Below are 57671 nucleotides of genomic sequence, written 5' to 3'. Positions count from 1 at the left end.
GGCGAACGCGAGCGAGTACGGCCTTGCCGCGTCGGTGTTCACCGACAGCATCCACCGTGCGCATCGGGTCGCGTCGGCCCTCAGGGTGGGCACGGTCTCCGTGAACACGGTCGACGCGCTCGACGTGACGACCCCCTTCGGCGGCGTCAAGCAGTCAGGCAGCGGGCGCGACCTGTCGCTGCATGCGTTCGACAACTACACCTCGCTCAAGACGACCTGGTTCGCCGGCCGATGAGCGCATCCCTCTCCGCGAAAGGCTCCCACATGACGCATCCGCTTGCCCGGCTCAGTGCCGAGGAGATCGACCTGAACCGAGCGCTCGTGCTCGCCGCCGGTCACGACGAAGCCGCGACGGCTTTCATGCTCACGAACCTCGTCGAGCCGGACAAGGCGGAGGTGCTGGCCGGGACGGTGCACGAGCGTCGGGTCGGCAACGTGCTGCTCGATCGGCGCGACGGCACGGTGACGGAGCTGGTGACGGAGCTCACCTCGCCGCGCGTGGCGAGCAGTCGAGTCGTGGATGTGGAGCGGGAGGGGCAGCCGCCGATTGTCGACGAGGAGTTCGACCGGGTCGAGGAGCTGCTTCGCAGGCACGAGGGGTGGGTGGCGGCGATGGCTCGCCGTGGGATCACGGACGTGTCGCTGGTGCGCATATCGGCGCTGTCGGCGGGCCGCTTCGGTCTGCCCGGCGAGGAGGGACGTCGCATCGTGCGGTGCCTGTCGTTCCTGCAGCAGGACCCTGACGACAACGCGTGGGCGCATCCGGTGGACGGGGTGGTCGCGTACCTGGATCTCATCTCGGGCGAGGTGCTGGAGCTCATCGACGACCGCCTCTTCGAGGTGCCGGCGCGGCGTGAGAACTACCACCTGGAGGCGGAGCGGCCGGCGGCCCGGACGACGCAGAAGCCGATCGTGATCACGCAGCCGGAGGGGCCGAGCTTCGCGGTCGACGGTGATGTCGTGGAGTGGGAGAAGTGGCGCTTCCGCATCGGCTACAACCAGGTGGAGGGGCTGACGCTGCACGAGATCGGCTTCACCGATGGCGGGCGTCTTCGGCCGATCGTGTACCGCGCGTCGATCGCGGAGATGGTGGTGCCGTACGGCGACCCGAGCCCGGTGCGGTTCTGGCAGAACTACTTCGATGCTGGCGAGTACTCGCTCGGCAAGGTCGCGAACTCGCTGGAGCTGGGCTGCGACTGCCTGGGCGAGATCCGCTACTTCGACGCGACGATCGCGGCGACGGATGGCCGGCCGCGCACCATCCGGAACGCGATCTGCATGCACGAGGAGGATGCGTCGATCCTGTGGAAGCACAGCGACGAGTACACGCATTCGAGCGATGTGCGGCGGAACCGGCGCCTGGTGGTGTCGTTCTTCATCACGGTTGGCAACTACGACTACGGCTTCTACTGGCACCTGTACCTCGATGGGCGCATCGAGTTGGAGTGCAAGGCGACGGGGGTGGTGTTCGCGTCGGCGTTCCCCGGTCCGCTCGAGGATGGCGGCGAGTATCCGTGGGCGTCGGAGATCGCCCCGGGTGTGGGGGCTCCCTACCACCAGCATCTGTTCTCGGCGCGACTGGATATGACGGTCGACGGTGTCGAGAATGCGGTGGAGGAGCTGGCTGCGCAGCGGGTGCCGATGGGTGAGGGCAATCCGTACGGCAACGGGTTCACGTTGGCGACGACGCGGTTGAGGTCGGAGTTGGAGGGCGTGCGCGAGGCTGACGGCAAGCGGGGCGTAGTGTGGCGGGTCATCAATCCGGAGTCGCTGAACTATGTGGGCCAGCCGGTCGGCTACGTGCTGCGCCCGGAGGGGCAGCCGAGTCTCCTCGCCGATCCTGCGTCGTCGATCGCGCGGAGGGCGGCGTTCACGACGAAGGACCTGTGGGTGACGAGGTACAGCCCGACGGAGCGTTTCCCTTCGGGCGAGCTGGTGAACCAGAACGACGGGTTCGGCACGATCGATGGCTGGGTGGCGCGGGACGCTGACATCGATGGGCAGGACATCGTGCTGTGGCACACGTTCGGGCTCACCCATTTCCCGCGCACCGAGGACTGGCCGATCATGCCCGTCGATTCGACGGGGTTCAGTCTCGTGCCGCACGGGTTCTTCGACAGGAACCCAACGCTGGACGTGCCGGAGCCGATGAAGGCGCACGGGGCGGTGAGCTCCTGCTGCGCTGCGGAGGAGGCCGGCGGCCGGGATACGGCGGGCGGGTCGGGTGAGCCGGGTGGATCCGGGGAGGCGGGTGGGTGCTGCGGGGCGGGGCCGGTCGCGCACGGGTAGCGGGGCGCGGGTGGCCGGGGCGGGGCGGGGCGGGTCAGTTCGCGCTTTTCGAGCCCGCTGGGGTTGCGGTGGCCGCGTCGCTGAGGTCTCTGAGGTCCGCGGCGCGGAGGCCGGGCCACCCGTGGTTCGGCTCTGTGAGTGGCCCTGGGAGGGCTTCCGCGCCGTAGACGGCTCCGGCGAGTGACCCGGCGATGGCGGCGACGGTGTCGGTGTCGTTGCCTCCGCGGACGGCGCGTTCGACTGCATCCACTGCTGACGTGGCACCGGTGATCGCGGCGAGTGCGCCTTGGAAGGCGCGGACGACCCAGCCGTTCTGTTCGGAGAAGTCGCGCGGGCGCGCGCCGGGCGCGAGCGCTTCCTCGGTGAAGCCGCGCCACCGGTCGCGGCGCTCGCCGGGGATGGCGTCGAGCTGGCCGAGGACGTCGAGTTCGCCGGTGCGGATGGCGTGGCGGATGCTGAGGCACCAGAGCACGCAGGCGTCGGCGTTGTCGTCTGCCCAGTGGGTGAGCTGTGCGATGCGGGTGGCGGCGTCGACGAGGTCGCGCTCTTGGCCGTCGGCGAGGTAGCCGAGGGCAACGGGGCCGGTGCGCATGAGGGCGCCGTTGCCGCCGCTTCGGCCAGCGCGCAGGTGGACGTCGCGGGCGGCGCCGCGGGCTCGGTCTTCTGTGATCTCTCCTTCGAGGGCGGACAGCACGGTGCGCGTCTGCGCTCCGACGTCTTTCGCGTCTCGAGCCCACTCGCGCCAGGCGACGACGATTCGTGCGAGCACGTGGGCGTCGTTCAGCGACTCCCCCGCCGCGAGGGCCTGGAGGATCGGCATGGCCATGGAGGTGTCGTCGGTCCACTCGCCGGCCCCGTGGCCGAACACGCCGACGCCGTAGGAGATAGGCGTCGCGTCCGTGAGCGGCGGCCCGAACTCGTACTGCGAGCCGAGGGCGTCGCCGACAGCGGATGCGAGGACGGCGCCGCGTGCGCGGTCGAGCTGGGGTGCGGTGAGGGGCATGCCTGAAGTCTGCCCCCTCCGGCACATCCGACGCTGAACCGAGGCGTCTTGGCTCTCGTTTGCTCGACCCTCTTGACTCTTGTAATCGGTTGCAGTTAACTGTCAATCGTTAACGGTCCACGAAGGAGTGACGTTGTGACGATGAAGCCCACCCGAGCGCCAGCTCTCGGCGAACAGCTCGCTGCAGTGCTGCGCGACCAGATCGTGCGCCGCCAGCGACAGCCAGGTACGCACCTCGTTGAGGATGCGCTCGCGCAGGAACACGACGTGAGTCGCGGACCGGTGAGAGATGCCCTTCGACTCCTCGAAGCCCAGGGGTTGGTCGAGTCGCGTCGCCGCGGTTTCTTCGTCGTCGGCCTCACCCAGGACGACATCAACGACCTCTATGAGCTGCGCGAATCGATCGAGATCACGGCCTGCCTCCGCGCGATCGAGCACGTCACCCCCACGCAGATCGCGGAGGCCCGGGAGATCGTGGCCGAGATGGTGAAGCACGCCGAGAAATCGGCGGCGGATGATTTCGCGGAAGCCGACATGCGCTTCCATGCGCTGCTCTACGTCATGGGCGGCAACCGCCGTCTCCAGGACGTCTGGGTCGCTCACGAGTCCGTCTTCGCGAGCCTCATGCAGCTCACCGTGGAGGAGGACGTGGACCTGCGTCCATCAGCACTCGACCACGGCCGACTCGTCGACCTGATCGAGCTGGGGGATTCGAAGGAACTCGAGTCCGAGCTGCGCGAACACCTCGATGGCGCACGCACACGCATGGCGCACGCAGTGCGACTGCTCGCAGACGGACCTCAGAACGAGATCGCGTCGTGAGCGCCCCCGACACCACGGTGGCGACGCTCCCGGCGAGCACCCCCGATACCGTGGCTGAGCCCCTGCCCGCGAGCACCCCCAAGCGGAAGTTCGTGGCGGTCGGTCGCTCGAAGATGCTGCTCGTCTTCGCCATCCCGGCGCTGGTCTTCTACGGGTTCGCCGTCGTGGCGCCTTCGCTCCGCGGCGCCGTCCTCGCGTTCACCAACTGGGACGGCCTCTCCCAGTCCTACGACTTCGTGGGCATCGACAACTTCGTGCGCATCTTCACGACGCAGAGTTCACTCGATGCGCTGAAGATGACGCTGATCTTCGCCCTCGCGGTCACGGTACTGCAGAACCTGATCGGCCTCCTGCTCGCGCTCGGCGTGAACAGCGGACTCAAGTCGCAGAACTTCCTCCGCGTCCTCTTCTTCGCACCCGTCGTCATCACACCGGTTGTCGTCGCCTACCTCTGGAAGTTCCTCCTGGCACCCGACGGTGCCGTCAACGCCCTGCTCGGCGGGGTGGGCCTCGGAGAAAGTGCCCCGAGCTGGCTCGGCGATCCCTTCTGGGCGTCCGTCTCGGTCATCGGGATGATCGTGTGGCAGCACGCCGGCTACTCGATGGTGATCTACCTGGCTGGCCTGCAGTCCATCCCCCAGGAGGTCAACGAGGCAGCCGCGATCGACGGCGCCGGCGCCTGGCAGCGCTTCTGGTACGTCACTCGCCCCCTGCTCGGTCCCGCGCTCGCCATCAACATCATGCTGACGATCATCGGCGGGCTCAAGATGTTCACCGAGGTGTTCGTACTGACCGCTGGCGGCCCGGGTGGGTCGACCGAGACTCTGTCGACGTTGCTCTACAAGTCGGCCTTCCAGTTCAACGAGTTCGGCTACGGCATCTCCATGGCGCTTGTGCTCGCCGTCGTCGTCGCGATCTTCTCCGTCGGCCAGCAGCGTCTGTCCAGGAAGGCGAACAGCTGATGTTCCGATACTCGAAGGCGACCTTCGCCCGTGAAGTCGTCATGCTCGCCCTCGCGGTGGTCTTCGTCTTCCCCGTCTACATCCTCGTCAACATGGCGCTCCGCCCATCCGGCGACACATCATCTCCGCTGCTCCCACCAACCCAGCCCACGTTCGGGAACTTCATCGAGGCCTGGAACCAGGCGGGACTCGCGTCGGCGCTGCTCAACAGTGCGATCGTGACGGTCACGAGCGTCGTGCTCATCGTCGCGATCTCCGCCATGGCCGCATACCCGCTCGCACGAGTGCTGTCCAAGCTCTCCACTGCCCTCTTCTGGGTGGTCCTCGTCGGCATGATGATTCCGTTCCAGGTGGCTCTGATTCCGCTCTACCAGACGATGAGGGACCTCGGCCTCCTCGGCTCTCTCTTCTCGCTCATCCTCTTCTACACGGGCAGCCAGGTGCCGTTCTCCGTCTTCCTCTACACGGGCTTCCTCCGAACCCTCGATCGAGACTATGAGGAGGCCGCCGCCATCGACGGGGCCGGTCCAGTTCGCACCTTCGTGAGCATCGTCTTCCCCTTGCTCCGCCCGATCACCGGCACCGTGATCATCCTCAACGCCATCACCATCTGGAACGACTTCTTGGTGCCGCTCCTCTACCTCAGCGGCACGCCCCAGCAGACAGTCCCCGTCGCGCTCTTCGCGTTCGTCGGTCAGTTCGTCTCCAACTGGCCAGTGGTCTTCGCGGGCCTCATCATCAGCGTCCTACCCGTGCTGACGGTCTACTTCCTCATGCAGAAGCAGATCATCAAGGGCTTCGCAGGAGGGCTGAAGGGATGAGCGTGGCAGCGTACGACCTCAGCGTCGACGGCCAGCGCGAGCCGCAGGGCATCGTCACCTCCCCCACATTCTCGTGGCGACTCCGCTCGGCCGACCGCGGCTCGCGGCAGCTGGCCTACCGCATCCGTGTCGACGCACTGCTGCCCGGTGGGCGGGTGCGAGTCTGGGAATCGGGGCGCGTCGAGACGATCGAGACGACCGCGGCACGGTATCGCGGTTACCCGCTGTCAAGCTCCGCCGCCTACGAATGGACGCTCGACATCGAGGATGCGACGGGCGAGACCTCCACGACGACGAGTCGCTTCGCCACCGGCATCGTGCATCCGGATGAGTGGAGCGCCGCCTGGATCGGCAAGAACCCTGTATTCCGGAAGACCGCCGTGCCGCCGCAGGACACGGACATCAGCTTCACCGTCAACAAGCTGCAGCCGGTTCGGCGCTTCGTCCGCCACTTCCAGCTCGACGCGGTTCCAGAGTCCGCAAGAGTTCACGCGTCAGCCCGCGGCATCTACCGTCTCTACGTGAACGGCACGAGAGTCGGCACCGACGAGCTCGCGCCCGGCTGGACCGAGTACCGCGACCGCATCACGTACCAATCCTGGGACGTCTCTGGGCTGCTCCGAGTCGGCCAGAACAGCATCGCTGCCCTCCTCGGCGACGGCTGGTACGTCGGCTTCATCGGCACGGATCGCCGACACCAGGCTCAGCACTACGGCAAGGAGCCTGCGCTGCTCGTGCAGCTCATGCTCGATGCCGCGGATGGCGGCCGCAGCGTCATCGCCACCGACGACTCCTGGCGCGAGGCTCCGAGCGAGATCATCTACGCGGACCAGCTCATGGGCCAGTACGAGGACTCCAGGCACGAAGAGCCCGGTTGGTATCTTCCCGGAAGCGATCTCGAGGGGTGGTCGAATGCTGTCGTCGTCGACCACGATCACTCAAAGCTCACGCCGGAGGTCGACCCCGGGGTCCGGCGGACCATGACGCTGAAGGCAGTGTCGGTCACGGAACGTGAGCCGAGGCGGCACATCGTCGACTTCGGACAGAATCTGGTCGGCCGCGTGTCACTGACCGTGCGAGGACAGGCGGCAGGCACGCGCATCCAGCTGAACCACGCCGAAGTCCTGGACGCCGGGGAGCTGTACACGGCCAATCTCCGAACCGCGGAGCCAGTCGACGTGTTCTGGACCAACGGGGCCGCTGAGCAGACGTTCGAGCCACGCTTTACACTCCACGGCTTCCGGTTCGCCGAAGTCCAAGGCCTGGACGGCGACCTCGATCCTGCCGACATCTCGGCTGTCGTCCTCCACAACGGCTTCGACATCATCGGCGAGTTCGCCTCGTCGAGCCCGGCCCTGGACAGGCTCTTCCAGAACATCGAATGGGGGCTGCGCGGCAACTTCGTCTCCATTCCCACCGACTGCCCGCAACGCGACGAACGCCTCGGCTGGCTCGCAGACGCGCAGGTCTTCGCGCCGACAGCTCTCGCCATCGCCGATGTCGCGCCTCTGCTTCGCCGATGGATGCGGGATGTGCGGAGCGCGCAGAGCGACGACGGGGCGTTCCCCGACATCGCGCCGCACCTCATCCACCTCCGGGAAGGAGCCCCGGCTTGGGGTGACGGCGGCGTCACCATCCCCTGGAACATCTACCGGGCGACCGGCGACGACGTCATCCTGCGGGAATCGGCAGAGTCGATGATCGCCTGGGTCCGGCACATCGAGCGGCACAACACGGACCTCATCTGGCGAAACCAGGTAGGCAACAACTACGGCGACTGGCTGCAGGTCGGGGCGGAGACTCGCAAGGATCTCCTGGCCACGGCGTACTTCGCGTACAGCACAGATCTGACGGCGCGCTCCCTGCGCGTGCTCGGCCGGACGGAAGAGGCCGATGAGCTCGAGTCGCTGCACGCCCGCATCGTCGAGGCGTATCGGAACGAGTTCGTCGAAGCCGACGGAACCGTCGCCGGCGACACTCAGGGTGCCTATCTCCTGACGCTCGCCTTCGACCTCCACGCCGACGAGGCGGAGCGTGGGCGCATCGCAGACAGGCTCGTGGAAGCTGTCGTCCGCGCGGGCACGACACTCACGGCGGGGTTCGTCACGGTTGGCCTGCTCTGTCCGATCCTCGCCGAGATCGGCCGTGAGGATCTCGCCTTCCAGCTGCTGCACAACGAGCAGTACCCGTCCTGGCTCTACTCCGTCAAGAACGGGGCGACCACGATCTGGGAACGCTGGGACGGCTGGAGCTCAGAAGGTGGCTTCCAATCGGCACGGATGAACAGCTTCAACCACTACTCGCTCGGCTCGGTCGGCGAGTGGTTCCTCTCCGGGATCCTCGGCATACGCCAGTCCGAGACCTCGGCCGGGTTCCAGCAGCTGGCGCTCGCGCCACGATTCGACCCCCATCTTGATCACGCGACCGGTGCCCTCGAGACACCACGAGGTCGAGTCGAGAGCTCCTGGGGACGGGATTCGAACGGGATCACCTGGCAGGTCACGGTTCCGCCGGGGCCCGCCGCTACCGCACAGCTTCCCTGCACATCCGATTCGACGATCACGGAAGGAGGTATCGAGATCAGCCGGTCCACGGGCATCACCGTGACCGAGCTCGGCTCGGCGTGCACAACGCTGCAGCTCGAACCGGGCACCTACTCATTGCAGTTCCCCGTCGACTGACGTCGGCCCCCTCCCCTCCCCCTCTCAGGCTGATTTCGTTTCGGCCTTCTCTGGAGCCCCATAACCATGAAAATGCGCAACATCGCCGCTGTCGCCGGTGTCAGCATCGCTGCCCTCGTCCTCGCGGGCTGCTCGAACTCCGCACCCGCCGAGGGTTCGATGGAGCCAACTGACGCTCTCAACATCGCCACCACCTCGAATAACCAAGCTCCCATGGAGGCGGTTGTCGCCGCCTACGAGGAGAAGACCGGAATCGAAGTCAACGTCACGGTCGCCGACACCTCGCAGTACCAGACGACGTTGCGAACGCAGCTCTCCAGCGGAACCGCTCCTGACGTCTTCACCGTCTGGGCCGGTGGCGGAAACCCCGGCGCCATCGATGTCCTGCAAGGCGCCGGCTACCTCGCGGATCTCTCCGATCGCGACTGGGTGGGCACCGTCGACCCGGGCACGGCTGAGACGCTGCAGATCGACGGAGGCACCTACGGCCTTCCGTCGAAGCTCGACGCCGTCGGGGCGATCTACAACACCGCGACCTTGAGCGAGCTCGGCCTCGAAGCTCCGACGACCTATACGGAGCTGCTCGACTACTGCGCCGATGTGAAGGCGCAAGGCAAGGTCGCGTTCGCACTGGGCATCCAGACCGATTGGGTGACGCAGCTCATCCCGTACGCACTCGTCGCGAACACGGTCTACGGCGAGACTCCCGAATTCGATGCGAGCCTCGCAGACGGCTCCGCCACCTTCGCGGATTCCGGCTGGAAGTCCGCCTTTGACAAGTACCTCGAGATGGATGAGGCCGGCTGCTTCAACGAGGATCCCCTCGGCACCGACGTCACCGCCTCGTACAACCTCGTGGCCACCGGCGAAGCGGTCGGTGTCGTGCAGGTGCTCGCCTCGTACCCGCAGCTCGCATCCGCGTCACCGGAGGGCACCGAGTTCGGCTTCTTCGCCCTCCCCGGCGATGACTCGGGCACGACGGCCATCCCGCGCGGCATCGGTGTCGCCTTCGCCGTCAACGAGGGAGCAGCCAACAAGGCGAACGCGCTGGAGTTCGTCGACTGGCTTGCAACTCCGGAGGCGACAAGCGTCTGGTTCGACACTGCACCCGGCCTCCCGGCCGTGACGAACACCGATGTCGAGCTCGACCCCGTGCTCCAGGGCGCCGCCGATGTCATCGATTCGGGCGAGACCGCACCGATGCCAGACCAGGGCTGGCCGAACGCCAAGGCGCAGTCGGCGCTGTTCATCGGCACCCAGCAGCTGTTCTCCGGCCAGGCCGACCCAGATGCCGTACTCCAGTCGATGGATCAGGCGTACTCCAGTTGACCCCAAGACTCCGGACGCGATCAGCGATCGCGTCCGGAGCCCGGCCATACCCCCTCAGCAGAAAGCGACCCATGTCCTCGCACGACATCATCACCGCAGTCCCCCTCGCCTTCGACGAAAGCGACGGGCTCGATCTCGCCGGGTGCCGACGCATCCTCGACTACGTCGCAGCATCCGGCGTGCAGGGTGCGCTTGTACTCGGCACGACGGGAGAGTTCCCGGCGCTCTCGATCGAGGAGCGCAACGCCGTCGCGCGACTCTCGGTCGAAGTGCTGACCGATATCCGCGTCATCGTGCACGTCGGAGCAGCGAGCCGTTATGAGGTCACGCAGCTCATCGCCGGCGCGCGTGCGGCGGGCGCCAAGGAAATCGCAGTCCTGACGCCGTATTACCTGCCCGCCCACCCAGACGAGGTGTACAGCTTCTTCCGCGATGTGGTCACCGAGGCCGACGGGCTCGACGTCTACGTGTACATGTTCGAGGCGCGGACCGGGATCCCCGTCGACCAGGAGCTGCTGCTTCGCCTCAGCACCCTGCCCGGGGTAGTCGGCGTCAAGGTGAGCGGTGAAGCGCTCGGGCTCATCACCTCGTTCCGAAGCGAGCTTCCCGAGGAGTTCCGGATCTACACGGGCTCCGACGGCGACTTCGCGCGCGCGGGTGCCGCCGGCGCCGACGGTGTCATCTCCGGGGTGGCCTCCGCCTTCTCCCGCCCGTTCGTGCGGATGCGAGACGCGCTGATCGACGAAGACGAGGCACGCATTGCGAGCATCCAACCCGACATCGACGAAGCCGTCGCGGCGATTGACGGCTCTCCAGCCCGGATGCGTGCAGTGCATCGCATTGCGGGCCACAACGTAGGTGGTCGACGCATGCCCATCCAGGAACCGGATGAGGTCACCGTCGCACGCCTCCGCCGCGCAGTCGCGCGGTTCCACTAGAAGCACGATCCCCACACCGAAAAGAAGGATGCAATGACGCTCCCCCAAACCCGGCACCGCGCCCCTGTCTTGATCGGCGGCTCTCTGCTCAGCGCGTTCGCGCTCACCGCAGGTATCGCCGTGGGCCCAGCCCTCGCGGACACCACCGAGCCACCGACCACGATCGGCGTCACCGAAGGCCTGATCGACACCACGGATCTGAATGCGCTCGGCCTCCCCCAGGCAGAGAACGCCGAGACCGTGACCATCTTCGAGCCTGGCGACGACGACGCGAAGTTCAACCACGGGACGGTGCTCATGCCGTTCAAGGACCGCCTCTACGCGCAGTGGCAGTCGTCGGCGCTCGACGAGGACGCCCCCGAGACGATCGTCACGTACAGCGTGAGCGACAACGGCAGCGAGTGGTCGGCACCGATTCCGCTCACCGAGCCCCGCGACGACGGGTACACGTCGAACGGCGGCTGGTGGACAGACGGAGAGACGCTCATCGCGTACCTGAACGTCTGGCCGGCAGCGCTCGAACCTCGCGGCGGGTACACCGAGTACGTCTCCAGCACCGACGGTGTCACCTGGTCGGAGCCACAGCGTGTGACGGACGAGGCCGGCGAGCCGGTGCTCGGCATCATCGAGCAGGACGTCAAAGCCCTGCCGAGCGGCCGCCTGCTGACCGCATTCCATGTCCAGCCAGGCCTCCACGTGAAGCCGTACTACACGGACGACCCCACCGGCGTGAGCGGCTGGACTCAGGGTGAGTTCGAGAACCAGCCCTACCTCGAGAACGAGATGTCGCGCGAGCTGGAGCCGAGCTGGCACGTCGCGGCAGACGGATCCATCTTCATGACCTTCCGCGACCAGGGCGGCAGCACGATGTTCAAGCTCGCCTCGAAGAGCGAGGACGACGGCGAGACGTGGTCTCAGGCCGTCGTCACGAACGTGCCTGATTCGCGAACGAAGCAGAGCGCGGGCAACCTGCCCGACGGCACCGCGTACCTGACGGGGAGCCTGACCGGCACGAAGACCCGCTACCCGCTCGTCATCGTGCTGAGCGCCGACGGTGTGACCTTCGACCAGGGCTTCGTGATCCGCGACTCGGCCGACCTGCAGCCGAAGCGCTATGAGGGCAAGTCCAAGAACCCGGGCTACAGCTACCAGAAGAGCCTCGTCTGGGGCGACTCGCTCTACGTCTCCTATGGCACCAACAAGGAGGACGTCGAGTTCTCGCGCATCCCGCTTGCCGACCTCGAGCTCGGTGCGACCCCGGGTGTCACTTCCACGCCGACGGCACCGGCGACCACGGCACCGACGACGACCCCCACGGATGCTCCGGTTGTCCCCGTCCCGACCGACGCTGAGGCGACCGTCTCACCGACGGCCACCACGTCAGCTACCGCTGCGCCTGTGACGACGGCCACGCCCTCGTCGACTGGCAGCGCGACAGCCGACGGGACCGACTCGCTCGCGACGACCGGCGGCGAGGTTCCCTGGCTGGGAGCCGCCTCCGCGCTCGCTCTTGTCCTCATCGGCGCTGCGGCGCTCCTGCTCCGCCGCCGCAAGGCCGCGAGCAGCGAGTAACCAGCGAGTAACCGGAACGACGAGGAGCGGAACACATGGAGTCGGGCGGCCTGCGCACGCGCACCTCTTCGGTGCGCAGGCCGGCCCGGCGAACTCGAACGCCGCGTCCGCTGTCTCCGTGCCACCCCCGCGAAATCGATTACTGTGCTGACATGTCGACGATCTATGACGTCGCGAAACTCGCCGGAGTCTCGACGGCCACGGTCTCGCGTGTGTTCAACGGAGCGAGCGTCTCCGCACCGAAAGCCGAAGCGGTCAGGTCCGCCGTGAAGGAACTGAACTTCACGCCGAATCGAGTGGCGCGCAACCTACGCCGACGGGAGTCCGAGACGATCGCGCTCATCATCCCCGACGTGCAGAACCCCTACTTCACCGAGATGGTCCGTGGGGTCGAGGACGTCGCGTCGGAGGCTGGCTACTCCGTCGTGCTCTGCAATTCCGACGGCCGCCTCGATAAGGAGGCGCGCTATCTGCAAGTCAGCGGATGGGAGTCGATGGCGGGGGTCATCATCGCCCCGGCCTCGGCGTCAACCCGACTGGACGAGATGCTCGCCACGAACCGACCCGTCGTGATCGTCGACCGCCGCACCGCACACGACGCCGACCTCGTCGTGATGGATAACCGGGCAGCAGGGGCGGCCGCGACCGAGGAACTCGTTGCGGCCGGGTTCACGCGCATCGCGCACATCGCGGGCCCGGCGGACATCGACACGGCGCTCGAACGGGCTGAGGGTTGGCGGGCCGCGCTTGGGGCGTCTCCATTGGACGTGGATGAGAACCTCCTCCGGTTCTCGACGTTCCACGTCGACGGCGGCCGCGCCGCGATGAGCGAATTGCTCGATCTGCCGGAGCCACCGGATGCCGTCGTCGCAGGCAACAACCTGATCGGCGTCGGGGCAATTCAGCTGCTCGGCGAACGAGGACTGACCCCGCCGACCTTCGGCGTCGCCGTCATCGGCTCGCTGCCGTTCAGCACGATCTCACCCAGCGCCGTGACGATCGTGCGGCTCGCCGCCCAGGAGATGGGCAGCGTGGCCGCGCGCGTGCTCATCGAGCGGATCGCCGGAGATGAGCGCCCGATTCAGACGGTCGTGCTGCCTCACACCGTCCAACGGGCCGCCGCAGCTCGCGACTGACCTGCGACCAACGGCCTGCCCGCCTCTCTTTCCCCACCAATTTGTAATCGATTGCACTGCCACATCTTTCGAAACCTGGAGGTACCGCCCATGGGTTACACACTCGGAGTCGACATCGGCACGTCGAGCAGCAAGGGCGTGCTCGTCGCCAGCGACGGCACCATCGTCGCGCAGGTGGTGCGCGAGCATGAGGTCGACCGACCCCGCACCGGGTGGGTTGAGATGGACGCCGACATCTGGTGGTCGGAGTTCTCCGACATAGCGCGCGAGCTGGTCGCCTCCCTCCCCGGCGTTGTCGTCGACGCTGTCGGCGTCAGCGGCATGGGACCGTGCGTGCTCCTCGCCGACGACGACGACCGTCCGGTGCGCCCGGCGATTCTCTACGGCATCGACACCCGCGCCTCGAAACAGGTTGCCCGGATGACGCGAGAGCTCGGGGAAGGGGCCATCACCGCGGTCGGCGGCTCGGTGCTCAGCTCACAGGCGGGCGGCCCGAAGATCGCGTGGATAGCGGAGTCGGAACCGGAGCATTGGTCGCAGGCGCGGCGTCTGTTCATGCCTGCCTCATGGCTCGTGCGAAAGCTGACCGGCGAGTACTCTCTCGACCACCATTCGGCGAGCCAGGTGTCACCGCTCTATGACATCGAGGCCGAGCGCTGGCACGCGGAGTGGTGGGACCGCTACGCTGGCTCACTCGAGCGGCCACGGCTCGCGTGGGCAGGTGACGTCGCCGGAGTCATCACCGCCGAGGCGGCCGCCGAGACGCACCTCGCTCCGGGAACCCCGGTCATCACCGGCACGATCGACGCTTGGGCTGAGGCGGCCAGCGTCGGCGCGCTCGAGGTCGGCGACTTGATGGTCATGTACGGCACGACGATGTTCCTCATCGCCACGACGGACGAGACGCACCGCTCACCGTCGATGTGGACCACCGTCGGCACTGTCCCTGGCACTCGCAATCTCGCCGGTGGGCTCGCAACCTCAGGCGCGCTGACGGCGTGGCTGCGGAACCTCACGGGCGCCGAGTACCCGCAGCTCCTCGAGGAGGCGGCCGCCTCGGGCCCTGGTGCGAACGGGCTGCTGACGCTCCCCTACTTCGCGGGCGAGCGTACCCCCATCCAGGACCCGCAAGCTCGCGGCGTCATCGCCGGGCTGACACTCGAGCACACCCGCGGCGACCTGTACCGCGCGGCACTGGAGGCGACAGCTTTCGGCGTTCGCCACAACATCGAGACGATGCGGGAGGCGGGCGCTGCCCTGCAGCGGATCGTTGCCGTGGGCGGTGGAACGCAGGGACAGCTGTGGCTCCAGACCGTCTCCGACGTCTGCGGGCTTCCACAGGAGGTGCCATCGGCGACGATCGGCGCCAGCTACGGGTCCGCGTTCCTCGCCGCGCGCGCGTTCGCCCGTGCGACGGGCGAAGACGGCCTGCCCAGCATCACTGACTGGAATCCACCCACCGAGGTGATCACCCCGAACCCGGCTCTGAAGGACTTCTACGACGGACTCTTCGAGCTCTACCTGCGCCTCTACGGGGACTCGAAGTCCGTCGTCCACGAACTCGCAGCACTGCACCGCGGCGCTCACAGCTGAGCACCGCATCCACCCCCTCTGATCGGAGACCCGTGACCTACACGCTTCCCACCCTGTCCCCCCGCCCAGCTACGACCCCGAAGACCGCATACCTCATCTCATCTGGCGACCTGCGCGAGTCCGCGAACATCGCGGGCTGGCCGGCGCAACTGGAACTCGAGCACGGCGTGACTCGCGCGCTCGAGAACCTCGGCTGGCACGTGCAGCGGGCCAATGACGTCGACCCGAAGACCGGCCACGGGTTCATCTCGAGCCAGCGAATGGGGCTCGACGTGTTCAAGCACATCCCGGTGGATGCCCCACTGATCGTCGCTGAAGCGGTCTGGCAGTACTCGCATCATGTGCTCGCGGGGTTGCGCACCCATCGGGGGCCGATTCTGACGGTCGCGAACTTCAGCGGTGAATGGCCGGGACTCGTCGGGCTGCTGGGGCTGAACGCGTCGCTCACGAAGATGGGCACCGAGTACTCGACGCTGTGGTCCGTCGATTTCGCTGACGAGTGGTTCCTGGATGGACTGCGGTCGTGGACCCAGACCGGGGTGATCGCGCACGACGACTCCCACGTGCATCCCCAGCGGGACCTGCCGGTGAGCGCGGAGCGGGCTGTTGGCGAGGCGCTGGCGGCGAATCTCGCCTCGGAGAAGGCGATCATCGGCGTCTTCGACGAGGGTTGCATGGGCATGTACAACGCGATCATCGACGACGAGCTGCTCAACAAGACGGGCATCTACAAGGAGCGACTGTCGCAGTCGGCGCTGTACGCGGAGATGCTGAAGGTCGAAGATGCGGATGCGGACGAAGCGTTCGCGTGGCTCGTAGACCAGGGCCTCCACTTCCGGTTCGGCTCTGACGACGCGACGCAGCTGACGCGGGAGCAGGTGCAGTGGCAGTTGAAGATGTACATCGCCGCGCTGCGTATCGCGGACGACTTCGGGTTGGACGCGGTGGGCATCCAGTACCAGCAGGGGTTGAAGGATCTTGTGCCGGCCTCCGACCTGGCGGAGGGGCTGCTGAACTCGGCCGACCGGCCGCCGGTGCGTTCGCGTGACGGTGCCCGTGTGCTGCACGAGGGGCGCGCGTTCCCGCACTTCAACGAAGCGGACGAAGGCGTCGCCGTCGACGCGCTCGTCACCGACCGGGTGTGGCGTGCAATGGGTCTTCTGCCGGACAACACGCTGCATGATGTGCGTTGGGGCGAGGACTTCGACGGGCAGTTCGTGTGGGTCTACGAGATCTCCGGCTCGGTTCCTGGCTCGCACTTGGGCGGCTGGTCGAACGCGGAGGCGTGGCGTCAGGACCCGGTGTTCTTCCCTGCCGGTGGGGCGACGATCAATGGATGCTCGAAGCCGGGCGAGGTCGTCCTGAGTCGCGTCTACATCGCGGAGGGCATCCTGCAGGCCGATATCTTCCGCGGATCAGTCGTCGAGCTGCCAGCCGAGGAGACGAAGCGCCGCAAGGAGGCGACGAACCCAGAGTGGCCGATCGCTCACGTGGTGCTGCACGGCATCTCCCGAAACCAGTTCATGGCCCGCCACAAGGCGAACCACGTTCAGTTGGCGTACGCCCCCGACGCGGCGATCGCCGACAAGGCGCTCACCGCGAAGGCTGCAATGTTCGCGGACATGGGCATCAAGGTGCACGTCCTTGGGGCGGTGAATCTCTAGCGGGGCCGCGAGTTGCGGGGTGCGGGCGCCGGGGCGGTTCGACCCGGCGCCCGCGATCGCGTTCAGCGTCGCTTTGGTAGGAACGCACCCAGGGCGAAGAACCCGGCAAGCACGGCACCCCAGATGATCGCGGCGACGATGCCTCCGACGAGGAACGGGAAGTTCCAGATCGCGATCACCAGCACGAGGACAAGCCCGATGCCTCCGGCGAGCGAGGCGACGGTGACCCACGACGAGGCCGTCCCTTCGGCCGCATCCCGCTTCAATCGCGCGCGGAAGGCGACGACGGCGAAGCTCGCGAGGGTCATCATGACGATGACACCCACCGCACCAGCCCCGGAGTACCAGGTGTAGATCTGCAGCACCGGGTCGAGCTGCGCGAGCGCGGAGACGACCACGACGACGGCGGTGATGATCGTCACCCACAGGGATGCGCGTGACGGCGCAGAGTGCTTCGGGTGCACGGCGGCGAGCGTGCGCGGCAGCACGTCCCGCTCCCCCAGCGTGAACAGGTAGCGGGTGACGATGTTGTGGAACGCGAGCATGCACGCGAACATGCTCGTCACGACGAGCACCTGCACGATGTCGGCCATGATCGGCGCGACCACGTCGCCGGCGAGGCCCACGACGACGCCGGCCGGGTCCTCGTTCGAGAGGGCGACCGCGTCGTCGGCACCGAGGCCAGCGATAACGAGCCAGGACGACACGAAGTACAGGGCGCCGACGGCAATGACGGCGATGTAGGTGGCGCGGGGAACGGTGCGCTCCGGGTCGCGGGCCTCGTTGCGGAACACCGCGGTTGCTTCGAACCCGAAAAAGCCGAGGAACGCGAACAGCAGGCCGAGGCCGGGCGTACCCGAGACGGCTTCGCTGACACTGAACGGCAGCGTCGTGAGCTCGCGCCCGGAGGCGAGGACGCCCACGTCGATGACGATGACCGCGACGACCTCGAGCACGAGGACGACGCCGAGCACCTTCGCGGAGAGGTCGATGTTGCGGTAGCCGAGGAACCCAACGATTGCGATCATGAGGGCGGAGATGAACCACCAGGGCACCTGCATCCCGGTCCACAGCTCGAAGAGGTTGCCGGCCTGCACGCCTAGGTAGCAGGTCATCGAGACAGTGAGCAGCACGTAGGAGAGCAGGGCGATGGATGCGGTGCCGAGCCCCAGGCGCCGCCCGAGACCACGGTCGACGTAGGAGTAGAAGGCGCCCGCGTCGGGCACGTGCGGGGTCATCCACGCGTAGCCCACCGAGAAGAGCAGCAGGATCGCGGTGGCGACGAGCACCATGAGCGGCGCCCCGACGGAGCCGGAGACCCCGAAGATGATCGGGAAGTTCGCGGCGACCACGGTGATGGGCGCGGCCGCCGCGATCACCATGAACACGATTCCGGGCACACCGAGCTTGCGGGTGAGTGTCTGCGTCAAGGGGGTGTCCTCTTCTCGGGCGAGCCGGACAAGGGGGCGGGCTCGCGCGGGTACCCCTGAACTTTAGTGGGGTGGCGGAGGAGCGAGCCTCTCACACGGACAACCAGTTCCGCCCCTGAACCGGGGGCGGCACGCGACGCTAATCCAGTAAACATGCGTCAAAATCGGAAAAATCGGACCTCGAAACGACCTTGACCTGAAGTCACGAACCGCTCTGAGAAAACCACGACGTGTCTTCACGCAGTTCAGGGTGCGTGCCTTATCCTACGACCAAACCTTCAGGAGGCCGTTAGTGCTCACTCGGGAAAATCTCGAACCATTTAAGGCTGCGTTGTCCGCAGCGTTGCGGACGACGCGGCAAGCTGACGACGAACTCAGGGGTAGATTCGTTGAACTTCGGCCTGGGATGGTGGGGGCGCTCGAATCTGGGGTGAACCACCTCATCACTGGGCGGCGTGGGGTAGGGAAATCAACCACTCTCGCGGTATTGCAGCACCGAGCCGAGCTGGCCGGTCGCCAGGTTATTTTCGTTGACGTGGAGCAGCACAAGTCTCGAGATTATCCAGACGTGCTCATCGAAATAGTGATCGATATACTTCGAGCGATTAAGCCTACCGGCTGGGGCTCGGCAAAGCGCAAGGTACGCCGAGATTTACGCAGGATAATACCGGTCCTTCAGGCCCTAAGAGATGCTGGACCGGAAGTCACTGAAACGACCGAAAATGCTTCAACAAGCGGTCGCGAGATGCTGGTCACGCTGACAGGGGGAATCGCGCTAAAGTACGCCCAAATCTCAGGCAATGCGATGGCTACCACCAGCCGTCACCTTCGAAAGTCGCTAGTCACAACTAGAACGAGACGAAAAGAGGACTTTCTTAGAGATCTGGCGCCGCAGATTTCGGGCACGCTGGAAGCAGCTGCGAGCTTAGACGGCAGAGAGTCGCTCCTGGTGGTCCTTGACGACTTCTATTTCATAGCGAGAAACACGCAGCCCCTGGTTCTGGACCACTTGCACGGGATCACCAAGAGGAGCAGGGTATGGCTCAAGATTGGAAGCGTCCTCTCGCGAACACAGTCTTACGCGGACGGAGACCCTCCCCTTGGCATGCAACCACCGCACGACCTGCAGCACCTTTCCTTGGACGTGGGCCTCGCCGACTTTGCTACCGCCAAGACTTTCTTGGAAGATGTGACGAATGGCGTCCTTGCTCCAACCTCCCTACGACTGAGGGAGGTCTTGACAGAAACGGCACGCGAGCGGGCAGTTCTCGTAGCGGGCGGCGCCGTGGCTAGAGACTACTTCGATCTTCTGATAGCGGCCGCCGACGCCGGCTGGGAGGAAACTCAACGAAAAGGACTGACCGACAGCTTCAAGATTAGTGCGGAGCACGTGCAAGCCGCAGCCGGGTTAAGACTGCAACGCAAGCAAAATGACCTACGAAACGACGCAGGCCGGGATGCCCCAAAGCTCGACGAACGATTCCAAGACATCGTGAAGTTTGTCCTTGATCGCGAGACGTTCTTTTTCCTTATTCAACGTGACCAGTTAGACAGCGACTGGGGTCGAGAGATCGTCCAACTGGAAGACCTGCGATTCGTGCACAGGATCATGACTGCCCGCCCGAACACCAAGACATGGCGAGGTATTGACACCGTTGTTTTCATGGTGGATATCGCGGCGCTCGTACAGAAGCGAGCCCGGAGAGCGCCGATCGAGTTCTGGAAGCCCGGGAAATCCGATGAGTTAAGGCGCGCCGAGTGGGTCTACACTCCAAATTGGACTACGACGGAGACCATCAAGCACGCCAAGACTCCGCCGAACACACCGAAGACCAACTCGGTCGACCAAGCGCTGGACGGACTGTTGGATATTTGACCTCTCCGGAACCTGTAGATAATCCTCACATGCATCATATGTTCGAACAGGACATCATCACCGCACACCACACAGAAAGGATTGTGGGCAACTAGTTTCAGCTTTCGAAACATCACTACCATGAAGGAATCTTTCGTCTCAATACGTGACGACGGACTTAGGCAATAGCGGGCACGTAAGTTCCGAGAACTTGCAAGACTGCCCTGGATCGAAGACGATCAGTTACGGCATACCGCGCTTCGAGCGAAACTCACCACGACTACTTGCGCCGAGGAGAGCAAGCTAACCCCCGAGTAAAGCCAACAATGCCCAGCCTCGATTCACCCGAGTTTTTCTAGGAGATGGCTCGAGCTACATCAAGGCACAGCATGGGGTCACTTACGTAAAAATACGTCCCTCGAATCCCGCGGGTCATTAGAACCGAGTAGATATTGCGAATGTACTCGAGCAGCTCCGCATCCCCGTACGCCTTGCCGAGGACCTTGTTCGCTTCTTTCCCCTTTTTGTCCCGATACGCAGCTTTGTCCGCGCGAATCTCACCCGTAGCCGGATCGAGTTTCAGATCAGGCCCGATGATGACGCCCGCATAGTTCAGGTCGTAGCCCTGCACCGTGTGGATCGACCCGACCTCCTCCAACGAGTTCGGTGAGTTGATCCAGTCCTTGTCTGTGCTGTTCCAGCGCATCCGCTCGCCGTCGAGCTCGATGTCGAAGACTCCGGGTTTGCCTTTCGACACCCAGTCCCACGCGTACCCAGCGACCATTCGCGAAAGGCCGACTTCAGCATCCCGCTCCCGGATCGCCGCGCGCATCTCCCCCACGTCGTCAAAGAACCGCAGGTCGTACTCTCCGAGATCCGGGACAACAAGGTTCTTCTCACCGCGGAGCATCCGATTCACGAAGCCGATGTAGTCCGACCCCGCCTTCACTCGCATCTGCGTCATCAACGGGTAGTGGCGCTCGTCGCCCCGCACCTCGTCGACCAGCGCCAGCATCGTCTCCCTGGGGAGGTCCGCCGGGCGGACAGTCTGGTTGACGTCCAGCATGCAGATGCTGTGCCGCGACTGCGCGCGCACCCAATCGAGCTGCGTATAGCGGGGGTCATCGGTGCCGAAGAGACGCGCGTTGATCTCCCCGAAGTCCCTGTTCAGGACTCCCGATGGTTGATTCGCGCGCTGGTTGAGTCGGTGAGTCTCATCCACGAACAGGATGTCGAACGGGTCGACGACCTTACCGAGATCAAACGGCGAAAGGACCATCTTGGGGTGGAGGTTCGGGGTCTTCTTGAAGACCTTCTGAATCGAACGACGGAGCGACTGCTGGGGAACAACCAACCCCATCCGCGTGCCCTGAAGCAGCTTCTTGTTCTCCGGGACGAAGAAGTCAGCGAACAGCGTGTTGGACTCGCGCGGCTCGTTCTCATCCCAGTCCCGAATCTCGGCGAGAAGCTTGAGCAGGTAGATCGCAACGATGGTCTTCCCGGTGCCAGGACTCCCCTCGACCACGCTCATCGACCTGACATCACGTTTGAGCTCGAGATCCTCGAACAGGCCCTTCAAGATCTGGTCTGCGGCCAAGGCCTGGTCGCGGGAGAGCGCCTTAAACGGCGATAGCTTGAAGAGGTCGCTGTTCTCGATCTCCGGAATCGTCTGCTCGAAGAGTCCCTCGGCCCGTAGCTGCTCGAAGATCTCCTCGAACGACTCCCGGTAGTCCTCCCGGGAGTAATAGGCGGAATCGGCGACGCCCTCGTTGCCGTTCAGCACCGTGTATTCGCCGTCACCGGCGAACCAGCGGATCAAGTGCGACTCGAGGTCGAGGCAGACTGACTTATTGAACGTGTCGTCGAGAATGATCCGCGCGGAACGCATCCCGATCTTGGTCTCGCTCGCGAGATGCTGCGTCAGTCGACCTTCTGCGCTGATGGTCTCACCGACATAGACCGAGCCGCGACGCGCACCCCGGGGACCATCCAGGACATAGACCACTGGCCAGTTCCGACGCCGCTCGTCAGCCGCCGACCACCGCTGAATCGCATCCGGGCGGAACGGGACGGGCTCGATCTCAAAGCGCGTCATACTTCGTACTCCGCCCCTTGGACAGCTCGACCGGGTACTTCTCTCGCGACTTTGCGAGCTTGGCAATCACGATCTCGTCAAGATCGAGGCCAAGGCGATCCGCGAGCATGAATGAGTAGGTCACGACGTCAGCGAGTTCTTCGCGCACGCGTGCAACGTCGGCATCAGCATCCCACTGGTAGCACTCAAGGAGCTCGGCGGCCTCAATGGAGATGCTCTTCGCCAGGTTCTCCGGGGTGTGGAACTGCGACCAGTCGCGCTCCTCGACGAAGGCTCGGACCTCTTTCGCTGTCTCGTCACTCACCACAGTTCGAACGTACCGCACCGACACCTCGCCCCAACTGTTCACCTCCGCGCTAATTTCCAGTCCACCGGTCTCGTAATTGCCGGTCACCTTCGCGAGTTTGCATACCGGTGTTCTCGAAATCCCGGGAGCATCCCTCGGAAGGACCCCGAACATGCGCCGTTCACCGCTCCTCGCCTTCGGCATCATGGGCGTCAGCGCCCTCGCCCTCACCGGTTGCCAGACGGCTGAGGCCACCGCCGACGACACGACCATCACGATCGCCACGATCCCCCTCGGCGAAGACCCCACGCAGGCCAACCCCATCGACGCCCTCGTCGAGCTCCTCGAAGCCGAGACGGGCTACACGGTCGAGGTCACCGACGTGCCCGACTACCTGAGCGTCGTCGAAGCCATCCGCGCCGACCACGTCGACATGGGCATCATGAGCGGCTTCCCCTCCGCCCTCGCCGTCAACACGGGTGAAGTGGATGCGCTGCTCGCCTGGGAGGGCAGCGAAGACCCCGTCTCCACCTGCGTCGTCCTCAACGACTCCCCCGTGCAGGAACTCACCGACCTCGAAGGCAAGACCGTCGCCTTCGCCGACCAGGCCTCCAGCTCCGGGTACTTCATGCCCGTCCACATGCTTCACGAGGCCGGCCTCGAGCAGGGCACCGACTACGAGGCGATCTTCGCCGGCGGCCACGAGGGCTCCTTCGCGGCCCTCGAACAAGGGCAGGTCGACGCCGCCTGCACCTCCATCATGCTCACCGAGCTCGGCGCACCCATGTTCCCCTTCGCTGACGGCGAGTGGCGCGGCGTCGGCGAGAGCGCGCCCATGCCCGTTATGGGCAGCGTCCTCGGCAGCCCCGAGCTCAGCGACGAGAAGCGCACCATCATCCAGGACGCCATCCAGGCCGTCTTCGTCGAGGAGAACGCCGAGGCCCTCGGCGCCCTCGGCTCGGGGTTCATCGGACTCCCCGTCTCCGTTGACCCCGAGCCCTCCGTCTTCGACGGCTTCGTCGAGATCGCAGGCGTCGCCGGCGTCCAGCTCGAGGACCTCGAATGACGAACCTCGCCCCGGCACCCATCACAAGCACGGCGCCCAACGCCGCAACGAACACCACCAGCGACATGGATGCGCTCGCCCGCCTCCCCCTCGTCACCGTGCGCGGCCTCCGGGTCGCCTACGACGAGACGACCGTGCTCGACGGCGTCGACCTCGACCTGCACCCTGGCGAGATGGTCGCCCTCCTCGGCGCGTCCGGTTCCGGCAAGTCGACACTCATGCGCAGCCTCACCGGCTTCGCCCCAATCACCGGCGGCACGGCACGCGTCGCCGGCCACGATGTCACCAACCTCCGGCGGGGCGAGTTTCGGCAGCTGCGCGCAGGCGTCGGGCAGGTGTTCCAGCAGTTCAACCTCATCCCCCGCCTCAGCGTGCTCACGAACGTGCTCACCGGCACCCTCCACAGCGCTGGCCCCATCAACATCGTCGGCGGCTTCAGCAGCGAGCACCGCAGACGCGCGATGGAGCTGCTCGACCGCGTCGGCATCGCCCACAAGGCGAAAGACCCCGCCCGTTCGCTGAGCGGCGGCCAGCAGCAGCGCGTCGCCATCGCCCGCGCCCTCATGCAGCAGCCGCGGGTGATCCTCGCCGACGAACCCGTCGCATCCCTCGACCCGAAGCTCGCCGACTCCGTGCTCGAACTGCTGCGCGACATCGCCACCCGCGACGGCATCCCCGTGCTCGTCAGCCTCCACGTGCTGCCCCTCGCGCTGCGCCACACCGACCGCATCATCGGCCTCCGCCACGGCGAGATGCTCGTCTCCGCGCCAACCGGCGCGCTCGACGCCGACAAGCTCTCCGTGCTCTACGACGACGAGGAGGCCCACGATGACCACCACCGCGCCTAAGCCGCCCCGCGCATCCACAACGCCCTCACTCACGACCGCCGAGCGCGACCGCCTCGAACGCGCCTTCTCGATCCCGCGAGCGCGCTTCATGCTCGGCATCCCGGTCGCCGTCATCGTGCTGCTGTGGTCGTTCGCGGGCGCCGAGTTCAACTTCGCGAAGCTCGGCGACGGGGCCATCAACATGGGCGAGTTCCTCTCGCGCCTGTTCCCGCCCGACTTCTCGAAGTTCGGCACCATCTTCGCGCTCCTCATCGAGACCCTGCAGATGGCCATCGTCGGCACCGTCCTCGGGGCCGTGCTGTCCCTGTTCATGGCGTTCGCCGCATCGTCGAACATCGCCCCGAAGTGGATGTACTACCCGGCCCGCTGGGTGATGAACATCATCCGCTCGGTGCCCGACCTGGTGTTCGCGCTCATGTTCGTCTCGGCCGTCGGCCTCGGGCCGTTCGCCGGGATCCTCGCCATGACGCTCGGCTCGATCGGCTCCATCGGCAAGGTCTATGCCGAGGCCATGGAATCCGTCGACCGCGGGCCCATGTCCGCCATGCAGGCCGTCGGCGCATCCCGCCGCCAGCTCATCCAGTACGGGGTGCTCCCGCAGGCTGCCCCGCTGCTCGTCTCGTACACGCTGCTGCTCTTCGAAGGCAACGTGCGCGGCGCCACCATCCTCGGCCTCGTCGGTGCCGGCGGCATCGGACTCGAGCTCACCACGGCGATGAAGATGTACGACTACGGACACCTCAGCGCCATCATCATCTGCATCATCGTGCTCGTCACGCTGATCGACCAGGGCAGCGCCCTCATCCGAAAGCGACTCACATGACCGCCACGCTCGACATCACCCTCTCCGCACCCGTCAACCTCCGCGACCTCGGCGGCACCCCCATCGCCGGCGGCACCCTCCGTGAGGGCCTCGCGATCCGCGCCGACGACCTGTCCGTCATCACCGAAGCGGATGCGCGCGAGCTGACCGCGGGCGGGCTCACCTCGGTCATCGACCTGCGCACCGCAGACGAGGTCGCACTCACGGGCCGCGGCCCGCTCGCCGCGCACGCCGTCGCCTACCACCACCTGCCCCTCATGGGCAGCGTCGGCGGAGGCATCCCCACCGCCGACGAGCACCGGAGCGCGCACGCAGGCATGGGCGAGATGTACGCGCTCATGGTCGAGACGGCCGCGCCCCAGCTCGCGACGGCGCTCGGCATCATCGCCGTCTCCCCCGGCGCGACCGCCTTCCACTGCGCGGCCGGCCGCGACCGCACGGGCGTGCTCGCCGCGATGCTGCTCCTCGCGCTCGGCGCAGCGGACGACGACATCGTGCGCGACTACGCGAAGACCGACGCCAACATGGGCGCGATCCTCACCCGCATCGGCCCGACGATGAGCGTGCTGCTCGCGAAGTTCGGCATGGACCTCGAAGAGGTGTCGAAGCTCAACGGGTCCCTCCTCGACGAGGCCGAACCCATGGATGTGTCGATGCGAATCCTGCTCGCGCGTCTCCGCGAGCGCCACGGCGACCCGCTTGCGCCGCTCCGCGCGGCCGGACTCACCGACGCGACCGTCACGCAGCTCCGCGCGAAGGCGCTGGCGTGACGTCTACCGCAACGGCCATGGCGCCCGCATCTGCGGAACGGGATGCGGGCGCCGCGGCGCACCCGGCCGCGGGCGAGGATGCCGAGGCTCGGCGTGGCCCCGGTCGGCCCCGCACCGAGGAACTCGACGGGCAGATCCTCGCCGCTACGCTCGCGATCATCGACGCCGACGAGGCCGTGACGGTGTCGCGGGTCGTCGAGCGGAGCGGCGTGAGTCGGGCGGCCCTCTACCGACGGTGGCCGTCGATGACGACCCTCATCGCGGACGCCCTCGACGTCGGGCGCACGGTGCCCCCACCCCTCGCCAAGCCCGGCGACTTGCGGGCTCGCATCTTCGAGTTCCTGATGGGTGCGTCCGCCGAGCTCGACGAGACCAACTACCCGGACCAGCGGTTCCGGCAGCGCATCCGTCTCGTCATGAGCGACCGTGCCCTGCAGGAGGCCTACTGGGAGTCGCACGTCTCCGTGCGGCGCCGACCGATCGAAGACGCGCTGCGCGCCGGCGTCGCCGAGGGGTCGCTGCGCGCTGACCTCGACGTCGACGCGTGCTTCGACCTCATCGCCGGCATCTTCTACTACCAGCTCGTCGTTCGCGGCGACCGTTTCGACGACCCGGCCGCGCGCGCTCGGTGCCGCGCGGGACTCGAGGTGGCGTGGCGGGGGATGGAGGTGCAGCCGCCGGCGGGGGATCAGATGTCCCAGAGCACAGAGCCGTAATAGTTGTTGAAGCCGCCAGCGGTCTGGGTGTTCTTGACGCAACTGTCGACACCGGTGATGTCCTTGCCAGCGTTCGCGTAGGTGTTCGCCGCGTTGTTGAGGCTGTTCTGGCACTCGTAGAGCGTGCTTCCATAGACCATCTGACGGTGCGTGGCCGCGTTCGCGGCTGGAGCGAGCGCAACGCTGACCCCGCCCAGAAGTCCGGCTGCGACAACAACGGATCCGATTTTCTTCCGAAGGCTCATGAGTTCTTCCTTTCTTCGAGATGCAGCCTCACAGCAGGTGGGCCGCAGTCGTTCTGAAGGGTCGAGCCTTTCGCGCCCGCATGAGCGTTTCCTCCATCGAAGCACCGAAGTTGCGCTGAAGCCACCGGCGGCCCCCCGCAGGGCGCAGCCGCTGGGCCACTTGACCCCGCCCCAACGTCATAGTTTCTGCTTGACCGCATGAACCTCCTCCCGGTCACCTACCTCACCTCGCATGTCCTGTCCCTGCTCGGCAACTCGATCGCCGGCATCGCCCTCCCCCTCATCGTGCTGTCGACGACGGGCAGCGCTCTCGGAGCGGGCACAGTCGCGGCCGCCACGGCCATCCCGGCCGTGCTCGCCGGCCTCGTCATGGGGGTCGTGATCGACCGCATCAACCGGCGCACCTCATCCGTCGTCACCGACCTCATCTCGGCCGCCTCGATCGCAGCCCTGCCGATCATCGACCTCGTCTCGGGCCTCAACCTCGGCTGGTTCATCCTCTTCGGCATCATCGGGTCCCTCGGCGACGTGCCAGGCATGACCGCCCGCGAAGCCCTGCTCCCCGCCATCGTGCGCCACGGCAACATCAGCTCCGAACGCCTCATGGGCGTGCGCGAGAGCCTCAGCGCCGTCGCCATCTTCATCGGCCCCGCCGCCGCCGGAACCCTGATGGTGCTCTTCGACGGCTCCACCGTGCTCTGGATCACCGCCGCCACCTCCCTCCTCGCCGCCCTCGCCACCCTCCTCATCCCGAGGGCGGTCGGTCAGATCGTCGCCGACGACGGCACGCGCGCATCCGCCCCGGTCGGCAGCGGATGGTCGCAGCTGCGCGACGGCTGGCGGGCCCTGTTCCGCAGTCCCTTCCTCGTCGCCACCACGGCGCTCAGCCTCGTGTCGGTGCTCGTGCTCGCCGGACTCCAGGGGCTCGTGCTGCCCGTCTACTTCACGCAGGTCGACCAGCCGGGGCTCCTCGGATTCGTGCTCAGCGCGCTCGCCCTCGGCATGCTCGTCGGCGGCGGCACCTACGCGATCGCCGGCACCCGCGGCCCGCGCCGCGCGTGGTTCGTGGTCGGCATGATCGGCACGACCATCGGCATCGGACTCATCAGCCTCCTCACCTCGGTGTGGGTCGTGTTCGCGGGCGCCTTCGTCATGGGCCTCGCAAGCGGCCTCTTCGGCAGCCTCATGGGCGTGCTCATGATCGAGCGCATCCCCGAGCAGCTGCGCGGCCGCATCATGGGCACCCAGAACGCGCTCACGACGGCGGCCCCTTCGGTCGGCATCATGCTCGCGGCCGTGCTCACCGAGTACGTGAGTGTCAACGCCGCCGCGCTTGTGCTGTTCGGGGCGTGGGGATGCGCGTTCGCCTACGGCCTCGCCGCCCGCCCGCTTCGTAGACTGGAACCCCAAGCAGCGAGCGTGAACTCGGGTGGTGTGCGATGAACAGCAGTGAGCTCGCCCGCCGCGCCGGCGTCACGGTGCGCGCGCTGCGGCACTACCACCAGGTCGGGGTGCTGGATGAGCCGCCCCGCACCTCGAACGGGTACCGGCAGTACGGGGTGCACGATCTCATCCGGGTGCTGCGCATCCGCCGCCTGGCCGCACTCGGCATCGCCCTCGAGGACATGCCGAGCCTCCTCGACGAAGACGGTGCCGAGACGCCCGCGATGCTCGACCGCCTCGACGCCGAGCTCGCGGCACAGATCGAGTGCCTCGCCGCGCAGCGGGCCCTCATCGCTCAGCTGCGCGGCCTCCCCACGACACCCGACCTGCCGCCGGAGCTCGCCACCTTCATGGGCACCCTCTCGGGCCACCTCTCCCCCGAGCTCGAGCAGATGGACCGCGACCAGACCGTGCTTCTCGCGCACCTCGTCGGCGAAGAAGGGATGCCGCACCTGGTCGGCTACTACGAGCAGCTCAGCGATCCCGAGCTGGTGCCGCAGATCGTCGCGATCACCGCCGAGTTCCACCAGCTCGGCGAGCACACCAGCGAGGACACGCTCGACGCCTTCATCGACCGCTTCGTCGCGACGTTCGCGCAGGTCGTCCATTCGCTGCGCGCGGATGCGCCGGAGCTCGACCTGACCGACGCGGCCGGCCTCTTCGACGAGTACTCGGCCTCGGTGCTCAACCCCGTGCAGCAGCGAGCGATGGCGATCGTCGGGGAGCGACTGGACGCGTCCCCCCTCGAGGAGACGCCTCAGGTTACGCCGACCTGATCGTGCGGCTCGCGCCCGCCCCTACACCTTCCCGTATGCCTCCATCGCATCGGTCAGCCCGCGCGCGAGAATGTCTTTGCCAAACGCGTCGGAGTTCTCGTCGAACTCCCCCTCGAGTTCGAGGTCGGCGTTGAGGGTCAGCGTGAGGTCGTCGAACCGGGCCACGTAGCGGCCGGAGGCGCCCGCTTGGAAGTACACCTCGACCTCGACGCCGCTCACCTCGATGAGCTCCGACAGCTCGTCTGCTTCGGTGGGCCCATCCACCCACAGCAGCAGCGTCGGCGCCGACTTCATGCCGTCGCGCCACTCGCAGTCCGGGTCCGGCGACAGCGTCTGGGCAGCTGACGGCGACGCGAATCCGGCCGCCTTCAGCGTCTCGTCCGAGATCGCGCTGCAGGGGTCGATGTCGGCGTAGCCAGACTCGACGAGCTCCGCATCCGGGGTGACCTCGACGCCGTTCCGCGTGTACGTCACCTCGCTCATGCACCCCGCGAACCCGGCGAGCGACACGGCGGATGCCCCCAGCACGGCAAGCACACGAGTCGCCCTCATGGGACGAGCCTAGGAGAGAGCTCGGTCGGCCACAATCGTGCATCAACACTCAGGTCGAACGACTCCCTGCTTTGCGACCGCCCCGTTCGACGTATCCCCGCAGGGCACCACGCCGAAGAGGCTGCGCCCGGAGCGATGAACTCCAGGCGCAGCCTCGTGTGACGACTTGTCGGCGTGCGGCGGACGCACCCCGCGACTAGATCTGCGGCACCGTGATCTGGTCCATGTCGGCGAACGACTGGTTCTCGCCGGCCATGACCCACAGGAACGAGTAGTTGGTGGTGCCGACCCCGAAGTGCATCGACCAGGCCGGGGAGATGACGACGTCGCCGTCCTTGAGGAGCACGTGGCGGGTCTGGCCTGGCAGCCCCATGAAGTGGAAGACCCGCTCGTTCTCGTCGAGGTCGAAGTACGCGTACACCTCGGTGCGGCGGTCGTGGGTGTGGGGCGGCATGCTGTTCCAGACGCTGCCGGTCTCGGGCGCGGTGATGCCGAGCACAAGCTGACTGCTGCGCACCCCGTCCTCGTGGATGTGCTTGCGCACGATGCGCCGGTTCGCGTGCTCCACCTCACCGGTCTCGGTCGTGAGGGCTTCGGCCTTCGGGATGAGGGTGGTGGGGTGCGCTTCGCCTGACACGGCGGAGGAGAGGAAGAAGCGGGTGCCTTCGACGTCTGCTTCGAACGAGATCTCGCGTGCGCCGCGACCGATGTAGAGCGCGTCCATGTGACCGAGCGCGTAGCGGGTGCCGTCGACGACGACCGTGCCGTGCCCGCCGAGTCCCGTCACGGCGAGCTCCCGGCGCTGGCAGAAGTAGTCGGCCCGGAGCTCCGCGGGTGTCTCGAGGTCGAGCGCTGCTCCGGGAATCGGCGTCGCGCCTCCGAGCACCATGCGGTCTTCGTGGCTGTAGACGAGGGAGACGTTGCCTGGGACGAACAGGTCGCTGATCACGAAGCGAGATCGCAGCTGCTCGTCGCTCATGTGCGTGAGCTCGTCGGGGTGGGTGGCGTGGCGGATGTCCATTGGTTCCTTCATGTCGGATGCTGCTGGCTAGAGTGTGGTGCTGCGCACGACGTTGCGCGGGGCGCCTTCGGCGAACGCGACGATGTTCTGCCCCGCGATGGCGAAGACCTCGTCGGCTTCGTCGGTGTGGAAGCCGATGTGCGGGGTGAGGATGAGGTTCGGATGCTCGACGGGCAGCTGGTCGAGCTGTGGTGGCTCGGATTCGAACACGTCGAGCCCCGCGCCGAAGATGCGCTCCTCGCGCAGGAGCGCGAGGAGCGCGTCCCTGTCGAGGATCTCGTCGCGGGCGGTGTTGATAACGATGGCGTTGCTGGGCAGGGAACTCAGCAGTTCGGCCGAGATGAGGCCCTCAGTCTCCGGCGTGTGGGTGAGGTGGAGTGAGACCACGTCACTCACTCGGAACAGTTCTTCGAGGGTCACGCGACGTGCGGGGAGCTTTGCCTCGGCTTCGGGCCGCTCTGTGCGGTTCCAGAACACCACCTCCATCCCGAGGGCGTGACCCATGTCGATGACCTCTCGACCGATGGCGCCGGTTCCGACGACGCCGAGCACGCGGCCGCGCAGCTTGATGCCCTGGTTCTTCTGCCAGTCGCCGGCGCGCACGATGCGGTCGCCTTCCGGCACGCGCCGGGCGAGCGCGAACATGAGCGCGATGGCGTGCTCGGCGACGCTGCGGCTGGCGAAGTCAGGAACGTTGGTGACGGTGATGCCGAGTCGCTCGGCTTCCGCGACGTTCACGAATCGGTGAGCGCCGGTGCCCACGAAGCTGACCTGCTTGAGTCCTGGCACCTCGGACAGGAACCGTTCCGGAAGCGGACCCTGGTCACCGATGATGTAGACGCCGTCGTAGCCCTGCGCTCTCGCGATGGTGGCGTCGGCGTCGGCGAAGCGCTCCTCGAACCAGTCGAGCTGGTGGCCAGACACGGCGAGCGGTTCGATGACATCGCGCTTCACGATGTCGTAGTACTGCGATTCGCCGTCGATGCAGACGATTCTCACGATGGTTCCTTCTCTCTGCGTTGGGACAGGGTGCGAGGCCCGGGAGGGTGGATGTTCCCCCGGGCCTCGGCAGGTGATTACTGCGCGACCCAGCGGTTGAACTGGTCGGTCAGGTCAGCGTTGTTGGCTTTGTAGTAGTCGGCGTCGAGCGTGATCGCGGTGGCCGTGTTCTCGCCGACCGGCAGGAACGGCTGAACTTCGGCGGCGAATCCGTCGACTCCCAGCCCCTTGGTGGCCGCCGGGATCGGGGTCGGCACGCGCGAGCCGAAGGCGATCTGCCCCTCGGTGTTCTCGATGACGCTCTTCAGCAGGTGCTGAGCCGCTTCCGGGTTCGGTGCGTCCGCTGGGATGGCCCAGACACTGTTCGCGTAGCCGGCCTGGTCCCAGCTGACGTCGATGGGGAAGCCGTTCTGCGCCGCAACGGATGCACGGTTGGCCCACACGATGCCGAGGTCACACGAGCCGTTCTCGAAGCTCTCGATCGACTGCGCGCCGCTCGACCACCAGGTGATGTCGCTCTTGATGGTGTCGAGCTTCGCCAGGGCGCGGTCGACGTCGAGCGGGTACAGCTCGTCGGCGGCGACGCCGTCGGCCAGCAACGCGGACTCGAGGGTCCAGCCGTACTGCGGGTTGTTGAAGAAGCAGCGCTTGCCGGGGAACGCCTGCGTGTCGTAGAGGTCGTTCCACGTCTGCGGCTGCGCGTCGGCCGGGAAGTTCTCGGTGTTCCAGGCGAGCACCATCCCGAACGTGCCGACCTCGATGCCCGTCTCCGAGTGGGTGCCGTCAACGAGCTTGTCGACCGGCACGATACTCGTGTCGATCTCGGCGAGATAGCCGTTCTCGGCGGCTTCCTGCGCGTCGCTGAGCGAGGGCAGGAAAACGAGACTCCAGTCGACGGCGCCGTTCTGGGCTGCGGCGAAGAACTTCGTGGAGGCTTCGTTGTAGTCGTCCGTGACGGTCACCCCCGTCTCCTCGGTGAAGTCGGCGAAGAGGGTCTCGTTGAGCCCCTCCCATACGTCGCCGCCGCTGGTGTCGTAGAAGAGGACGTCGCCGGACAGCGCACCCGCTTCTCCGCCCGCGCTGTCGGTGCCTGCGGAGCTGCAGGCGGTGAGCACGAGAGCTCCGGTGAGGCCGAGGACGCCGATGGAGGTGAACCTGGACAGTCTTTTCTGCATGGTTGTTCCTTCTCTGGATTCGGTTAGCGGGTTGAGGGGAGAACCACGGCGCTGTGCGAACGAATGCTCATCACTGCTGGCGCCCCGGGCTCGGGGATGGATTCGGACGAGTCGAGGTCGACGAGGTAGGAGCCGTTCACGTCGGAGAGGCGCACACGGATGGTCTGTCCGAAGAAGCGGGCCTCGGTGACGGTCACGTCGGCGACGGGCTCGAAGCCAGCAGGCACGGTGGCGAGGCCAGTGCTCAGGCGGATCTGCTCGGGGCGCGCGCTCAGCGTGCAGAGCTCCCCCGATTTCAGGGCGGGCTGCCCTGTCGCAGTGACGGCGTAGTCGCCGACGCGTACGACGGTGGCACCCGCCTCATGCCCGCCCACCTCGCCGGGGAACGTGTTGGTCTCGCCGAGGAAGTTGGCGACGAAGGCGCTCGTCGGGGCGCTGTACACCTCGCGAGGAACTCCGACCTGGCGGATGAACCCCGCTTCCATCACTCCCATCCGGTCGGAGAGAATGTAGGCCTCCTCCTGGTCGTGGGTGACGTAGATCGCCGTGGTCTCGGACTCCTGCTGGATGCGACGGATCTCGGATCCGAGGTCCTGCCGCAGCCTGCGGTCGAGAGCTCCGAGCGGTTCGTCGAGGAGCAGGACGCGGGGTCGCTGCGCGAGTGCCCGCCCGAGAGCGACCCGCTGCTGCTGCCCTCCCGAGAGCTGCGATGGGTGGCGATCCTTGAGGCTGCCGAGCTCGGTCAGGTCGAGGATCTCGTCGACTCGCTTCGTGAGCGCGGGACCGCGGACCTTCCGCAACTTGAGACCGAAGGCGATGTTCTGCGCCACCGTGAGGTGCGGGAAGAGCGCGTAGTTCTGGAAGACGAACCCGATGTCTCGCTGCTGCGTTGGGAGCTTGGTGACGTCGGAGCCGTCGATCGACACTCGGCCTGCCGTGAAGTCGATGAGTCCTGCGATGATGCGCAGCAGTGTGGTCTTGCCTGAACCCGACGGTCCGAGCAGGGTGAAGAACTCTCCAGCCCGCACGGTGAGGTCGGTCTCGTGGAGGACCCGGTTACCGCTGAAGTCACAGGTCACCTTGTCGACGTTGACCTCGCCGCGCTTGCCACCTGCGGGAGCGTCTGCGTTCGTGGACGACATGTCGATTCTCATTTCTTCTCTGCGCAGGCCGCGGCCGCGGCCTTTCGCGACTGAATGATGCGCTGGATGACGATGACCGCGACAACGAGGAGCGTGAGCATCGCGGCGATCGCGGGGACCGTGGGAACGATGCCGCTCTCCAGGTACTGGTAGATGGTGACGGGCAGCGTCTTGACTGGCCCGGTCTGCAGGAAGAGCGCGAGCACCACTTCGTCCCAGGAGGTGATGAACGCGAGCCCGAAAGCACCCACGAGCACCGGGATCATGCCGCGCATGGTCACCGTCCAGAACGCCGTCGTTCGAGAGGCGCCCATGGTCCAGGCCGCCGTCTCGAGGTCGAGGCCGCGAGATGCGAGCGACGTGTTGATCATCGCGAACGCGAGCGGGAACGCGACGAGGGTGTGCGCGAAGACGAGGCCGGGGATGGTGCCGGCGAGGTCGAGGCGTAGCTCCACGGCGTAGATGCCGATGGCGAGCAGGATCGCGGGGGTGATGATCGGCGCGAAGGCGAGCCCGGACACGAGCACCTTCGTGCGCTCCGACTTCGCAGTCTGGACCACGCGCGCAAGGTACAGCGCGAGCGCGGTGGAGCAGATCCCGGTGAGGGTCGCGACAAGCAGGCTGCGAACGATGGGGTTGAGCCAGGTCGTCGTGGTGAGCACATCCCCGTACCACTCCAGTGTGAAGCCGCGAGGCGGGAACACCACGGTCTGCGTCTCGCCCACCGAGAGGGGGAAGACGATGAGCACCGGGAGGAGCAGCACGACGAGGGCGATGAGCGTCATGGCGCCGGTGAAGACCGTGCCGGGGGTCCATTTGAAGCGCTGCTCCTGGCTGACGCCCTTGGCCTGACCCCCGAGGCCCGGTGCTTGGAAGCCTCCGCCGATTCGGATGACGGCGACGTAGAGGATGAGCGTCGCGAGCAGCAGCACGATGCCGAGCGCGGAGGCCACGCCCCACTCGAAGAGATCGATCTGCTGCTGGATGTAGACGGCAACCGTCTGCTCCTGCGGGCCTCCGAGGATGGCGGGGACGATGAAGAAGCTCAGCGCGAGGATGAAGCAGAGCAGCGACGCGCTGAGGATCGAGGTGCGCACGAGCGGCAGGAACACTTTGGTGAAGGTCTGCACGCCGCTGGCGCCCAGCGTTCGTGCCGCCAGGATGACGTTGTGATCGACGCTCGTCATGCCCGAGTACAGGATGAGGATCATGTATGGCAGCAGGTACATGACGGTGCCGACGAGCGTGCCGCCCTGCGTGTAGAGCAGGGAGAAGCTCTCACCGCCGACGGCTTGGCTGGCTTCGCTCAGGAGTCCGTTCGGGCTGAGAATCGATGTCAACGCGAAGAGGCGTACGACGATCGACACCTGGAATGGGATGAGCACCAGGAGCAGCACGACGCCGGCGGCCTTGCCCGGCAAGCGCGAGATGAAGTAGGCGACGGGGAAGCCGAGCAGCAGCGCGATGACGGTCGAGTTGAAGGCGAGCACGACAGTGCGCCATTCGACGAGGTGCAGGTAGTCGTCCTGCAGGAGACGCAGGTAGTGCTCGAGCGTGAGCTGCGGGTTCGCCCAGTCCATGACGCCGTCGACGCTGAGGCTGCGGAGCAGGACATCGAAGAGCGGCCAGAAGAAGAAGATCACGAAGAAGCCGGTCGCCGCGAGGGCCAGCGCAATCTTTGGGAGACGCGCGAGGTCGAACGCCGACCGCTTCGGTGGCCGTGGGGTTGGGATTCCGGTCGTGTTCAGGGACATCGTCGGCCCTTGTTCTTGACTGAGCACGGTCATGCCGGTGACTGCGTGATCACGTACAGCTTGCGGCTCTGCTCGGTCACGTCCCACACGACGTGCGAGCCATCCGGCAACGAGACGTAGGCACCGGGGCCGTACGGGACGACCTCCCCCGATTCCCTGGTGATGGTTCCTGCCCCGCTGAGGAAGTACATGTACTCGGAGACGCCGATCTTGCTCGAATGGAAGCTACCTGGGCTGACCTCCCACACTCCGATCTCGGTCGTCGCGTCCTCGTGGAGGATGAGCTCCTGCGCCTGGGGGGCGCCGGAGATCACGCGTGCCGGATTGGCGCTTGGGCCGAGGGGTACCGAGGCGAGGTCCTGCTGGCTGACCGGGTCGAGGGGGAATGCGCCCATTCGTCATGCACCTTTCTGAGCGGAGCCGCGCGCCAAGCCCACTGACTCGCGTTGAAATTTGAAACACTGTCCCATAAGCTCGCGACCACCTGCAATAGAAAATTCGTTGCAGCTTTGTAAAATGTGCCGGAGCACTGCCGATCACCATTCAGCGGCGACAGCCCGCCCAGAAAGAACGGAAGTCCATGACTGATCGAGTGATCTCATCTGGAGGACTGACCTCAGCAGAGCGGGTGACGGGAACACAGAGCCTCGAGAAGGCGATGGACATCCTCGAGTACATCGCCGCTGCACCCCGGCCGGGCGTGACGCTCGCTGAATGCACCGGCATCCTCGGCTACAGCAAGGCGACCACCCAGCGGATGCTGCTGACGCTCACAAGACGCGACATGCTCCACTTCGACGAGGAGCTCGGCGTCTACTCGCTCGGCATGCTGACCGCGAAGCTCGGAGCCGAGTACCTGAGCCGCCTGGACTACCGTCGGGCCGCGCTGCCGGTCCTCCGGGAGCTCGTCGCGGGATCGGGCGAGACCGCGCACCTCGGCGTCCTGACAGGCAAGGACGTCGTCTACATCGAGCTCGTGGACAGCCCGAAGCCGATTCGCATCTTCAGCAAGGTGGGAGACACTCGCCCGGCCTACATGACCGCGATCGGCAAGGCGATCCTGGCGCAGCTCCCGAGCGACCAGCGCAGGGAACGCCTTCCCGAGACGTTGGTCGGGAGCACCGCCCACACCATCACATCGTTCGACCAGCTGTACCGCGACCTCGCCGAGACTCGCGAACGCGGTTACGCCATCGACCGGGGCGAGAACCGGGATGGCATCCGCGGTGTCGCGGCGCCCATCTTCAACTTCTCCGGAATCGTGTGCGCCGCAATGAGCATCGCGGGCCCATCAAGCCGACTCGACAGCGACGAGCGCTTGGCGGAGCTCGGCACCAAAGTAGTCCGCGCTGCCCGCCGAGTCTCGGCCGTGCTCGGCGCCCCCGAGGGCCTGTAGCCACCACCGAGAAGCTCACCGACGGACGAAACCTGCGACAGAATATGGAATGATGTTCCAAAATTCTGAGTCCAACGGAGGATCTCGTGCACCAAGCCCCCAAAGTGGTCATCACCGACTGCGACCATGGCAGCACCGACATCGAGCGCGCACTCGCACGCGAGGCAGGGTATGAGCTGGTCGTCGCGCACTGCGCCAGCGAAGCCGATGTCATCGCCGCAGCCCATGGCGCGACCGCGATCCTCACCCAGTACGCGCCGGTCAGCGCAGCAGTGCTCTCAGCGCTGCCCAGCCTGCGAGCCGTCGGTCGCTACGGCGTGGGAGTCGACACCGTGGACGTCGACGCCGCCACGTCGCAGGGCGTCGCCGTCTGCAACGTGCCCGACTACGGCACGGAGGACGTGAGCGACCACGCGATCGCGCACATCGTCGCGCTCCTCCGCGGTCTGCCCACTCTCGACAAGGGGGTGCGCCGCGGCGTCTCAGACCTCGGTCCGGCACAGCCCTTGCACCGATTCTCGGCGACCACGCTCGGCCTCTACGGCCTCGGCCTCATCGGCGAGGCGACCGCTCGGAAAGCACGGGGACTTGGACTGCAGACCATCGGGAGCGACCCACGCTTCAGTCCGGGAGAGACCACGCCGGACGGGACACTGGTCGTCACCCCGGAGGGGCTCCTCCAGCAGTCCGACATCCTCTCACTGCACCTCCCCCTCATCCCGCAGACGAAGCACCTCATCGACGATGCCGCGTTCGCGCGAATGAAGCACGGCATTAAGATCGTCAACACGTGTCGGGGCGGAGTCATGGACACGGCCGCCCTGGTCAGAGCGTTGGGCGCGGGCGTCGTCTCGGCCGCCGGACTTGACGTCTTCGAGGAGGAGCCGCTCCCCCTGACGAGCGAGCTGCTCGGCTTCGAGCAGGTGCTGCTCACACCACACGCCGCCTGGTACAGCGAGGAGTCATTCTCCGAGCTGAAGCGACGCGCGATGCAGAACATTCTCGACGTCTGCGCTGGCCAGGAGGTCAGCAACACGGTGAACGCCGGGGCGCTCGCCACCCGCGAGTCCGGGGAGCGAACCCATGTTTGACAGGGTGCTGCTCGGGAAGACCGCGGTCGTCACGGGGGCCTCACGCGGAATCGGCGAAGCGGTGGCAGGCGCGCTCATGCGCAGCGGCGCCGACGTCACCGCGCTCCAGCGTGGCCCAGCCTCCCAGGACCTGCGCCAGCTGGCGGACGAACTCGGCCGTCGCCTCACCAGCGTCTCGGTGGACTTCACCGAGGAGCACTCGATCGGGTCCGCCATCACGGAGATCGGCGACGTCGACATCCTCGTGAACAACGCAGGAACGCAGATCCGACACGACGCCGTCGACTTTCCGCTCGCCGACTTCAACCGGGTCATGCAGATCAACACGAGCGCGGTCTTCCAGCTGAGCCAGGGCTTCGGGACCCACATGGTAGCGCGCGGACAAGGCAAGATCGTCACGCTCGCATCGCTCCTCTCCTTCCAGGGCGGCCTGCGTGTGCCCGCGTACGCCGCATCCAAGGGCGCGGTCGCGCAGCTGGTCAAGGCGCTCAGCAACGAGTGGGCCTCCCACGGCGTGAACGTAAACGGGGTCGCCCCCGGCTACGTGCAGACGGAGATGAACGAAGCGCTCCTCGCCGACCCGGATCGGTTCAGGCAGCTGAGCGAACGTATCCCCGCCGGCCGCTGGGCGCTTCCGCAGGACATCGCGAACGCCGTCGTCTACCTCTGCACCCCATACGCCGACTACGTCCACGGCACCGTCCTGCCCGTAGATGGCGGTTGGCTCGGCCGATAGAGGAGAACGAGCTCGCACCGCTGGTCCTACTCCGTCGACACGAGTCGACCGACCGGGCGATGCCGAGGCACGCCCGCCCTAGCGCCACTCGGCCATCGCGACTGCAAGCGCCTTCCGCGCCCTCGCGATGGCGCCGCGCACGGTGCTGACCGGAAGCTCGAGCTGATCCGCGATGTCCTGGTAGCTCAGCGATTCGAGCTCGCGCAGCACCCAGCATCGGCGTTGCTGCTCGGGAAGGTTCGACAGGGCGACGTGGAGGGCCGCGGAGAGGAGCGCAACCTGCGCGTTGGTGGTCGGCGATCCGTCGTCCGGCGCCGGGAACTCGGCCTCCTCGACGCGGTCATGCTCCCGACGTCGCCTGAGCACGTCGATGCTTCTGGATGCGACGATGCGTAGCATCCACGAGCGGACGGCGGCCAGGTCTTTGAGGGTCGACAGCTTCATCCAGGCATGCGCGAGCGACTCCTGGACAACGTCGTCGGCCTCCGCGTCCGAGCCGAGGCGCCGCCTGGCGCACACGTACATGAGCGTGCGGTATCGCTGCACCAGCAGGTCGAAGGCATGCGCGTCACCGAGGGAGGCGAGCCCGGCCAGGAACTCATCACTGTCATCGGCGGCGGCAACGCTCTTGAACTGCGAGAGCGCCCGCGCCCTCTGCGAACCTGTCGCCACGGGGGCGGCGGATGCGGTGGGCGCGTCCCGCAGTTCAGGGAGCTGCGGCGCTGCGTCAATCGCGAGCATCATCGTGGACCTCACTTCCAACAGCCCAGAGCTTGCAGGCCTGAGCTGTCGCCAACCGAGGGTCCCCCGCTGGGGTGAGCGGCATGCGGAACCCGGACGCTGCACCGCGTCTGCCATCCATTCGGAACGGACGCGAAAAGGGATTGCGGACCGCGTCTGCCCAGTACTTGCAAGTCATGCTCAACCGTGTTCTTCCTCGCTCAGATCGTCCGGCGTCTTGCGCCGCGAGAATAGTTAGTTAGACTAGCTATATGCCCGAGACGAGGATCGACCAAGAAGCTGAAAGCCGGCAGGCAATCGCCGCCGACGGCTTCTGGGACGCGTACCAGCGCAGGACCCTGCCGATCGAAGCGCTCGCGATCTGCGGCACGGGGCTCGTCATCAGCGTCGGCATCATCACCGCGATCACGACGCTGTTCTGAGCCGGTCGGCGCGCACCACGCCCCAACTCCGGCAGGCCGCCAACGCTGGCGAGCCCTTCAGGCCTGGCAAGGCGGGCTCGTGGCTAGCAGTCACCCTCGTCGCCACAGCCAGAGTCAGAGCCACCTGACTCTCGACCGACGCTCGGTGCGCGGACCACGCGACCGACGGTCAGGCGCTTCCGGGAGACCACGTCGAATCAGCACGCCCTCCACGAGCCACTGCAATATGTCCTACCGCGCCGGGAATCCGACTGGTACAGTCTGTACGTACAAACCGCACAGCATCCGGACATGCACTCTGCAGGACGCCGCATGACCGACCTTCCGACCGAACGCATCAACCGGGAGCTCGAGGCTTTCGCCCCTGCACCCAGTCATGCAGCTCTGCTGAGAAAAAGGACTTCCATGTCAACGACGACTAATATCCGGGCCCTCGGACCCGAACCCAAGGGCTTCATCGAGAAGCTCGGCCTCCCCCGCCCCCTCATCTGGGGCTTCGTCGGCCTCCTCCTCTTCATGATCGGCGACGGCGTCGAATCCGGGTACATCTCCCCCTACCTCGCCGAGAACGGCGCGGGTGGGGAGACCAACGCGGCCATCATCATCTCGGTCTACGGACTCATGGTGACGCTGGGCTCCTGGCTCTCCGGCGCCCTGTCCGACGTCTGGGGGCCACGACGAGTCATGCTCATCGGCCTCGCCCTGTGGGGCGTCCTGCAAGTGCTGTTCCTGGCCGTCGCACTGCCGTCAGAGAACTTCACGCTCATGCTGATCATCTACGGACTGCGCGGCATCGCCTACCCGCTCTTCGCCTACGGGTTCCTCGTGTGGGTGCTCGGCGCGAGCCCAGCCCACCGGCTCGGTTCAGCTGTCGGCTGGTTCTACTTCGCCTTCACCGGCGGCCTGCCCACGCTCGGATCCCTCGTGGCGAGCGGCACCGAACCGCTCATCGGCCCGTACATGACGTTCTGGGTCTCGCTCGCCCTCGTGATCGCCGGTGGCATCGTCTCACTCGTAGGGCTCCGCGGCGCAAGCGGTGGCGGCCGCCAGGCGGCCCCCGAGGTCACGACGGGCCGCAGCCTCATCAACAGCGTCGCCATCGCCTTCACCAACCCGCGGGTCGGCCTGGGCTGCCTCATCCGAGTCGTCAACACGGCACCGCAGTTCGGACTGTTCGTGTTCTTCCCGACCGTGTTCGCAGTGGACCTCGGCTTCGGCACCGCCGGCTGGCTGCAGCTCGTCTTCATCCTGGGAGCCGCGAACATCTTCGCGAACCTCTTCTTCGGAGTCCTCAGCGACCGCCTCGGCTGGCACCGCACGCTCCGCTGGTTCGGCTGCATCGGCTCTGCCGTGAGCGTCTTGCTCTTCTACTTCCTCCCGCAGGCCGTCGGCGACCAGTACTGGGTAGCGGCTCTCTGCGCCGCCCTGTTCGGCGTCACGCTGGCCGGCTTCACCCCGATCTCGGTCCTCATGTCGCTCATGGCACCCGGACAGAAGGGCAACTCGATCGCAGTCCTCAACCTCGGTGCCGGGGCAGCGACATTCGTCGGCCCCCTCATCGTCGCGGTCTTCCTCGCACCCCTCGGAGCCGCGGGCGTGACCATCATCTTCGCGGCGCTCTACGTGCTGGCCGGCATCTCGGTGCGCTGGCTCAAGGTGCCGAAGGAGTCCGAGGAGATCATCGAAGAGGGCGGCACGCTGCAGAGCCTCACTGAGCAGGACTCGCCCGCGACGCGAAGCTGACCCTGGATGCGGGCGGCCCGAAGCGCCCCGGGCCGCCCGCATCCCTCGTATCGAGACTGCACGCCACCTCCACTTGTACGTACAGCCCGTACAGAGACCCGGCCCCGGCAAGACCGCGAATCCCGACCCCGTGACCACTCGAGTCACCCCACCCGAAAGGACCCGACATGCCACTTGTCAGCGGTCACGAAGTCATCAGCGAATGCACCTCACGCGGCCTCCTCGCCGGCGCGTTCAACACCACCAACATCGAGACGACGATGGGAATCGTCGCAGCCATCGAACGCACCGGCGTGCCGACCTTCATCCAGGTCGCGCCGACCAACGTCGCCCTCTCCGGCTACGAGTACATCTACGACATGGTCAGCCGCCGCCTCGCATCGACCGACGTTCCCGTCGCCCTGCACCTCGACCACGGCAAGTCGCTCGACGCCGTCGAAGCTGCGCTCGCCGCCGATTTCACGTCGATCATGATCGACGACTCGGAGGCCAGCTACGAAGACAACATCGCGACCTCCGTGAAGGCTCGCGCCCTCTGCCCGCCCGAGATCGCGCTCGAAGCGGAGCTCGGCAGCATCGGCGGCAAGGAAGACGACGTCGCCCCCGAATTCGCCAGCACCACCGACCCCAGCCAGGTCGCCCATTTCGTGGATGCGGTCGGCTGCGACATGCTCGCCGTCTCCGTCGGCAACCAGCACGGCTTCGTTCCCAACGCCCGCATCGACTTCGACCTTCTCGCACAGGTGCAGGAAGCCAGCCCCGTGCCGCTCGTCGTGCACGGCGGTTCAGGCCTTCCCGATGAGCAGCTCGCCCGACTCCACCAGTTCGGCGTCGTCAAGGTCAACGTCGCCAGCGACCTCCGCAATGCGATGATCCGCAGCTTCGGGGAGGCCTACAACGCCAACCCGAAGGAGGCCTCCCTCATCCGTGTCTCGAAGAACGCCGTCGTCGCCATCACCGACGTCGTGGAGGCCCGCATCCGCACCTTCAACCCGTCCATCAACTAGCGAGGCAGCAGTGCTCCCCACCGTCACGATCGACATCGGCACGACCAGCGTCAAGCTCTCCTGCTTCGACGACGAGTCTCGTCTTCGCTCGAGCGAGCGCCACCGCACGCCAACGATCCGTGACGCGTGGGGTGAGATCTACGATCTCGACGCACTCACGCGCCTGATCACCTCCTTCGTGCGACAGCTGGACGCCGCAGATCGCGCCACCGTGCAGCGCCTCAGCATCACCGGGGTGGGCGAGTCCGGCGGACTCGTGCACCCTGACCTCTCGCTCGCCTCCCCGATGATCCTCTGGCACGACCAGCGCGGCGCGGGCTACCTCGCGCCGATAACGTCAGGCGAACGCGAGGAGATCTACCGCATCACCGGCCTCCCGGTCAACGCCAACTACGGCCTTTCCAAGTTGGCGTGGGCACTCGCCAAGGCGGGCTCCGCAGCCGCAGGCGCGAAATGGCTCAACGTCGCCGAGTACCTCGCCGCGACGATGACCGGCGAGCGCTGGTCGGAGCGATCCTTCGCGAGCCGGACCATGGCGCTCGACCTCGAGCACGGCACGTGGTCCGCGAAGGTCTGCGGACTCTTCGGCATCGACGTCGACGTGTTCCCCCAGCTGCGAGATGCGGCGAACGGATCTCCGATGACGGCGCGTTTCGCACGAGAAACCGGCCTCCCCGCTGGTGTCCTCGTGCACACCGCCGGCCACGATCACATGGTCGGAGCAATCGGCGCTGGGCTCGAACGCGGAGAGCTCCTCAACTCGACCGGCACGACGGAAGGGCTCCTCATCCTTCGAGGACGCCCGAGCACGGACAAGCGGACGGAGGTCGCCAAGCTCGCCAACGGACTCGCCTGCGCCGGCCCCGACTACACGCTCTTCGCATCCATCCCCACCGGAGGGTCTGCCTTCGCCACCCTGCAGAGCCTGCTCGACCTGACCGGAGAGCAGCTCACCAGCCGCATCGACGCACTCACGACGAGGTACCTGCGCGGCGACATCGACCTCGAGCGCCTGCCGCTCGTCCTGCCGCAGTTCCGCGGCAGCCCGCCACCCACCAAGCGAGCGGGCGCACTCGGCGTCGTCGCGGGCATCCGCAGCGAGACGACCGCGGACGATGTGATCCTCGCCTGCTTCCTCGGCATGGCGATGCAGTTCCGCGACGTCCTTGAACTCTTCCGACTCCGCCCCGACCGCATCAAGGTCATCGGCCCCGCAAGTTCGAACCCGTTGTGGACCCAGCTCAAAGCCGACCTCCTCGGCACAGACCTCAGCACCTCCGACTTCCCGGAGGTCGTCTCCCGCGGCGCCCAAGCCCTCGCCTCGAACGCCACCCCGAGCTGGGAGGCCTGTCAGCCGCAGGAGCTGCGCTTCGACGCGGCCCGGCACCGTGAGCTGCGCGACTGGTCGGCGCAGGTCCGTCCGACCTGGGAGCACCTCAAGGCCATGCCAGCATGACCGCCGCCGACACTTCGACCGACCTCCCGATCAGCACCACACAGAAGGCAGGGCGATGATGCTCGTCGCAGGAATCGACTCGTCCACGCAGAGCTGCAAGGTCTCCGTCCGCGACCTCGCCACCGGAGTCCAGCTCCGCGAGGGCAAGGCCTCGCACCCGCCGGAGACCATCGTCGACCCGGAGGCCTGGTGGTCGGCGCTGCTCCTCGCCGTCAAACGCGCGGGTGGCCTCGGCGACGTCGCCGCGATCTCGGTCAGCGGCCAGCAGCACACGCCGGTCTTCCTCGACGCCACCGGGTCGGTCGTGTGCCCGTCGCCCCTCTGGAACGACCTGGGCTCGCACGCGAGCATGGTCGCCCTCAACCAAGAACTCGGACGCGACGAGTGGATACGCCGGACCGGCCTCCCCCTCACGCTCTCCGACACAGCGCCGAAGGTCCGGTGGCTGCGCGACCAGCATCCGCTCGACGCCAAGCGCACCGCAGCGGTCGCGATCGTGCACGACTGGATCACCTGGCGCCTCATGGGGCACGGGGGCGACGGCGGCGACCTGGATGCGCTCGTCACCGACCGCTCGGAGGCCAGTGGGACGGGGTACTGGTCCGGTGACACCGGCGAGTACTGCATGGACCTGTTCGAGCACGCGTTCGGGCAGTCAGCCCTACTCCCCCGCGTGCTCGGCCCACTCGACCGAGCCGGAGTGACGGGGCCCGGCATCCCCGGCATCCCCGCGGGCCTCCCCCTCGGCGTCGGCAGCGGCGACAACGCCGCCGCCGCCCTCGCCCTCGGCCTGTCCCAGCGCGAGACGGTGCTGTCGATCGGCACCTCGGGCGTCGTCTACACGCGCTCGGCCAGCCCCGTGCACGACTTCGCCGGATACGTGTGCAGTTACGCCGACGCCACCGGCAACCACCTGCCCATCGTCGCGACGCTCAACGCAGCGAGAAACCTCGACGCCGGCGTCGCGCTCCTCGGATGCGACTACGACGAACTCTCGAACCTCGCGCTGCAGGCCGAGGCCGGCGCCGAGGGACTCACCCTGCTGCCGTACTTCCAAGGCGAGCGCACCCCCGACCTGCCACACGCCAGGGCCTCACTGCTCGAAGCGTCGCTCACCAACCTGACCCGCGCGAATTTCGCGAGGGCCGTCATCGAGGGCACGCTCGCGAGCCAGGTCGCGATGCTGGACGCGCTCCGCTCGATGGGACTGGAAACCGAGCGACTCCTCCTCATCGGCGGAGCCGCGCAGAGCCCCGCGGTTCGACAGATCCTGCCGCAGATGGTCGACTTCCCGGTCGCGATCCCCGTCTTCGACGAGTACGTCACGAAGGGCGCGGCCATGCAGGCGGGCGGGGCCCTCACTGGCGCCTTCCCCACGTGGGCGGTCGCGGTGGAAGAGTTGCCCGTGCAGGCGCAGCACCCGAACATCCTGGAACAGCACGCCGCCGCGAAGGCTTCGATGGGGTATCCGACGATGACCACAGTGAGCGAAGCCGCCGACGCCGCCTGACCGACCCAGCAGACGAATGGGCCCTCCGGGAAGGAGGGCCCATTCGTGTCGCAACGCTGAGAGCGTCAGCTGGCCGCCACGTTGATCTCGAGCGGAACGGTGTCGGTGAGCACCCACGTCTCGTAGTAGTCGAACTTGGTGTCGCGCTGGTCCCACGACAGCGAGCGGACGCGCAGAATCGGCTGCCCCTCGGGCACACCGACGTGCTCGGCCACCGAGGCGGGCGCGCCGAGGGCGTGCACCACGCGGCGGGCGCCGCTCGTCGAGAAGCCAGCCTTCCGGAGGGCCGCGTTCACGGAGGCCGACCCGTCGAGCACGTCTTTCTCCGCAGCGATCTGCTCCCCGATCTCGCGCGGAAACCAGTTCGTGCTGAACATCGCAAGCACTCCGTCGAGGGTTCGCACGCGCTCGATGGCGAACACCTCGGCACCCTCCGCGATGCCGAGCGCTTCCGCGGCATGAGCCGGGGGGACGGCGAAGCCAGCGTCGACGACTCTCGTCGTGATCCCGGTTCGGCCGTGCCGGATCTGCGACTCGAGGAAGCCCTCCGTGTCCTGCACGATCCAACCGGAAGACTCTTCCGGGGTTGATGCGAAGACACCGCGGCGCGCGACCCGGCGCGCGTAACCCTCGGATTCGAGGGTGGACAGCGTCTGCCGAATCGTCGCCCTCGAGAGCCCGAACTCGCGGCCGAGTTCGAATTCGCTTGGCATGCGCTCGTCGAGTGGAAATTCACCGCTCTGGATGCGGCGCTTGAGAATCGCCGCGAGCTGTTCGTAGTACGGGACCGGCGAGGTCCTGTCGATGGTGTTCGCCATTGCCACACTCCTCTGGCCGCAATAGTACTGCCGTGCAGCACCATCATTGCTGTCTACATTGTACGTACAGACTAGACAGAAATTGTCGAGTGACCTAACGTTGACAGCATCGGCCGCGAGGCCACGGGAAGACGCCGGCGTCCCCGCGTCGAGCCTGGCGAAACGGCGCCGCCGAACGTACACGATCCAGGGAGAGCCCCATGCCAAAGACCATGCTCGCCGTCGTCGCCGATGGCGCTGGCGGACTCGAAGTCACCCACCGCCCCGTCCCGACTGCACAGGACGGCTGGGTCATCATCGCGCCGGTCGGAACCGGTGTCTGCGGCACCGACCTCCACCTGATCGAAGGCGACTACCCGCACGGCCGATTCCCCATCGTCCCCGGCCATGAGTTCGCCGGATACGTCACCGAAGTCGGCGCAGGTGTCACAGCCTTCAACGAAGGCGACTACGTGGGCGTCAACCCCAACATCTCCTGCGGTGAATGCGCCTGGTGCCAGCGCGGCGCCACCAACCTCTGCACCAACATCCTCCCCGTCGGGGTCGCCGTCGACGGTTCGTGCGCCGAGTTCGTCGCCGTGCCGAGCAGGATCGTGTACCCGCTGAGCGCATCCATCGAACACGCGGCTGCGCCCCTCATCGAGCCCTTCGCGTGCGTGCTCCATGCGCTCGAACGAGTCCCCGACTGGCGCGATACCGAGCTCGTGATCTTCGGCGCGGGTTCCATCGGGCTCATGGCGATCATCCTCGGCAAGGCGGAGGGCGCCGCCGGCATTCGGGTCGTCGAACCGAACCACACGAGGCGGGCGGCGGCTCTCAAGCTCGGAGCGGCGAGCGCCGTCGCCTCTGCCGATGAGCTCGACCGCTCGGTCTTCGACCTGGCCCTCGACGCCAGCGGGCACCCTGCGGCGATCGCGCAGGCCATCTCAGCGCTCGGGCCGCGCGGACGCCTGGTCCAGATGGGCGTTGCATCGCCGGCCGCGACGGTCGCCCTGAGCCCCTACGAGGTGTTCGCGAAAGAGCTGAGCATCATCGGCTCCAACTCGCTCGCCGAGAAGTACGCCGAATCGGCCGAGCGGATGATCGACCTCCAGAGCGAGTTGCGCAGCCTCATCACGGGCACCTTCGCACTCAAGGACTACTCGGCGGCTGTGGAAGCCGCCAAGAGCCCGGAGCACATCAAGGTGCAGGTCGTCTCTTGACACCTCCGCAGTGCTGCGACCCGGGCTGAGGAGTCACGAAACCGCCGTCGCGAACACGACGACGTTCTTGTCGTAGTGCCCCACGTCTCGGTCGAAGTAGCCGCCGCACGTGATGAGCCTGAGCTCGTCGCCGGGCACGGCGCCGAAGACGCGCGCCGTGGGGAAGTCGGCCTTCTCGACGGTGACGACCTCGGTGACCTCATAGTTCGTGACCCCGCCCGCGGCGTCGGTGACGGCCACCACGTCACCCTGAGCGAGCTCGTCGAGGCGGAAGAACGCGGCGGGTCCGGCGAGGCCGTCGACGTGCGCCGCGATGACGGTCGGGCCGCGACCGCCTGGCTTGCCGCCGCCCGTGAACCAGCCGATCTCATCGAAATCGACAGGCACTTCCATCCTGCCGTCGGCGGCGATGCCGAGGTCGATGAGCGTGTCCTCCACGTCGATGGCGGGGATGGAGACGGCGGTGGGCTCGATGCCCTCGGGCATGACCTCGACGCCACCGGCCCCGGACGGGGGCTGAGTTTCGGGCGCGGGGGTCGCAGCCTCGGACGGCGCCGCCGGGGTTGTTTCGGCAGCGGCCGCCGGGGACTGGGTGGCCTCGGGAGCCGAGACGTCACCGCTCGGCGCGGCCGCGCATCCACTCAGGAAGAGCGCGGCCGCGACGACGAGCGCCGGGACGCGCAGCGCGCGCCCCGGCATCCGAGAGATGTCCCTGGTCACTGACCCGCTGCGCGAGTCTTGCGCGCAACCGCCACACCAGCCGCGCCGACAACGGCGAGGCCACCGAGGCCGAGGAAGCCGAGCGTCGTCGCGTCGAGGCCACCGGCAGCAGCAGCGCCGCCGGCACCCGTGTCGACGCCGCCGACCGGAACCTGCACGAGCTGGCCGCGCACGACACCTGCCTTGAAGTCAGCCGTGTGCGAGTCGCCCGTGAAGCCGGCCGGGTTCGCCTCGATCTGCTTGAGCGTGAAGCCCTCGCCCGTGTCGGTGCCGGCGTCGCTGTTGAGGCCCGTCGTGAACGGACCCTCGAGGCAGCCGCTGCTGGTGCGCGTGCCGTCACCGTTGTCGGTGGGGTTCGGGAACGCGATGCGGGGCGGGCCAGCCTGGCCCTCGGCGGCCTCGTGGATGTGCGTGGCCGTCTTCGCGGGGCTCTCGTACTCGCCCGTGACACCCGTGAGGGTGATGTCGTAGCAGATGATGTTCAGGTCGGAGTTGATGCGGAAGTCGAACTGGCCCATCGATCCGGGCTCGCCCGGCGTCACGTCGCCGTCGTTGTTGATGACCGCGTCAGGCGTTGCCATGACCGTGTAGGCGCTCGTGAACGAGTCGGGTTCGGAGACTTCCGTCTCCGCGGTCGCGGGGGCGGCGGCGACAAGAGCGATGGCGGCGGCAGCGGTGGCGCCGAGAGTGAGCGACTTCGCGAACGTGTGCTTGGGCATGAGGGAGTGCCTTCCTGCTTCGCAGCTCCCCGGTGGAGCCGTCGTACAGGGGCATACGGGGCTCGACCCTCCCGCGTTCATCCGCCCTCAAACTTTTTCGAGAGAGATTTTCGGGGACGCCCTGAACGCGGCATGCGGTCAGGCAGTACACCCCTGTACCAATCGCAGTTGAGTCGCCGGAGGGAGGAGCCGTGAGCACTGCCGTTATCGTTGACCGCGCCAGGGGGCCGACGACGAGAGGACACGCACGAATGGCGGATGCGCCGCACTCGTTCGACCTCCACGCGGCGTTCCGCGACCACGGCAGCGTTCTCCTCGGCTTCACCATCAACGCGCTGCGCGACCGCGCGCTTGCCGAGGACTGCGTGCAGGAGACGTTCCTCCGAGCCTGGCGAGCACGCGACCGCTTCGACCCCGCGAAGGCCGGCGAGCGCACCTGGCTGTTCGCGATCGCCCGCAACGTCATCGCTGACGCCCTGCGCGCCCGCGACCGGCTGCCCCGGATCTCCGCCGACGACGCATCCGCGGCGAGCCGCGACGTGCCAGCCGAAACTCCCGACCCGCTCACGGGGCTCGGCCTGACGGAAGCCCTCGCACTCCTGCCGGACGAGCAGCGCGACGCGATCATCGCCATCCACCTCACCGGCTACAGCTACGCTGAGTTCTCCGCCCGCTGCGGGGTGCCCGTCGCCACCCTCCGCACCCGCGTCTTCTACGGCCTCCGCGCCGTCCGCGGCCACCTCGACGAATCCGGAGGAGCTCGTGACTGACCACACCGCAGACCGCCGCGGCGAGCTCATCGCCGCCGCCCTCGTCGGCGAGCTGACCGCCGACGAGGCTGCCGAGTTCGAGCGGATGCGCGCATCCGATCCCACCATCGACGCAGAACTGGCCGAGCTTCAGGCACTGACGGGGCAGATCTCCGGGCGCCCTGAGTGGCTGGATGCGACGCCGAGCGACGGGCTCCGTGACGCCGTGCTGGCGATCGGGGCCGCAGATGGCGGCGTCGACAGTCGCGAATTCGGCGACGAGGAGCGAGACGATCGTGCCGGTGGCCTCGTTGGGCCAGACGACGCGGATGGTCCTGCTTGGGCTGCCGGCTCGGCTGACGCCGTCGAGCCTGCCGGGGCTGCCGGCTCGGCTGACGCCGTCGTCTCTCGCAATGGCGCTGATGAAGCGGGCGGACGCGGCGAGGCCGACGAAGCCGCCGCCGCGGACGCCGCGCCCGTCACGCCGCTGCGTCGCCCACGATTCGGAGGCGCCATGCTCGCCGGGATCGCCGCCGTTGGCCTCGTGGTCGGCGTCATCGGAGGCTTCTTCCTCCCCCGCCCTGAGACGCCCACACCAGTCGGCGACCCCGGAACGCTCGGCGCCGTCGAACCCGTCGACTTCCAAGGCGAACCCGTCGGCGTCGAGATCGACGGCAGCGTCGTCGCGCACACCTGGGGCACCGAGACCCTGCTCACGGTCAACGGACTGCCGAGCGGTGAGTTCTACTCGGTGGTCGTCGTCGATGCCGCCGGCGAGGACGTCGGCTCGGGGACATTCCTGGGCTCAGAGGTCGAGATCAACTGCGCCGTCAACGCGGCCGCACTCCGCGAGGAAGTCACGAGCGTCGAGATCCGCGAGGAGAGCGGCGACGTCGTGGCATCAGCAGCATTGCCGCGAGTCGAGGGGTAGCGGGCTCAGGCTTTCAGAGTCGCGCGGTCGGCTGCGGGAGGGGCGCGGACGCACGGCGACAGGCGGATGGCAGGGTGTCGCGCCAATGTCACGGGAGCTTCACACAAGGAGCCCGGGACGCGAGCGGCCGCGCGGCACGCGGACGTAAGCGCGACACGCGGGCACGGGCGCGGGACGCGAACACCAGCGTGGCACGCGGACATCAGCGCGGCACGCGGGCACGGGCGCGGGACGCGGGCGTAAGTGCGGCACGCGGGCGTAAGTGGGCTCCGAGCACCACGGGGGCACACGGCGTCAGCAAGCGCAAGCGCGGCACGCGAACGCAGGCGCAGCACCCGAACGCAAGTGCAGCACGCGAGCACAAGCGCAGCACGCGAGCACAAGCGCAGCACCCGAGCACAAGCGCAGCACGCGGGCGTAGGCGCGGCTCTCGAGCGCCACGGGCACAGAGGCACACGGGCACAGCAAACCGCACGATGACTCGGCTGTCTGCGAGCGGGATGACATTCTCAGCAGACAGTACGCGCGCGACACGGAACCGCCCTCAGACGACGCGCGAGCACCAGCGGACGCTATCGACAGGCCGACACAGCGCACCGCGGCAGGACCTGTTCAGGAACAACTGCCCCTGGCGACACGTGCGAGCAACTCGGACTGAAGTGCCGTGGTGCGCAGCGTCGGTGGTCCGTGGTCTGCTGAACGGGAGAAGAGAGTCGGCTCGGCCACAGCGCGAGCTGAAACGGCGAACAGCTGGAGACTTCGCAGCTACCCGTGTGCCGCCGGACATGAAGGACACCAAGGGCACCCTTCGCACCTATCATCGAATTACGTCAGAAAACTCCTGTTGATAGCTAGATTGAACGGGTCCAATCGGCTAGGCTGGTGGTGATCTTGGGGGAGGTTATCGTGGCATCGCAGTCGGAGCAGGGGGCGCATCGCCAGTCGTCAGTGGAGTCGTCAGTGGAGTCGTCAGTGGAGACGGCTGTGGTGGATGCGCTGCTGGAGGCGCGGTGTCAGCTGGCGGGGCTTCCGGATGCGGAGATCGTGGTCGCGTTGCGGGAGTTGGCGGCTCGTCGGCGCGTGGTGGATGCGGCGTTGGTGGAGGTCGCGGGCGAGTTGCTGCGGCGGGAGGACGAGTCGCCGCGGGCGGAGTCGGTGGCGCGGAAGTCGGGGTTCCGGAACCTGACGGCCATGCTGGAGCAGGTGCTTGCTGTGCGGCCGTTCGAGGCGAGCACGCTGGTGCGGGTCGCGGCGGCGACGCGGGAGCGGATGAGCGTGACGGGCGAGCCGATCCCGGCGAGGTATCCGGCCGTGTCGCAGGCGGTCGGGTCGGCGGTCATGTCGATCGCGCAGGCGTCGGCGATCACGAAGGGCCTGGATCACACCGGGAACCGCGTGGACGTCGACGAGCTCGAGCGGGCCGAAATGGAGCTGGTCGCGTCGGCGTGCGGGGTGAACCCGAAAGACGAGCAGCCGGCCGTGCCGAAGGTGCTGGAGGTGCAGGCCGCGACGTGGGTGTCCTACCTGGATCCGGACGGTGACGAGCCGCGGGCCGACAAGATCGCCGAGGAGCGCGGCCTGTGGATCTCCCGGCGCAGCGACGGCGCGGTCACCGGGAAGTTCGTGGCGACGCCCGAGCAGGGCGAGCAGCTGCTGTCGGTGTTCGACGCGCTGCTCTCGCCCCGGCGCAGGGTGGAGTTCCCGGCCGCGTCCGAGTGCGGGGAACCACTCGCCCCAGCCCTCGGTCCGGATGGATTCCCGTCAACTACCGACAGCGACGGCCACAGCTTTGGTGGCGTAATCAACGCGCTCGGCGACAGCGACAGCCGCGGCCGAGCCGGAGTGGGAACCGGAGGCGGAATCCCCGGCGAGGAGAGGGACGTGGGCGGGGACGCTGACCTCGACGTTGAGGTTCCGCTGGTGGACCCGCGGTCGATCGAGCAGCAGCGCATCGACGCGCTCACGATGGTCGTCCGCGCCTACGCCGAGTCACCAGACGCGCCCAGAACCGGCGGGGAAGCCCCCACCGTCATCATCGTGACCACCGAAGCCGGCATCGTCGGAACAGCGGAACGTCCCGAAGACGTCCCCCACCTGGAGCGCACCGGGGAACCCATCCCGCCGAGCGTCGCCGCGCAGCTGATGTGCGACAGCTTCATCCGCGTCGCGACCCGCAGCAGCGCCGGGGAGATTCTTGACCTCGGCCGCAAGCAGCGACTCTTCACCACCGCCCAACGCCGCGCGATCGCGATCCGAGACCGGCAATGCCGGGCGCCCGGCTGCAGCGCACCCGTGCGCTGGTGCGAAGTGCACCACGCCACGCCCTGGAGCGAAGGCGGACCCACCGACGTGAAACACGGCATCCTGCTCTGCTCCTTCCACCACCACGAAGTCCACCGGGGACGGCTCGTCCTCATCAACGGCAGCAGCGGACGCTGGCACGTCGTGCCCACGCTCGGACACCACGCCCCACGCAGAACCGCGCGCCGCCGCAGCTACACCACCAACAGCGTCCAAGCCGCACGCCCACGGATCAACCGAAGACCCTGAAACCAGAGGCAGGGGGAACTAACCCGCCGACCCGCGACCCTGATCAACTGACGGCACCATTCCACCTACGGCTCTGATCAACGGACGGCTCTGATCGACCGAAGATTCTGATCGACCGAGGACTCTGATCGACCGAGGACTCTGATCAAGCGAGGACTCTGATCGATCGAGGACTTCTAAAACCACGGGCAGCCCAACAATCGGAGCCGAGACCCAGCCAGAAGCCCCCGAAACACCAGTCCCGCCGTCAACTCTGCCGTGCGCTCCTCTCCGCCGCCAGAACCAACTTGATCGTGGCCGCGTCATCAGGAACCGTCGGGTCGAGCCCCGTCACCGACGCGAACTTCGCCAGTCGGTTCATGACCGTGTTCCGGTGACAGAACAGCGCCCCCGCGGCCTTCGACGCCGAACCAGTAGCCATGTACACCTCGACAGCCTCAACCAACAGAGCCCGCTCAGACGAAGGCAGAACAGCGAAATCCCGAAGCGAATCCGCAGCCAGACTCGACACCACCGGCCCAAGCCGCCGCACAACAAGGCTCGGCCAATGCTGCGCGAGCAGCGCCGCCCGCCCCGGAACCGCAAACTCAGCCAACTCCGACGCCAACTGCCACATCTCACTCAACGAGGACAGCGTCGCCGCCGACTGAGACACGCCCACCTGCAGACCCGCGAGCCCCAACTGCACAGACAAACCAGCAGACCGCAAGCCAGCCGACTCAACACCAGACGACCCCCCGCCCGCAGACCCCACGCCAGCCAACCCCACACCGGACGAACCGGCAACGACCGCGAACTCCACACCGTCCAAGCGCAGACACACGGCCGCGGGGAGAACGGCCCGCACATCCGAGGCGAAGCTGGCCGCCGCATCCTGATGCGCAACCGCAACCCAGTACGGACCAACGAGCGGAATCTCGAGCGCCTCCGCAGCCTGCACATGCAACTGCGAGTCGTCAACACCACCGCGCAGCAGACGACGAAGCAGGAACGCCTGCTCCTGCTCGAGCTCCGCCTTCACCTGCCCCAGCTCGAGCATGTACCCCGACTGCACGCTCGTCGTGTGCGCCTCCACAACCTCCCAAATCGCGACCACATCATCAGAGAGGCGATCCGCCTCCCCCGGCAGCCGGTCGTTGAGCGCCTGCCAAATGAAACGGAAGTCCATCCGCACCGCCCGCAGCAGCGACTCGAGCGGCACCCCCTGACGGACACGCTTGCGCCCGATAGCTCGCGAGTGCGCCCGCAACTCGTCCTCGAGTCGCTCCCCACCCAGCTGCCGGAACATGAGCCCAAGCGTCGTGAACGCCGTGCTATGCACATCGCGCTCCGCGATCACCGACTCGACATAGCCAGTGAGCGTGCGCACCTGCATCACGTACAACGTCGTTATCTCGTCCAGGTCGTCGAGGCACGATCGGATACCGCGCTGCAACGGCGCCGAAACAGACGCGTCATTCACCGGCTCAAAACCCATCCAGATTGTGCATTTGCCCATCCTAGGCGTGCAATCGAGTGGGCCTGGCGATTGCCCGACCCAGCCATGACGGGGTTGCATAGGTACACCAACGTCACCGCAGACGTGCACGTTCACATGCAGGCCTTTCCCCCAACATCGGAGCCACCATGTCCCACGACCCGCAGACCTCGACGCCAAGCGCGCCCGCCAGCCCGCCGAAAGTCAGCCTCAAAGAAGCGCGGCGCATCGCCTTCGCCGCCTTCGTCGGCACCGCCCTCGAGTGGTACGACTACTTCCTCTTCGGCACCGCCGCGGCCCTCGTCTTCAACCGCCTCTTCTTCACCGACCTCAACCCGGCAGGCGCCACCCTCGCCGCCTTCGCGACCTTCGGCGTCGGCTTCGCGGCCCGCCCCATCGGCGCCGTCGTCTTCGGGTGGATCGGCGACCGCTACGGCCGCCGCCCCGCCCTCCTCACCACGATCGTCATGATCGGATGCGCGACCGGCCTCATCGGCGTCCTCCCCGACTACCTCGCCGTCGGCATCGCAGCCCCCGTCATGCTCGCCGTCCTCCGCCTCGTGCAGGGCTTCGCCGTCGGCGGCGAATGGGGCGGCGCGACCACCATCGCCATCGAGCACTCCCCCGAGAAGATGCGCGGCCGCTTCGCCGCCCTCGTGCAGATCGGCTCCCCCGTCGGCACCCTCGTCTCATCCGGCGCCTTCGCCCTCGTCCTCATGATGCCGCCCGAGACCTTCGACGCGTGGGGCTGGCGCCTCCCGTTCCTCCTCGCCTTCCCCCTCCTCGGCATCGCCCTCTACATCCGCCTCAAGGTCGAAGAGTCGCCCGTCTTCCAGGAGCTCGCCGCCGCCGGCGAGCAGGTCAAGGTCCCCGTCGTCGAACTCTTCCGGAAATCCGGACTCCGCCTCCTCGTCGCCGTCGCCGCCGCCATGCTCGGCGTCGGAGGCTTCTACATGATGACGACCTTCGTCGTCTCCTACGGCACCAACGTGCTCGAAGTCGACCGCCAGGTCATGGTCAACGCGACCCTCATCGCCGCCGTCCTCCAGATCGGCGTCACGATCTTCGCCGGCCGCCTCGCCGAGCGCTTCGGCCCCGGCCGCATGACCGTCGTCGGCGGCCTCACCACCGGCATCGCAGCCTTCCCCCTCTTCTGGCTCATCGACACCGAGAGCCCCATCGCCATCATCGCCGCCGTCAGCATCGGCATCGCCCTCATCACCCTCTCCTACGCCGTCACCGGCGCCCTCCTCGCCGAACTCTTCCCACCCCGCCTCCGCTACAGCGGCGTCTCCCTCGGCTACAACCTCGCCGGAGCCATCAGCGGCTTCCTGCCCCTCATCGCCACCGCCCTCATCACGGTCGGCGACGGATCGTCCTGGCCGGCCGTGCTCGTCCTCATCGGCATCTGCGTCATCACCGTCATCGGCGGCGCCTTCGGCGAGCGGATGCGCCTCCGCGACGACATCGTCGAGATCGACGAAGCCGCCTCCTGAGCGCAGACAAACGCTCCCTCCCCACCCCGGGCACAGCTGCCCGGCAGCACCACACGCGAAAGCAGGACACGACCATGACCACGCCAACCACACCCACCGCCAGCCCCAGCACCAGCGCAGCCACCACACCCGCCGGCGCCCTCACCGACGATCAGCGCCAGCGCATCCTCGACGCCGTCGACGCCGCCTTCGACCGCCAGATCGCCTTCACCCAGGAGCTCGTGCGCCACCCGTCGCTGCGCGCCAACGAATCCTCGGCGCAGGACCTCCTGTACGGCGCCATGGCCGGACGCGGCCTCGCCATGGACCGCTGGCAGCTCGACCCCGACGAGCTCGCCGCCCACCCGGGCGCCGGCGCCGTCGAGATCTCCTACGACGGCCTCGAGAACGTCGTCGGCACCTTCGCGCCGCAGGAGGAGCGCGGGAACTCGCTCATCCTCAACGGCCACATCGACGTCGTCCCCGAAGGGCCGGAAAGCCAGTGGGCCCGCTCCCCGTGGGACGCCACCGTGCGCGACGGCTGGCTGTACGGCCGCGGCAGCGGCGACATGAAGGCCGGCCTCGTCGCCAACCTCTACGCCTTCGACGCCGTCCGCGCCGCCGGCCTCACCCCGACCGGGCGCATCCACTTCGAGTCCGTCGTCGAAGAGGAGTGCACGGGCAACGGCTCCCTCTCGGCCCACCTGCGCGGCTACACGGCCGACGCGGTCCTCATCCCGGAACCCGAAGAGGACATGCTGGTGCGCGCCAACACCGGTGTCATCTGGCTGCGCCTCCGCGTCGACGGCAAGCCCACGCACCCCCGCGAGATGCAGACCGGCTTCAACGCCATCGACGCCGCCTACTTCGTCATCGGGGAGCTGCGGAAGCTCGAGGCCGCCTGGAACGCGAAGCAGGGCGAGCACCGCTACTTCGAGGAGCTCGACCACCCCATCAACTTCAACGTCGGCAAGATCCAGGGCGGCGACTGGGGCTCCAGCGTGCCAGCCTGGTGCGAAGTGGATGTGCGCGTCGCCCTCTACCCTGGCATCACCGCCGACTCGGCGTGGGCAGAGATCACGGATGCGCTCGCCGCTGTCACGGCCGACGGCAACGGCAACC

Annotated in this window: 51 protein-coding genes (2 of these 51 only partly in view); 34 read left to right on the top strand and 17 right to left on the bottom strand. The window is 67.1% G+C overall.

From position 1 onward, the window contains the following. Together HDC34_RS13010 and HDC34_RS13005 are read left to right on the top strand one after the other, a co-directional pair. On the top strand, positions 1 to 235 hold the end of the coding sequence (locus HDC34_RS13010) for an aldehyde dehydrogenase family protein (RefSeq protein ID WP_179557308.1). 1253 nt of this gene lie to the left of the window's left edge; 235 of the gene's 1488 nt are visible here — the last part of the coding sequence; its start codon lies off the left edge, out of view; it ends in the stop codon at positions 233 to 235. Further along, positions 232 to 2289 (top strand): primary-amine oxidase, encoded by a 2058-nt coding sequence (locus tag HDC34_RS13005; RefSeq protein WP_179557307.1) that lies wholly within the window; start codon positions 232 to 234, stop codon positions 2287 to 2289. The genes HDC34_RS13010 and HDC34_RS13005 overlap by 4 nt, the downstream gene beginning before the upstream one ends. A gap of 34 nt (positions 2290 to 2323) precedes the next feature. On the opposite strand, the gene HDC34_RS13000 is transcribed toward HDC34_RS13005, so the two are convergent. Next, positions 2324 to 3292, bottom strand: a complete 969-nt coding sequence (locus HDC34_RS13000; protein ID WP_179557306.1) for an ADP-ribosylglycohydrolase family protein — start codon at positions 3290 to 3292, stop codon at positions 2324 to 2326. Positions 3293 to 3433: 141 nt separating this feature from the next. Between HDC34_RS13000 and HDC34_RS12995 the strand changes: the two genes are divergently transcribed. The 10 genes from HDC34_RS12995 (at position 3434) to HDC34_RS12950 (ending at position 16810) form a co-directional block, all read left to right on the top strand. After that, on the top strand, positions 3434 to 4114 hold the full coding sequence (locus HDC34_RS12995; protein ID WP_249312583.1) for a GntR family transcriptional regulator: 681 nt from the start codon (positions 3434 to 3436) through the stop codon (positions 4112 to 4114). Beyond that, positions 4111 to 5076: a carbohydrate ABC transporter permease gene (locus tag HDC34_RS12990; protein ID WP_218855247.1), complete on the top strand. Its 966-nt coding sequence runs from the start codon at positions 4111 to 4113 to the stop codon at positions 5074 to 5076. Before HDC34_RS12995 ends, HDC34_RS12990 begins: the two co-directional genes overlap by 4 nt. Continuing rightward, complete coding sequence (locus tag HDC34_RS12985; protein ID WP_104251358.1) at positions 5076 to 5897, top strand: carbohydrate ABC transporter permease; 822 nt, start codon at positions 5076 to 5078, stop codon at positions 5895 to 5897. The genes HDC34_RS12990 and HDC34_RS12985 overlap by 1 nt, the downstream gene beginning before the upstream one ends. 2 nt (positions 5898 to 5899) lie before the next feature. Then, entirely contained in the window at positions 5900 to 8578 is a 2679-nt protein-coding gene (locus tag HDC34_RS12980; RefSeq protein WP_179557304.1) for an alpha-L-rhamnosidase, read from the top strand. 66 nt (positions 8579 to 8644) lie between these two features. Beyond that, entirely contained in the window at positions 8645 to 9907 is a 1263-nt protein-coding gene (locus HDC34_RS12975) for an ABC transporter substrate-binding protein (protein WP_104311172.1), read from the top strand. Positions 9908 to 9978: 71 nt separating this feature from the next. Further along, positions 9979 to 10845, top strand: coding sequence for a dihydrodipicolinate synthase family protein (locus HDC34_RS12970; protein ID WP_179557303.1), 867 nt, complete (start codon positions 9979 to 9981; stop codon positions 10843 to 10845). Between the two features lie 33 nt (positions 10846 to 10878). Continuing rightward, positions 10879 to 12417 carry a sialidase family protein gene (locus HDC34_RS12965; protein WP_179557302.1) on the top strand — a complete coding sequence of 513 codons (1539 nt, stop codon included), beginning with the start codon at positions 10879 to 10881 and terminating at the stop codon, positions 12415 to 12417. A gap of 152 nt (positions 12418 to 12569) precedes the next feature. After that, positions 12570 to 13553, top strand: coding sequence for a LacI family DNA-binding transcriptional regulator (locus tag HDC34_RS12960; protein ID WP_179557301.1), 984 nt, complete (start codon positions 12570 to 12572; stop codon positions 13551 to 13553). A gap of 90 nt (positions 13554 to 13643) precedes the next feature. Further along, complete coding sequence (locus tag HDC34_RS12955) at positions 13644 to 15146, top strand: FGGY-family carbohydrate kinase (protein WP_179557300.1); 1503 nt, start codon at positions 13644 to 13646, stop codon at positions 15144 to 15146. 32 nt (positions 15147 to 15178) lie between these two features. After that, positions 15179 to 16810, top strand: a complete 1632-nt coding sequence (locus tag HDC34_RS12950) for a fucose isomerase (RefSeq protein WP_179557299.1) — start codon at positions 15179 to 15181, stop codon at positions 16808 to 16810. A gap of 62 nt (positions 16811 to 16872) precedes the next feature. On the opposite strand, the gene HDC34_RS12945 is transcribed toward HDC34_RS12950, so the two are convergent. After that, positions 16873 to 18240, bottom strand: coding sequence for an APC family permease (locus HDC34_RS12945; protein ID WP_179557298.1), 1368 nt, complete (start codon positions 18238 to 18240; stop codon positions 16873 to 16875). A 535-nt stretch (positions 18241 to 18775) separates the two neighbouring features. On the opposite strand from HDC34_RS12945, the gene HDC34_RS12940 reads away from it, so the two are divergent. After that, positions 18776 to 20116: a hypothetical protein gene (locus tag HDC34_RS12940; protein ID WP_179557297.1), complete on the top strand. Its 1341-nt coding sequence runs from the start codon at positions 18776 to 18778 to the stop codon at positions 20114 to 20116. Positions 20117 to 20450: 334 nt separating this feature from the next. On the opposite strand, the gene HDC34_RS12935 is transcribed toward HDC34_RS12940, so the two are convergent. Next, on the bottom strand, positions 20451 to 22190 hold the full coding sequence (locus HDC34_RS12935) for a DUF2075 domain-containing protein (RefSeq protein ID WP_179557296.1): 1740 nt from the start codon (positions 22188 to 22190) through the stop codon (positions 20451 to 20453). Next, positions 22177 to 22497, bottom strand: a complete 321-nt coding sequence (locus HDC34_RS12930; RefSeq protein ID WP_308807364.1) for a nucleotide pyrophosphohydrolase — start codon at positions 22495 to 22497, stop codon at positions 22177 to 22179. Before HDC34_RS12930 ends, HDC34_RS12935 begins: the two co-directional genes overlap by 14 nt. Positions 22498 to 22648: 151 nt before the next feature. Here HDC34_RS12930 and phnD point away from each other — a divergent pair, with 151 nt between their 5' ends. The 5 genes from phnD to HDC34_RS12905 are packed head-to-tail and all read left to right on the top strand — an operon-like array spanning position 22649 to position 26699. Continuing rightward, positions 22649 to 23542 carry a phosphate/phosphite/phosphonate ABC transporter substrate-binding protein gene (phnD, locus tag HDC34_RS12925; RefSeq protein ID WP_179557294.1) on the top strand — a complete coding sequence of 298 codons (894 nt, stop codon included), beginning with the start codon at positions 22649 to 22651 and terminating at the stop codon, positions 23540 to 23542. After that, positions 23539 to 24390 (top strand): phosphonate ABC transporter ATP-binding protein, encoded by an 852-nt coding sequence (locus tag HDC34_RS12920; RefSeq protein ID WP_179557293.1) that lies wholly within the window; start codon positions 23539 to 23541, stop codon positions 24388 to 24390. The genes phnD and HDC34_RS12920 overlap by 4 nt, the downstream gene beginning before the upstream one ends. Next, on the top strand, positions 24371 to 25213 hold the full coding sequence (phnE, locus tag HDC34_RS12915) for a phosphonate ABC transporter, permease protein PhnE (RefSeq protein ID WP_179557292.1): 843 nt from the start codon (positions 24371 to 24373) through the stop codon (positions 25211 to 25213). Before HDC34_RS12920 ends, phnE begins: the two co-directional genes overlap by 20 nt. Next, a complete protein-coding gene (locus tag HDC34_RS12910) occupies positions 25210 to 25983 on the top strand; it encodes a tyrosine-protein phosphatase (protein ID WP_179557291.1) in 774 nt (257 codons plus the stop codon). Before phnE ends, HDC34_RS12910 begins: the two co-directional genes overlap by 4 nt. Then, positions 25980 to 26699 carry a TetR/AcrR family transcriptional regulator gene (locus HDC34_RS12905; protein ID WP_308807346.1) on the top strand — a complete coding sequence of 240 codons (720 nt, stop codon included), beginning with the start codon at positions 25980 to 25982 and terminating at the stop codon, positions 26697 to 26699. Before HDC34_RS12910 ends, HDC34_RS12905 begins: the two co-directional genes overlap by 4 nt. Here HDC34_RS12905 and HDC34_RS12900 read toward each other — a convergent pair. After that, positions 26672 to 26944, bottom strand: a complete 273-nt coding sequence (locus HDC34_RS12900) for a hypothetical protein (RefSeq protein WP_179557290.1) — start codon at positions 26942 to 26944, stop codon at positions 26672 to 26674. The genes HDC34_RS12905 and HDC34_RS12900 overlap by 28 nt on opposite strands. Before the next feature lie 198 nt (positions 26945 to 27142). On the opposite strand from HDC34_RS12900, the gene HDC34_RS12895 reads away from it, so the two are divergent. Further along, the gene (locus tag HDC34_RS12895; protein WP_179557289.1) at positions 27143 to 28387 is read left to right on the top strand and encodes an MFS transporter; all 1245 of its coding nucleotides are present in this window, start codon (positions 27143 to 27145) and stop codon (positions 28385 to 28387) included. Then, positions 28384 to 29163, top strand: coding sequence for a MerR family transcriptional regulator (locus tag HDC34_RS12890; RefSeq protein ID WP_179557288.1), 780 nt, complete (start codon positions 28384 to 28386; stop codon positions 29161 to 29163). The genes HDC34_RS12895 and HDC34_RS12890 overlap by 4 nt, the downstream gene beginning before the upstream one ends. A gap of 21 nt (positions 29164 to 29184) precedes the next feature. Here the strand turns inward: HDC34_RS12890 and HDC34_RS12885 are convergent, their stop codons facing one another. The 7 genes from HDC34_RS12885 to HDC34_RS12855 form a co-directional block, all read right to left on the bottom strand. Next, positions 29185 to 29715, bottom strand: a complete 531-nt coding sequence (locus tag HDC34_RS12885; RefSeq protein WP_179557287.1) for a hypothetical protein — start codon at positions 29713 to 29715, stop codon at positions 29185 to 29187. A gap of 196 nt (positions 29716 to 29911) precedes the next feature. After that, entirely contained in the window at positions 29912 to 30748 is an 837-nt protein-coding gene (kduI, locus tag HDC34_RS12880) for a 5-dehydro-4-deoxy-D-glucuronate isomerase (RefSeq protein WP_257023289.1), read from the bottom strand. Between the two features lie 15 nt (positions 30749 to 30763). Continuing rightward, complete coding sequence (locus tag HDC34_RS12875) at positions 30764 to 31735, bottom strand: 2-hydroxyacid dehydrogenase (RefSeq protein ID WP_179557286.1); 972 nt, start codon at positions 31733 to 31735, stop codon at positions 30764 to 30766. Between the two features lie 77 nt (positions 31736 to 31812). Further along, a complete protein-coding gene (locus HDC34_RS12870; RefSeq protein WP_179557285.1) occupies positions 31813 to 32910 on the bottom strand; it encodes an extracellular solute-binding protein in 1098 nt (365 codons plus the stop codon). Positions 32911 to 32933: 23 nt separating this feature from the next. Further along, the gene (locus HDC34_RS12865; RefSeq protein WP_179557284.1) at positions 32934 to 34052 is read right to left on the bottom strand and encodes an ABC transporter ATP-binding protein; all 1119 of its coding nucleotides are present in this window, start codon (positions 34050 to 34052) and stop codon (positions 32934 to 32936) included. 8 nt (positions 34053 to 34060) lie between these two features. Beyond that, on the bottom strand, positions 34061 to 35806 hold the full coding sequence (locus tag HDC34_RS12860) for an ABC transporter permease subunit (protein ID WP_179557283.1): 1746 nt from the start codon (positions 35804 to 35806) through the stop codon (positions 34061 to 34063). 29 nt (positions 35807 to 35835) lie between these two features. Next, positions 35836 to 36201, bottom strand: coding sequence for a cupin domain-containing protein (locus tag HDC34_RS12855; protein ID WP_179557282.1), 366 nt, complete (start codon positions 36199 to 36201; stop codon positions 35836 to 35838). A gap of 185 nt (positions 36202 to 36386) precedes the next feature. Here HDC34_RS12855 and HDC34_RS12850 point away from each other — a divergent pair, with 185 nt between their 5' ends. The 3 genes from HDC34_RS12850 (at position 36387) to HDC34_RS12840 (ending at position 39029) form a co-directional block, all read left to right on the top strand. Continuing rightward, complete coding sequence (locus tag HDC34_RS12850) at positions 36387 to 37202, top strand: IclR family transcriptional regulator (protein ID WP_179557281.1); 816 nt, start codon at positions 36387 to 36389, stop codon at positions 37200 to 37202. An 86-nt stretch (positions 37203 to 37288) separates the two neighbouring features. Beyond that, positions 37289 to 38293, top strand: coding sequence for a C-terminal binding protein (locus HDC34_RS12845; RefSeq protein ID WP_179557280.1), 1005 nt, complete (start codon positions 37289 to 37291; stop codon positions 38291 to 38293). Continuing rightward, positions 38286 to 39029: an SDR family oxidoreductase gene (locus tag HDC34_RS12840; protein ID WP_179557279.1), complete on the top strand. Its 744-nt coding sequence runs from the start codon at positions 38286 to 38288 to the stop codon at positions 39027 to 39029. The genes HDC34_RS12845 and HDC34_RS12840 overlap by 8 nt, the downstream gene beginning before the upstream one ends. Before the next feature lie 78 nt (positions 39030 to 39107). Here the strand turns inward: HDC34_RS12840 and HDC34_RS12835 are convergent, their stop codons facing one another. Further along, on the bottom strand, positions 39108 to 39773 hold the full coding sequence (locus tag HDC34_RS12835; protein ID WP_257023288.1) for an RNA polymerase sigma factor: 666 nt from the start codon (positions 39771 to 39773) through the stop codon (positions 39108 to 39110). Positions 39774 to 40021: 248 nt separating this feature from the next. Between HDC34_RS12835 and HDC34_RS12830 the strand changes: the two genes are divergently transcribed. The 5 genes from HDC34_RS12830 to HDC34_RS12810 all read left to right on the top strand — a co-directional run bounded on the left by HDC34_RS12830 (position 40022) and on the right by HDC34_RS12810 (position 45908). After that, positions 40022 to 40192 (top strand): hypothetical protein, encoded by a 171-nt coding sequence (locus tag HDC34_RS12830; RefSeq protein WP_179557278.1) that lies wholly within the window; start codon positions 40022 to 40024, stop codon positions 40190 to 40192. Positions 40193 to 40597: 405 nt separating this feature from the next. After that, positions 40598 to 41935: an MFS transporter gene (locus tag HDC34_RS12825; RefSeq protein ID WP_179557277.1), complete on the top strand. Its 1338-nt coding sequence runs from the start codon at positions 40598 to 40600 to the stop codon at positions 41933 to 41935. A gap of 167 nt (positions 41936 to 42102) precedes the next feature. Then, a complete protein-coding gene (locus HDC34_RS12820) occupies positions 42103 to 42942 on the top strand; it encodes a class II fructose-bisphosphate aldolase (protein ID WP_179557276.1) in 840 nt (279 codons plus the stop codon). 10 nt (positions 42943 to 42952) lie between these two features. After that, positions 42953 to 44398 (top strand): L-fuculokinase, encoded by a 1446-nt coding sequence (locus HDC34_RS18240; protein WP_179557275.1) that lies wholly within the window; start codon positions 42953 to 42955, stop codon positions 44396 to 44398. Positions 44399 to 44453: 55 nt separating this feature from the next. Beyond that, on the top strand, positions 44454 to 45908 hold the full coding sequence (locus HDC34_RS12810; RefSeq protein ID WP_179557274.1) for an FGGY family carbohydrate kinase: 1455 nt from the start codon (positions 44454 to 44456) through the stop codon (positions 45906 to 45908). Between the two features lie 65 nt (positions 45909 to 45973). On the opposite strand, the gene HDC34_RS12805 is transcribed toward HDC34_RS12810, so the two are convergent. Then, positions 45974 to 46726 carry a GntR family transcriptional regulator gene (locus tag HDC34_RS12805; RefSeq protein ID WP_179557273.1) on the bottom strand — a complete coding sequence of 251 codons (753 nt, stop codon included), beginning with the start codon at positions 46724 to 46726 and terminating at the stop codon, positions 45974 to 45976. 200 nt (positions 46727 to 46926) lie between these two features. On the opposite strand from HDC34_RS12805, the gene HDC34_RS12800 reads away from it, so the two are divergent. Next, complete coding sequence (locus HDC34_RS12800; RefSeq protein ID WP_179557272.1) at positions 46927 to 47928, top strand: zinc-binding dehydrogenase; 1002 nt, start codon at positions 46927 to 46929, stop codon at positions 47926 to 47928. A 33-nt stretch (positions 47929 to 47961) separates the two neighbouring features. Here the strand turns inward: HDC34_RS12800 and HDC34_RS12795 are convergent, their stop codons facing one another. Together HDC34_RS12795 and HDC34_RS12790 are read right to left on the bottom strand one after the other, a co-directional pair. After that, positions 47962 to 48648 (bottom strand): class F sortase, encoded by a 687-nt coding sequence (locus HDC34_RS12795; protein ID WP_308807345.1) that lies wholly within the window; start codon positions 48646 to 48648, stop codon positions 47962 to 47964. Beyond that, entirely contained in the window at positions 48645 to 49367 is a 723-nt protein-coding gene (locus HDC34_RS12790) for a CHRD domain-containing protein (protein ID WP_179557271.1), read from the bottom strand. The genes HDC34_RS12795 and HDC34_RS12790 overlap by 4 nt, the downstream gene beginning before the upstream one ends. 191 nt (positions 49368 to 49558) lie before the next feature. On the opposite strand from HDC34_RS12790, the gene HDC34_RS12785 reads away from it, so the two are divergent. The 3 genes from HDC34_RS12785 to HDC34_RS12775 all read left to right on the top strand — a co-directional run bounded on the left by HDC34_RS12785 (position 49559) and on the right by HDC34_RS12775 (position 53597). Continuing rightward, entirely contained in the window at positions 49559 to 50137 is a 579-nt protein-coding gene (locus HDC34_RS12785; RefSeq protein ID WP_308807344.1) for an RNA polymerase sigma factor, read from the top strand. Beyond that, on the top strand, positions 50130 to 51047 hold the full coding sequence (locus tag HDC34_RS12780; protein ID WP_179557270.1) for a hypothetical protein: 918 nt from the start codon (positions 50130 to 50132) through the stop codon (positions 51045 to 51047). Before HDC34_RS12785 ends, HDC34_RS12780 begins: the two co-directional genes overlap by 8 nt. A 906-nt stretch (positions 51048 to 51953) precedes the next feature. Beyond that, positions 51954 to 53597, top strand: a complete 1644-nt coding sequence (locus HDC34_RS12775; RefSeq protein ID WP_179557269.1) for an HNH endonuclease signature motif containing protein — start codon at positions 51954 to 51956, stop codon at positions 53595 to 53597. 247 nt (positions 53598 to 53844) lie between these two features. On the opposite strand, the gene HDC34_RS12770 is transcribed toward HDC34_RS12775, so the two are convergent. Next, positions 53845 to 55074 carry a CdaR family transcriptional regulator gene (locus tag HDC34_RS12770; protein ID WP_179557268.1) on the bottom strand — a complete coding sequence of 410 codons (1230 nt, stop codon included), beginning with the start codon at positions 55072 to 55074 and terminating at the stop codon, positions 53845 to 53847. A gap of 149 nt (positions 55075 to 55223) precedes the next feature. Between HDC34_RS12770 and HDC34_RS12765 the strand changes: the two genes are divergently transcribed. Continuing rightward, positions 55224 to 56570, top strand: a complete 1347-nt coding sequence (locus HDC34_RS12765; RefSeq protein WP_179557267.1) for an MFS transporter — start codon at positions 55224 to 55226, stop codon at positions 56568 to 56570. A gap of 74 nt (positions 56571 to 56644) precedes the next feature. After that, positions 56645 to 57671: the 5' portion of an ArgE/DapE family deacylase gene (locus HDC34_RS12760; RefSeq protein ID WP_179557266.1), read on the top strand. Its footprint extends 311 nt past the window's final position; 1027 of the gene's 1338 nt are visible here — the first part of the coding sequence; the start codon lies at positions 56645 to 56647; its stop codon lies beyond the right edge, outside the window.

It is taken from the genome of Pseudoclavibacter sp. JAI123, assembly GCF_013409665.1.
Lineage (GTDB): Bacteria > Actinomycetota > Actinomycetes > Actinomycetales > Microbacteriaceae > Pseudoclavibacter.
The sequence above is the reverse complement of the archived record's forward strand: the minus strand, read 5'-3'. Positions and strand labels throughout refer to the sequence as shown.

Bases quoted from the DNA above. Each gene is read 5' to 3' on its own strand.
- HDC34_RS13005 (WP_179557307.1), top strand. From the start codon at position 232: ATGAGCGCATCCCTCTCCGCGAAAGGCTCCCACATGACGCATCCGCTT.
- kduI (WP_257023289.1), bottom strand. From the start codon at position 30,748: ATGAAGGAACCAATGGACATCCGCCACGCCACCCACCCCGACGAGCTC.
- HDC34_RS12855 (WP_179557282.1), bottom strand. From the start codon at position 36,201: ATGGGCGCATTCCCCCTCGACCCGGTCAGCCAGCAGGACCTCGCCTCG.
- HDC34_RS12835 (WP_257023288.1), bottom strand. From the start codon at position 39,773: ATGATGCTCGCGATTGACGCAGCGCCGCAGCTCCCTGAACTGCGGGAC.
- HDC34_RS12935 (WP_179557296.1), bottom strand. From the start codon at position 22,190: ATGACGCGCTTTGAGATCGAGCCCGTCCCGTTCCGCCCGGATGCGATT.
- HDC34_RS12870 (WP_179557285.1), bottom strand. From the start codon at position 32,910: ATGCAGAAAAGACTGTCCAGGTTCACCTCCATCGGCGTCCTCGGCCTC.
- HDC34_RS12895 (WP_179557289.1), top strand. From the start codon at position 27,143: ATGAACCTCCTCCCGGTCACCTACCTCACCTCGCATGTCCTGTCCCTG.
- HDC34_RS13000 (WP_179557306.1), bottom strand. From the start codon at position 3,292: ATGCCCCTCACCGCACCCCAGCTCGACCGCGCACGCGGCGCCGTCCTC.
- HDC34_RS12790 (WP_179557271.1), bottom strand. From the start codon at position 49,367: ATGCCCAAGCACACGTTCGCGAAGTCGCTCACTCTCGGCGCCACCGCT.
- HDC34_RS12840 (WP_179557279.1), top strand. From the start codon at position 38,286: ATGTTTGACAGGGTGCTGCTCGGGAAGACCGCGGTCGTCACGGGGGCC.
- HDC34_RS12830 (WP_179557278.1), top strand. From the start codon at position 40,022: ATGCCCGAGACGAGGATCGACCAAGAAGCTGAAAGCCGGCAGGCAATC.
- HDC34_RS12865 (WP_179557284.1), bottom strand. From the start codon at position 34,052: ATGTCGTCCACGAACGCAGACGCTCCCGCAGGTGGCAAGCGCGGCGAG.
- HDC34_RS12890 (WP_179557288.1), top strand. From the start codon at position 28,384: ATGAACAGCAGTGAGCTCGCCCGCCGCGCCGGCGTCACGGTGCGCGCG.
- HDC34_RS12985 (WP_104251358.1), top strand. From the start codon at position 5,076: ATGTTCCGATACTCGAAGGCGACCTTCGCCCGTGAAGTCGTCATGCTC.
- HDC34_RS12910 (WP_179557291.1), top strand. From the start codon at position 25,210: ATGACCGCCACGCTCGACATCACCCTCTCCGCACCCGTCAACCTCCGC.
- HDC34_RS12960 (WP_179557301.1), top strand. From the start codon at position 12,570: ATGTCGACGATCTATGACGTCGCGAAACTCGCCGGAGTCTCGACGGCC.
- HDC34_RS12810 (WP_179557274.1), top strand. From the start codon at position 44,454: ATGATGCTCGTCGCAGGAATCGACTCGTCCACGCAGAGCTGCAAGGTC.
- HDC34_RS12965 (WP_179557302.1), top strand. From the start codon at position 10,879: ATGACGCTCCCCCAAACCCGGCACCGCGCCCCTGTCTTGATCGGCGGC.
- HDC34_RS12885 (WP_179557287.1), bottom strand. From the start codon at position 29,715: ATGAGGGCGACTCGTGTGCTTGCCGTGCTGGGGGCATCCGCCGTGTCG.
- HDC34_RS12820 (WP_179557276.1), top strand. From the start codon at position 42,103: ATGCCACTTGTCAGCGGTCACGAAGTCATCAGCGAATGCACCTCACGC.
- HDC34_RS12770 (WP_179557268.1), bottom strand. From the start codon at position 55,074: ATGGGTTTTGAGCCGGTGAATGACGCGTCTGTTTCGGCGCCGTTGCAG.
- HDC34_RS12970 (WP_179557303.1), top strand. From the start codon at position 9,979: ATGTCCTCGCACGACATCATCACCGCAGTCCCCCTCGCCTTCGACGAA.
- HDC34_RS12995 (WP_249312583.1), top strand. From the start codon at position 3,434: ATGAAGCCCACCCGAGCGCCAGCTCTCGGCGAACAGCTCGCTGCAGTG.
- HDC34_RS12800 (WP_179557272.1), top strand. From the start codon at position 46,927: ATGCCAAAGACCATGCTCGCCGTCGTCGCCGATGGCGCTGGCGGACTC.
- HDC34_RS12900 (WP_179557290.1), bottom strand. From the start codon at position 26,944: ATGAGCCTTCGGAAGAAAATCGGATCCGTTGTTGTCGCAGCCGGACTT.
- phnD (WP_179557294.1), top strand. From the start codon at position 22,649: ATGCGCCGTTCACCGCTCCTCGCCTTCGGCATCATGGGCGTCAGCGCC.
- HDC34_RS12825 (WP_179557277.1), top strand. From the start codon at position 40,598: ATGTCAACGACGACTAATATCCGGGCCCTCGGACCCGAACCCAAGGGC.
- phnE (WP_179557292.1), top strand. From the start codon at position 24,371: ATGACCACCACCGCGCCTAAGCCGCCCCGCGCATCCACAACGCCCTCA.
- HDC34_RS12850 (WP_179557281.1), top strand. From the start codon at position 36,387: ATGACTGATCGAGTGATCTCATCTGGAGGACTGACCTCAGCAGAGCGG.
- HDC34_RS12955 (WP_179557300.1), top strand. From the start codon at position 13,644: ATGGGTTACACACTCGGAGTCGACATCGGCACGTCGAGCAGCAAGGGC.
- HDC34_RS12765 (WP_179557267.1), top strand. From the start codon at position 55,224: ATGTCCCACGACCCGCAGACCTCGACGCCAAGCGCGCCCGCCAGCCCG.
- HDC34_RS12920 (WP_179557293.1), top strand. From the start codon at position 23,539: ATGACGAACCTCGCCCCGGCACCCATCACAAGCACGGCGCCCAACGCC.
- HDC34_RS12860 (WP_179557283.1), bottom strand. From the start codon at position 35,806: ATGTCCCTGAACACGACCGGAATCCCAACCCCACGGCCACCGAAGCGG.
- HDC34_RS12805 (WP_179557273.1), bottom strand. From the start codon at position 46,726: ATGGCGAACACCATCGACAGGACCTCGCCGGTCCCGTACTACGAACAG.
- HDC34_RS12975 (WP_104311172.1), top strand. From the start codon at position 8,645: ATGAAAATGCGCAACATCGCCGCTGTCGCCGGTGTCAGCATCGCTGCC.